Origin of the sequence: Streptomyces roseus (assembly GCF_001044425.1) — a bacterium.
Classification (GTDB): domain Bacteria; phylum Actinomycetota; class Actinomycetes; order Streptomycetales; family Streptomycetaceae; genus Streptomyces; species Streptomyces roseus.
The window spans coordinates 1-55,162 of record NZ_LFML01000020.1; the positions used below are offsets into that span (position 1 = coordinate 1).

Genomic DNA, 55,162 nt, shown 5'->3' on the forward strand with positions numbered 1-55,162 from the left:
GCGCCCACCCACCACGGGGTGCTCCAGATCGTCACGGTGGTCGTCACCGCCGCCCTCGCGGGGATCGTCCCGCACATCGCCCGGGGCCGCGCCCCCGCCGCCGACCACCTGGCCCGCCGGGCCCTCACCGTCGCCTTCGCCGCCGCCTGCTTCCAGCCGCTCTACAACTCCGGCCGGCTGGAGCAGGGGATCGGGCAGGGCCCGTACCTCGTCCTCTACCTGCTCCTCCTGCTCGGCCTCACCGCCCTGTGCGACGCCGTGCTCGCCGCCGCCCTGGCCGCCGCGCGCACGGGCTGGCCGTACGGGCCCCTGCTCCGCGACGAGCTGCGCGTCCAGCTCGGCATCGGCTCCGCGATCTGCGCCACCGGGGTCGTCATGGCCCTCGGGGTGGCCGCCGCCGGCCTGTGGGCGCTGCCCGTCTTCTGCGTGCCGCTGCTGCTGACCCAGCTGTCCTTCCACCGGATCGCCGCGATCCGCACCACCTACCGCCAGACCATCACCTCCCTGGCCCGGGCCACCGAGATCGCCGGGTACACCCGCCCGGGGCACTCCCGCCGGGTCGCCGCGCTGAGCTGCGCCGTGGGCCGGGAGCTGGGCCTGTCGGAGCGGGAGCTCACGGTGCTGGAGTATGCGGCCCTCATGCACGACATCGGCCAGCTCTCCCTCGTCGACCCGGTCCGGGCCGGGGCCACCGCCGGGCTGCCGCCCGCCGAGGCCCGCCGCATCGCCGCGCTCGGCGGGGAGGTGGCCCGCCAGAGCGGGGTGCCCGCCGAGGTGGCCGTCATCGTGGAGCGGCAGGCCGACCCGTACCGGGAGCAGCCCGCGCTGGCGCGCATCGTCCGGGCGGTCAACGCCTACGACGACCTGCTGGGCGGGTCCCGTCACCCGGGCGGCCCCCTCGCGGCCCTGGAGCAGCTGAGGCTGGGTACCGGACGCGATTACCAGCCCGAGGTGGTGGAGTGTCTCGCGAGGGTTCTGGCCAGGGGTGGACGTGACAGAGTTGTTCCCGTCCCACCTGGGTAACCCATGGGTAATGAGCGGCCGTCCGAGTGGGCATGGTTGGATGCCAGTAGAAGTGTCCGTGAGGGTGTTCGCAAGGCTGCACCGTTGGACCGGCAGGCGGGAATCGTGAGGATCTTCGGGAAGGTACGGCATCGGCCCTCCGCCTCGTGGCGGCAGGCCACCGACCGCGCGTTCACGCTGATCGGCGACGGGCGGTACGAGGACGCGGGCGCGCTGCTCACCAGAGCCGCCGACCTGGAGCCCTGGCTGTCCGAGTCCTGGTTCAACCTGGCCCTGCTCCACAAGTTCCGGCACGACTGGGAGCAGGCGCGGGCCGCCGGGCTGCGCGCCGTGGCCCTGCTGGACCGCGAGACCGGCGCCCCGGACTGGTGGAACGTCGGGATCGCCGCGACCGCGCTCCAGGACTGGCCGCTGGCCCGCAGGGCCTGGCAGGCCTACGGGCTGAAGGTGCCCGGTGACCCGCACGGCTCGGGCACGCATCCCGGGAAGGGCAGCGGCGAACCGGTCGGCATGGAGCTCGGCAGCGCCGCCGTGCGGCTCTCCCCGGAAGGGGAGGCCGAGGTGGTCTGGGGCCGCAGGCTGGACCCGGCCCGCATGGAGGTCCTGTCGATCCCGCTGCCGTCCTCGGGGCGGCGCTGGGGCGAGGTCGTCCTGCACGACGGGGTCCCGCACGGCGAGCGGGTCACCGCGGCCGGCCCCTCCTACCCGGTCTTCGACGAGATCGAGCTGTGGGCCCCCTCGCCGGTGCCGACCTGGGTGGTGCTGCTGGAGGCGGCCACCGAGGAGGACCGCGACGCGCTGGAGCAGCTGGCCTCGGACGCGGGCTTCGCCGCCGAGGACTGGTCGTCTTCGGTGCGGCTGCTGTGCCGGACCTGCTCGGAGAGCGTGATGCCGAGCGGCGAGGGCGACGGGGAGCACCTGGACCCGCACGACCACAGCGAGCCGGGGCATCCCGGTCCGCTGGGCCACCGTACGACCGGGTCCGGCCCCTTGTGGGTTCCGGAGCGGGAGTGCGGGATCGCGGCACCGCCCGGCCTGGTGCGCGGACTGCTCGACGGCTGGGTCGCGGACAGCCCGGACACCCGTGAATGGCGGGATCTCGAAGAGGTCTGCTGACCCGGCACCGTAGGCTGTACCGGCACATCGTGAACGGGTGGACTTACGGAAGGCGTACGGCGGACATGGCGCAGCAGGAGAACGAGGTCGTCGAGATCGTCAACGACGGGTACGTCGTGGACACCGAGGACTGTGAGGCGCGCGAGCTCGCCCACCGCGAGCGCGGCACCGCCCGCCCGATCACGGTGGTCGGCAACCCCGTCCTGCACCGCGAGTGCAAGGACGTCACCGAGTTCGGCGACGAACTGGCGCAGCTCATCGACGACATGTTCGCCAGCCAGAAGGCCGCCGAGGGCGTGGGCCTGGCCGCGAACCAGATCGGCGTGGACGCCAAGGTCTTCGTCTACGACTGCCCGGACGACGACGGCGTGCGCCACACCGGGGTCGTGGTCAACCCCAAGCTGGTGGAACTGCCCGCCGGCTCCCGCGTGCTCGACGACTCCAACGAGGGCTGCCTGTCGGTCCCGACCGCGTACGCCTCCCTGGCCCGCCCGGACTACGCCGAGGTGACCGGCCAGGACGCGCAGGGCAACCCGATCAAGGTGCGCGGCACGGGCTACTTCGCGCGCTGCCTCCAGCACGAGACGGACCACCTGTACGGGTACCTGTACATCGACCGCCTCTCCAAGCGCGACCGCAAGGACGCCCTCCGCCAGATGGAAGAGGGCACCCCCCGCTACCCGACGGTCCCCAACGCCTGATCCGGGCCGCGCCCCAGCAGCACCCGCAGGTCCTCGGGCAGGGGCATCGGCGTGAGCAGTCCCGCCGCCGTACGGCCGGTGTTGCCGTGCGGCACGCGTCCGGTCACCGAACCGGCCCCCGCCACCAGGATCCGCACCACCTGCCCCACCGTCTCCGCCCGGTCCCGGCAGCGCAGCGCGAGCCGGAACATGTGCCAGTGGGCACGGGTGTGGGGCCAGGCCCAGGCCTGGGAGATGATGTGCGCCCGCTCCAGGGCGTCCCACATGGCGGCGGTGTCGGGCGCGCCGTCGCGGGCGCGCCGCAGCTCGGCCTCGAAGGCGGTGCGCACGGGGGCCGGCATGGTCTTCGGCGTGCACGCGGCGATGCAGATCTTCAGTGCGTTCCTCATGCGTCCACGATGCGGCCGGGGGCCCGCCGGGGCTTGTACGAACCTGCTACATCCACGTGATGGTGCGGGTGAAGTCCGACGGCGGGATCCCGAACATCCGCCGCCAGACCCGGCTGAAGTGCGCACCGTCGGCGAAGCCCGCGCCGTGCGCCGCGTCCGTCAGGGAGTGCCCCCGGGAGGCGAGTTCGGCGGCCCGCATCAGCCGCAGCCACAGGACGTACGGGCGGAACGGCAGGCCCAGCTCCGCCCGGAACAGGTGCGCCAGCCGGCTCTGCGACAGGCAGGCCACCTCGGCCGCCTCGGACAGCCGCACGCCGTCCCGCCCGGGCAGCCACGCCAGCACCCGCGCCAGCCCCGGATGCGGTGCCGCCTCCGGCAGCGGGCCGCCGGGGAGCAGGGAGTCCAGCGCGCAGGCCGCCTCGAAGAGGTCGGCGGGCAGGGACCCGGCGGCCGGTACGAGGCCTCCCGCGTCCCCCGCCAGCGCCGTGAGCCGGCGCCCGGCCGAGGACAGCGGATCGTAGTGCAGCACCACCCCGCGCGCGGTGCCGGCCAGTACGGCGTGCCGTACCCCGGCGGGCACCACGTACGCCCGGCACCGGAAGGGCTCGGCGTCCGGCCCGGCCAGCAGCAGGCCGTCCTCGTCCAGTGCGGCGAGGACCTGTACGGAGTGGTGCGCGTGCGCGGTCGCGGAACCGATGGCGCCTCCGTACACCAGGCCCCCCGGCCGCAGCCGGGCCCGCCCGGCCCACCGGGTCACGGACATGACGAAGCGCCCCCGCCCCCGGCCTCGGTCACCCGAGTGGTTCTCCCCATGGGCGGGGACGCTATCAAGCCGGCGGACCGGCAGGCTCAGAAGTCCTCGTCCAGGTCGACCGTGCCCTCGACCGCGACCTGGTAGGCCGACGGGCGGCGCTCGAAGAAGTTCGTCAGCTCCTGGACGCCCTGCAGCTCCATGAAGGAGAACGGGTTCTGCGAGCCGTACACCGCCGGGAAGCCGAGGCGGACCAGGCGCTGGTCCGCGACGCACTCCAGGTACTCGCGCATCGACTCGGTGTTCATGCCCGGCAGGCCGTCACCGCACAGGTCGCGGCCGAACTGCAGCTCGGCCTCCACGGCCTCCTTCAGCATGTCCGTGACCTGCTGCTGGAGTGCGTCGTCGAAGAGCTCCGGCTCCTCCTTGCGGACGGTGTCCACGACCTCGAACGCGAAGTTCATGTGCATGGTCTCGTCGCGGAACACCCAGTTGGTGCCGGTGGCCAGACCGTGCAGCAGACCGCGCGAGCGGAACCAGTACACGTAGGCGAAGGCCCCGTAGAAGAACAGGCCCTCGATGCACGCCGCGAAGCAGATCAGGTTCAGCAGGAAGCGACGGCGGTCGGCCTGCGTCTCCAGCCGGTCGATCTTCTCGACCGAGTCCATCCACTTGAAGCAGAACTGCGCCTTCTCGCGGATCGACGGGATCTCCTCGACGGCGTCGAAGGCGGCCGCGCGGTCGTCCGGATCGGGCAGGTAGGTGTCGAGCAGCGTCAGGTAGAACTGGACGTGCACGGCCTCCTCGAACAGCTGGCGCGACAGGTACAGGCGCGCCTCGGGGGAGTTGATGTGCTTGTAGAGCGTCAGCACCAGGTTGTTCGAGACGATCGAGTCGCCCGTCGCGAAGAACGCGACCAGTCGGCCGATCATGTGCTGCTCGGCGGGCGTCAGCTTCGCCAGGTCGGCGACGTCCGAGTGGAGGTCGACCTCCTCGACGGTCCAGGTGTTCTTGATCGCGTCCCGGTAGCGCTCGTAGAAGTCCGGGTAGCGCATGGGGCGGAGCGTGAGCTCGAAGCCCGGGTCCAGGAGGTTCTTGTCGGTGGAGCTCATTACTGGCAGGCCTCGCAGGACTCGGGGTTCTCAAGGGAGCAGGCCAGGGCGTCGGCGTCGACGGCCTGCGGGAGCGTGGCGGCGGCGGCCGGCACGGCGCTGGCGGAAGCGGCGCGGGCGATCTTCGTCGCCGGGCGCGAGCGCAGGTAGTACGTGGTCTTCAGACCCTGCTTCCAGGCGTACGCGTACATCGACGACAGCTTGCCGATGGTGGGCGTCTCCAGGAACAGGTTCAGCGACTGGGCCTGGTCCAGGAAGGGCGTACGGGCCGCGGCCATGTCGATCAGACCGCGCTGCGGGATCTCCCACGCCGTGCGGTACAGCTCGCGCACCTCGGCCGGGATCCAGCCGAAGCCCTGCACGGAGCCGGAGGAGTCGCGCAGCGCCTCACGGGTCTGCGCGTCCCACACGCCGAGCTGCTTCAGCTCCTCCACCAGGTAGGCGTTGACCTGGAGGAACTCACCGCTCAGCGTCTCGCGCTTGAACAGGTTGGAGACCTGCGGCTCGATGCACTCGTACACGCCGGCGATCGAGGCGATCGTCGCCGTCGGGGCGATGGCCAGGAGCAGGGAGTTGCGCATGCCGGACTTCGCGATCCGGGCGCGCAGGGCGTCCCAGCGCTCGGGCCAGTTCAGCTCCACGTCGAAGTGGTCGGGGTGCAGGACGCCGCGGGCGGTGCGGGTCTGCTCCCAGGCCGGGAGGGGGCCGTTGCGCTCGGCGAGGTCGCAGGAGGCCTCGTACGCGGCCAGCATGATGCGCTCGGAGAGCTTGGTGGACAGGGCCTTCGCCTCGGGGGAGTCGAAGGGCATCCGCAGCTTGAAGAAGACGTCCTGGAGGCCCATCGCGCCCAGGCCCACCGGGCGCCAGCGGGCGTTGGAGCGGCCCGCCTGCTCGGTCGGGTAGAAGTTGATGTCCACGACGCGGTCGAGGAAGGTGACCGCGGTGCGGACGGTCTCGTCCAGGCGCTCCCAGTCGATGTCGCGGCCGTCGGCGGTGTCGAAGACGAACGCGCCCATGTTGACCGAGCCGAGGTTGCAGACGGCCGTCTCACCGTCGTCGGTGACCTCGATGATCTCGGTGCAGAGGTTGGAGGAGTGGACGACGGTGCCCGGCTCGGCGGTCTGGTTCGCCGTGCGGTTGGAGGCGTCCTTGAAGGTCATCCAGCCCTGGCCGGTCTGCGCGAGGGTGCGCATCATCCGGCCGTACAGGTCGCGGGCGGGCATGGTCTTGCGGGCGAGGCCCGCCGCCTCGGCCTTGCGGTACGCGGCGTCGAACTCGTCGCCCCACAGGTCGACCAGCTCGGGCACGTCGGCCGGGGAGAACAGCGACCAGTCGGCGTCCGCGTTCACACGGCGCATGAACTCGTCCGGCACCCAGTGCGCCAGGTTCAGGTTGTGCGTGCGGCGCTGGTCCTCGCCCGTGTTGTCGCGGAGCTCCAGGAACTCCTCGATGTCCGCGTGCCAGGTCTCCAGGTAGACGGCCGCGGCGCCCTTGCGGCGGCCGCCCTGGTTCACGGCGGCGACGGAGGCGTCGAGGGTCTTCAGGAACGGCACGATGCCGTTGGAGTGGCCGTTCGTACCGCGGATCAGCGAACCGCGGGCGCGGATGCGGGAGTAGGAGAGGCCGATGCCGCCGGCGTGCTTGGACAGCCGCGCGACCTGGTGGTAGCGGTCGTAGATCGAGTCGAGCTCGTCCAGCGGGGAGTCCAGCAGGTAGCAGGAGGACATCTGCGGGTGCCGGGTACCGGAGTTGAAGAGCGTGGGGGAGGACGGCAGGTAGTCGAGGCGGCTCATCAGCCGGTAGAGCGAGGCCACTTCCTCGACGGCCTGGACGGTGTCGTTCTCGGCGAGGCCGCAGGCCACGCGCAGCATGAAGTGCTGCGGGGTCTCGATCACCTGACGGGTGATCGGGTGGCGCAGCAGGTAGCGGCTGTGCAGGGTGCGCAGGCCGAAGAAGCCGAAGCGGTCGTCGGCGCCCTCGGCGAGCGTGTGCTCGACCAGCGCGTCCAGGCGGCTCGCGTGCAGCGCCACGAACTCGGCGGTGCGGTCCGCGATCAGGCCCTCGCGGTGGCCGACCGCGACGGAGGCGGAGAAGGAGGTGGCCCCCTGGCCCGCGGCTTCCTCGGCGACGGCCAGCGTCAGCAGCCGGGCGGCGAGCCGGGAGTACGCCGGGTCCTCGGAGATGAGACCGGCGGCGGCCTCCGTGGCCAGGGCGCGCAGTTCGGCCTCGTCGGCGGCGGCGCTGCGCCCGCGGAGGGCGGCGGCGGCGACCCGGCCGGGGTCGGTGTCGGGGAGGTCGGCCGTCAGCTCGGTGAGGGTACGCAGCAGCGCGGCCCCAGGTCCCCCGGTCTCGAATCCGGTGTCGGACGGGTCGGACTCGGCGCGCGGTGCGGAAGGCGCGATGGTCACGGGGGGAGCTCTCCCTCGCTCGGCTCCGGGACACCTGCGGCGTCGGCGCGAGCGGGCGCGTGCGGGCATGGCAGGGCAGCACCGCACGGCGTCCACCGGCCCAACCGCGAGGCCCGGACGTATCGGCACCCGGTTCGGTCGAGCCGGGCGCACTGTCGGCAGGTCATCGGACTTGCGGTGACACCAATGGGTGTACTTCATACCGTTGCGGGACAGTTCCGGATTCGCACCGGATTCCCCTGCGACGACAGCGAGCATGAGCATACATGTGGGGGCCGCTTCCTGCGCGACCCCCTAGATGTTGTGTCGGCGTGGCTACAGTTCGAGACCGTACGTGAGCAGAGGGAGGTCGGGAACGGGCTCCCAGTCCCGTTCGGGCGTCCGTACGAAGCCGAGCCGTTCGTAGATGCGGTGCGCGCCGACCATGTCCGGCGTGGTCGACAGCACGAGCCGCCGTACGCCCTCGACGGCGCGGGCCCGGTCGACGCAGGCCCGTACGAGGGCCTCCCCGGCGCCCCGCCCACGGCCCTCCCGGGCCACGGCCAGCATTCGGAACTCGGCCTCGCCGGGCCCGGCGATGTCGCACAGCGGGCTCCCGGGCGCGGCGAAGGCCACGCCCCCGAGGAGCCGGCCGTCACTCGTGGCGGCGACGAGTACCACCCCGTCGGCCGCCCGCCCGGCCACGTCGCGCAGCCGCGCGAGGTAGGGATCGTCCTCGCCGAACGTCAGCAGCCCGTCCCCGAGGTAGGCCTGCGCGGTGATCTCCCCGAGCGTCCCGTACTCCGCCGCCAGCGCTTCCCTGATCACGATGTCCATGCGGTCGAGTGTGCCGGACGGCTGTCGGTGCCCGGCGCTATCGTCGAAGGCAGCACCGTCGAGGAAGGCGAGCGAGGCATGACCGTGATGACAGACCGGCCCCACATGCTGACTGAGGACTTCGAAGCCGTGGCGCGCATAGCCGCCCGCGAAAGGGAGGGGACACGGCTGGAGTTCATCGACGGGATCATCAGGAGCAAGGCCATGCCGGACGGCGACCACGGGATGATCATCCAGTGGCTCACCCGGATCTGTATGCAGCACCGCCCCGAGCTGTGGCTGCATCCCGGGCAGGGCATCAAGGCCCAGGAGTACCGGGCGGGCCGGGCGATTCCGGATGCGGTGCTCGCACCGGCCAAGGCGTTCGCCGGGCAGGGCGACTGGGTCGACCCCGCCCCGATCCTCATGGCCGTCGAGGTGACCTCGTGGGACTCGGACACCCACCGGCGGGACCACGTCGAGAAGCCCCGCGCCTACGCGGAGACGGGCATCCCCGTCTACCTCCTGATCGACCGGGCCAAGTGCGAGGTCTCCGTCTACAGCCAGCCCAATGGCCGACGGTACGAGAACACCCGCGTCGTGGCGTACGGCAAGGACGCCGAGCTTCCCGACCCCATCGGCATCACCCTTCAGACCGAGGTCCTCAAGGACTGGGTGCGCTGAGAACACCCGAGGGCTCCGCCTGGTCGGCGGGGCCCTTCGGCGCGTCAGGGCTCAGCAGCAGCCGAACCCCTCCCGGGGGTCGGCCTCGCGCGCGTCCGTGCGCGCGCGTTCGAAGGCGCGGCGGGTCATGACCCGCGCGTCGGGATCGTGCGTACGGGCGTGCGCGACGTAGCGGTCGTACGCCGCCTCTCCCGAGAACTCCCGTACGAGGAACCGCGCCTTCGCCAGCGCCGCGCGGACCCGGCTCACGCCACCGGCTCCTTCGCGCGGCCGCCGCCCGAGTCCAGGCCGGCGGCGGCGAGCTCCGCCCGCTCCTCGGGGGTGGCGATCAGCCCGGCCGGGGCGATGATCTTCGACTCCGACCACGGGACCTCGGAGAGCCTGACGGTCTCCGGGCTGCCGGCCGCCTTCAGGCAGGTCCGGGCCGCGTCCAGCAGCACGATGACGATCAGGATCGCGAACAGCGCCGACAGCACGCCGTCGACCGTCGCGTTCGTGACGACCGTGTGCATCTCGCCCATGTTCTTGGCGGGCGGCAGGACCTTCCCGGCGTCGATCCCGGTCTGGTACTTGTCGCGCTGCGCGAAGAAACCGACCTTGACGTCCTCGGAGAACACCTTCTGCCAGCTCGCGGTCAGGGTCACGGCCACGTCCCAGGCCAGCGGGACCCCGGTCACCCAGGCCCACTTGAGCCGCCCGGACTTCACCAGCAGCGTGGTGCACACGGCCAGCGCCACCGCGGCCAGTAGCTGGTTCGCGATGCCGAACAGCGGGAACAGCTGGTTGATGCCGCCCAGCGGGTCCTTGATGCCGACCCACAGGAAGTAGCCCCAGCCGCCCACGACCACGGCGCTGGCCAGCCACACGCCCGGCTTCCAGCTGACGTCCTTGAAGGACTTGTGTACGTTGCCGAGGGTGTCCTGGAGCATGAACCGGCCGACCCGGGTGCCCGCGTCGAGGGTGGTCAGGATGAACAGGGCCTCGAACATGATCGCGAAGTGGTACCAGAACGCCTTCATCCCGGCGCCGCCGACCACGGAGGAGAAGATCTCCGACATTCCGAGTGCGAACGTCGGCGCCCCGCCCGTACGGGACAGCAGGCTGGCTTCCTGGACGTCCTTCGCGGCCTGCGCGAGGAACTCGGGCGAGATGGCGAAGCCGAAGTTCGTCACGGCCTGCGAGGCGGTCTGCACCGTGGTGCCGATGACGCCGGCGGGGGAGTTGACCGCGAAGAAGAGGCCCGGTTCGATGATGCAGGCCGCGATGATCGCCATGACGGCGACGAAGGACTCGGTGAGCATCGCGCCGTAGCCGATGACCCGGACCTGGGTCTCCTTCTGGATCATCTTGGGGGTGGTGCCCGAGGAGACCAGCGCGTGGAAGCCGGACAGGGCCCCGCAGGCGATGGTGATGAAGACGAACGGGAACATCGAGCCGGCGAACACCGGCCCGTCCCCGCGGGCGGCGAAATCGGTGACCGCGGGCATCTTCAGGGTCGGCATGGCGACGACCACGCCGATGGCGAGCAGGGCGATGGTGCCCACCTTCATGAAGGTGGAGAGGTAGTCGCGGGGCGCGAGCAGCATCCACACCGGCAGCACCGAGGCGATGAACCCGTAGGCCACCATCCACAGGACCAGCGTCTCCTTCTCCAGCGTGAAGGTGCTCGCCAGCGAGGAGTCGGCGACCCAGCCGCCCGCCACGATGGCGAGCAGCAGCAGCGCCACGCCGATGACGGAGATCTCGGTGACCCGGCCCGGGCGCAGGACGCGCAGGTAGAAGCCCATGAAGAGGGCGATCGGGATGGTCATGCCGATGGAGAACACGCCCCAGGGGGAGTGCGCCAGGGCGTTGACGATGACCAGGGCGAGCACGGCCAGCAGGATGATCATGATGGCGAACACGGCGACCAGGGCGGCGGCTCCGCCGACCGGGCCGATCTCGTCGCGGGCCATCTGCCCGAGGGAGCGCCCGTCGCGGCGGGTGGAGAAGAAGAGGGTGACCATGTCCTGGACGGCGCCGGCGAAGATGACGCCCGCGACGATCCAGATGGTGCCCGGCAGGTAGCCCATCTGGGCGGCGAGCACGGGGCCGACCAGCGGGCCGGCGCCGGCCACGGCGGCGAAGTGGTGGCCGAACAGCACGCGGCGGTCGGTGGGGTGGAAGTCGACACCGTTGTCAAGGCGTTCGGCCGGGGTCGCCCGCGTCTTGTCCACCTTCAGGACCCGGTCGGCGATGAAGCGCGCGTAGAAGCGGTAGCCGATGGCGTACGAGCCCAGCGCGGCGGCGAGCAGCCAGGCGGCCGAGATCTCCTCGCCGCGCGAGAGGGCAAGGATGCCCCAGCCCAGGGCCCCGACGAGGCCGACGAGCACCCAGACGGCGACGGACTTCGGGCTCATGCCCCCAGCCGCGCCACGGCCTGGTGCGGAGGGCGAGTCCGCCGCCGTGCCCGGACTCGCCGCGTTCCGTTCTGTATCAGTTGCTTCCGGTTCCGGCATGATCCTCGTCCCCTCGTTGATCATCTGCGTAAAGGCAGGGAATCTACGGGGGCCCGCCCGGTGAACGTAAGCCCCCGTCCGTATAGCGGAACGAGAGTCAACTACGAATCAGACGGCGGGGCGCTGGAGTCGGGCGACGAACTTGTAACGATCGCCGCGGTACACCGACCGGACCCACTCCACCGGTTCGCCGTCGGCGTCGAGGGAGTGGCGGGAGAGCATCAGCATGGGCAGGCCGACGTCGGTGCCCAGCAGCCCCGCCTCGCGCGGGGTGGCCAGGGAGGTCTCGATCGTCTCCTCGGCCTCCGCGAGCCGTACGTCGTACACCTCGGCCAGTGCCGTGTAGAGGGAGGTGTACTTCGCCAGCGACCGGCGCAGCGCCGGGAAGCGCTTGGCCGAGAGGTGGGTGGTCTCGATGGCCATCGGCTCGCCGCTGGCGAGGCGCAGTCGTTCGATGCGCAGCACCCGGCCGCCCGTGGCGATCTTGAGGAGCCCGGCCAGGGTGTCGTCGGCCGTCACGTAGCCGATGTCGAGGAGCTGGGAGGTGGGTTCCAGCCCCTGCGCCCGCATGTCCTCCGTGTACGAGGACAGTTGGAGCGGCTGCGAGACCTTCGGCTTCGCGACGAAGGTGCCCTTGCCCTGGATGCGCTCCAGCCGGCCCTCGACGACGAGCTCCTGGAGAGCCTGGCGCACGGTGGTGCGGGAGGTGTCGAACTCGGCCGCGAGCGTGCGCTCCGGCGGCACCGGCGTGCCCGGGGGCAGGGTCTCGGTCATGTCGAGCAAGTGCCGCTTGAGTCGGTAGTACTTGGGCACCCGCGCCGTGCGAGTGGCCGCCCCGCCTTCCGGCTCGGTGGTCGCCCCTTCGGTGGACATCGCCGCCCGCCTTCCCGACTCCAGTTTCGCTGCCGTCACCGGCTCCTCCGATATGTGCGGTCACATCGTGACACGGGTGGGAGGACAGGCCTCCTCCCTCCCCCAGGTGTCGGTCCGGTAACGGACCGATCACCCGCTCATTAGACCCTTGACACCCCTAAAGGTCTAGGCCAAGCTCCGGTTACTGGTCTAAACCAATATGGATCAGATCCCGGCCCCACGGGCAGTACTTGGTACGTCACCGCGGCGGGCGAGGGAAGTGCAGAGCATCCCTGAGGAGGGTGGCGTGAAGCGCAAGCTCATCGCGGCGGTCGGAGTCGCGGGCATGGTGATCGGCCTCGCGGCGTGCGGTGGCAACGACGGCGACGACAAGGGCAAGACCGACGCCGGCGGCGCCAAGGAGATCACCGTCTGGGTGATGGACGGCTCCGCGCCCAAGGCGTGGATCGACGCGGTCAACGCCGAGTTCTCGGCCAAGCACCCGGGTGTCACCGTAAAGGTCGAAGAGCAGCAGTGGAAGGGCATTCAGGAGAAGGTGACGACCGCCCTCTCCGAGAACACCCCGCCGGACGTCCTCGAGCTCGGCAACACCCAGACCGCGGGCTACGCCGTCACCGGCGGCCTCGCGGACCTGACCAAGGACAAGGCCAAGCTCGGTTCCGACGCCTGGCAGAAGAGCATGCTCGCCTCGGCCGAGTACGACGGCAAGCTCTACTCCGCCCCCTGGTACGCGGCCAACCGCGTCGTCGTGTACGACAAGAAGGCCTTCGCCAAGGCCGGCGTCACCCCGCCGACCACCCGCGACGAGTGGATCGCCGGCCTCGACAAGCTCAAGGCCGCGGACCCCGCCTCGCAGCCCATCTACCTCCCCGGCCAGAGCTGGTACGTCCTCGCCGGCTTCATCTGGGACGAGGGCGGCGACCTCGCCGTCAAGGACGGCGGCAAGTGGAAGGGCGGCCTCGGCACCCCCCAGGCCGCGTCCGCGATGGAGTTCTACAAGAAGCTCCAGGCGTACTCCACCGCCCCCAAGGACAAGGACGAGGCCACCCCGCAGCAGTCCACCGACGTCGTTCCCAAGGGCGGCGTCGCCTCCTGGATCGGTCTCGGCTGGGAGGCCGGCGGCGCGGAGAAGGCCCTGAAGGACGCGGGCAAGGAAGCCGACTTCGGCTACTTCCCGATCCCGGGCAAGACGGCCGACAAGCCGGGCACCGTCTTCCTCGGCGGCTCGAACCTCGCCGTGGCCGAGCGCTCCAAGAACAAGGAGCTCGCCAAGGAGTGGCTGGCGCTGGCCGCCGGCAAGGACCAGATGACGAAGTACGCCGCCGAGACCAAGGGCGCGCTGCTCCCGAACCAGGCCGGCGCGAACTTCACCCCCGCCGCGGGCTCCTTCGCCGAGGCCATGGGCAAGGGCGGCGTCAACGGCCGCATCACCCCGGTCACCCCGGGCTGGGCGAACGTCGAGACCGAGCCCAACCCGCTCAAGGAGTTCATGACCAAGGTCCTGAAGGGTGAGGACGCCGCCAAGGCGGGCGCGGACGCGGACAAGGAAATCGCGAGCCGCATCAACAAGTAGCACGTAGCACCGGGGGTGCGGCCGGCGCCCACGCGCCCGCCGCACCCCCGGTCGCGCATTGACAGACCTGTGCGATGCCCGACCGCAGCCGAGGTAACCAAGACATGACCGTGCACTCCCAGGGAGCGGTGACCGCTCCACAGGACGCACCACCGAAGTCCGCCGGAGGGCAGCAGACGCCGCCCACGACCAAGGGGGCCGGCACCTCGGCTCCGCGCCGGGGCAGAAAGCCGCTTCCCGCGGGCTGGCTGCCGTACCTCCTCATCGGGCCCGCGGTCCTCAGCCTGGCCACACTGCTGCTGTACCCGCTCGCCAAGAACGTGATCCTGTCGTTCCAGAAGGTCGACAAGATCGAGTTCATCCAGCGCAAGGCCCCCTTCAACGGGGTCGAGAACTACACGCAGCTGCTGGGCGACGCGCACTTCTGGACCGTCGTCCTGCGCACCTTCACCTTCACCGCGGCCAACGTCGCGCTGATCATGCTGATCGGCAGCCTCGTCGGCATCCTGCTGAACCGCCTCGGCACGTGGATGCGCCTGGTCCTGTCGATGGCGCTGGTCATGGCCTGGGCCATGCCGATCGTCGCGTCCGTCACCGTCTTCCAGTGGCTGTTCGACGAGCAGTTCGGCGTCATGAACTGGGTCATGCGCACCCTCGGCTTCTCCGGCTACGAGCAGCACAACTGGTTCGAGACCGGCCTCTCCACCCTGACGATCGTCACGGTCCTGGTGGTCTGGGGCTCCGTCCCCTTCGTCGCGCTCAACATGTACGCCGGCCTGACCACCGTCAGCGGCGAGCTGTACGAGGCCGCGCGGATGGACGGCGCCAACGGCTGGCAGACCTTCTGGCAGGTCGTCTTCCCCAACCTCAAGCCGTTCTTCACCGTCACCACGTTCCTCGAGGTCATCTGGGTCTTCAAGGCCTTCACCCAGGTGTACGCGATGAACCGCGGCGGCCCCGACCGCGCCTCCGAGACCCTGCCCGTCTTCGCCTTCGTCGAGGGCCAGAGCCAGGGCCACTACGCGCTCGCGGCAGCGATCTCCGTCCTGACGATCGTGATGCTCGTGATCGTCATGTCCTTCTACTTCCGCCTGATCCTGAAGCAGGAGGAGGAGCAGTGAGCACCACCACCGCCCCGAAGCCCGCACCCGCCGCCCCGGCTTCCGCCCGGCCCGCGCAGCGGCTGCGCAAGCGCCGCCCGCTGCGCCCCGCCGCGGTGGCGAAGAACCTGGGCGCGCTCGTCGTGGCCGTGGTCTTCGTCTTCCCGGTCTACTGGATGTTCTCCTCGGCGCTCAAGCCGTCCGGGCAGATCCTCTCCAAGGACCCCGTCTTCGTCTTCACCCCGACGCTGGACAACTTCACCAAGGCCACCGGCGTCGACCTGTTCTGGACGTACGTCACGAACAGCCTGGTCGTCACCGTCGGCGCCGTCGCCCTGGCCCTCGTCGTCGCCCTCGCGGCCGGCTTCGCCATCGCGCGGATGAAGTTCAAGGGCCGCAAGGGCCTCGTACTCGGCGTGATGATGGCGCAGATGGCACCCTGGGAGGTCATGGTCATCGCGATGTACATGATCGCCCGCGACGCCGAGATGCTGAACAGCCTCCCGCTGCTGACCGCGATCTACTTCGTGATGGTCCTGCCCTTCACCATCTGGACCCTGCGCGGGTTCATCGCCGCGGTGCCGGTGACGCTGGAGGAGGCCGCCCAGATCGACGGCTGCACCCGCGGCCAGGCCTTCCGCAAGGTGATCTTCCCGCTGCTGGCCCCCGGCCTGATGTCCACCTCGCTCTTCGGTTTCATCACCGCCTGGAACGAGTTCGCGATGGTCCTGATCCTCAACAAGGACAAGACCGCCCAGACCCTGCCCCTGTGGCTGACCCAGTTCCAGACCGCCTTCGGCAACGACTGGGGCGCCACCATGGCCGCTTCCTCGCTCTTCGCGGTCCCGGTCCTGGTGATCTTCGTCTTCCTCCAGCGCAAGGCCGTCGGCGGCATGACCGCCGGCGCCGTGAAGGGATAACGCCACATGACCGTCCTTGCGCACGGCGTGACCTCCTCCGACGCCGACGACGAGCTGACCCGCGACGCCCTCGCGGTCCTCCAGCCCGGCTTCGAGGGCACCACCGCCCCCGCCTGGCTGCTGCGCCGGATCGGCCGCGGGCTCACCGCCGTCGGCCTCTTCGGACGCAACATCGCCTCGCCCGGGCAACTCGCCGCGCTCACCGCGCAGCTGCGGGCCGAGCGCGACGACGTCCTCGTCGCCATCGACGAGGAGGGCGGCGACGTCACCCGCCTGGAGGTCCGGGGCGGCTCGTCCTTCCCCGGCAACCTGGCCCTCGGAGCCGTGGACGACACCGGCCTCACCCGCGACGTCGCCCGCGAGCTGGGCCGCCGCCTCGCCGAATGCGGGGTCAACCTCAACTGGGCCCCGTCCGCCGACGTCAATTCCAACCCCGACAACCCGGTCATCGGCGTACGGTCCTTCGGGGCCGACACCCACCTGGCCGCCCGGCACACCGCCGCCTACGTCGAGGGCCTCCAGGCCGCCGGCGTCGCCGCCTGCACCAAGCACTTCCCGGGCCACGGCGACACCAACGTCGACTCGCACCACGCACTGCCGCGCATCGACGCCGACCTGGACACGCTGGCCGCCCGCGAACTCGTCCCGTTCAAGGCGGCCATCGGGGCCGGCACCAAGGCCGTGATGAGCGCGCACATCCTCGTGCCCGCCCTGGACCCGACCCGCCCGGCCACGCTCAGCCCGCAGATCCTGACCGGGCTGCTGCGCAAGGAGCTCGGATACGAGGGCCTGATCGTCACCGACGGCATGGAGATGAACGCCATCGCGGGGACGTACGGCATCGAGCGCGGCTCGGTGCTGGCCATCGCCGCCGGAGCCGACGCGATCTGCGTCGGCGGCGGGCTCGCCGACGAGGCCACCGTGCTGCGGCTCCAGGGCGCCTTGGTCGCGGCCGTACGGGAGGGCGCGCTCCCGGCGGAGCGGCTCGCCGACGCCGCAGCCCGGGTACGGGCACTGGCCTCGTGGACCCGGCAGGCCCGGGCCGCCGCCGCGCCGGGCGCGCAGCAGGAGGGGAGCGCGCCCGGCATCGGTCTGGCGGCGGCCCGCCGGGCGCTGGTCATCACGGGCACGGCCGCGCCCGTGGGCGACCCGTACGTCGCCACGCTCGCCCCCGTCGCGAACATCGCGGTCGGCGACGAGACCCCGTGGGGCGTGGCGGCCGAACTGGCCGCGCTGGTACCGGGAACCGCCTCGGGCGTCTACGCCGAGGGCGCCACGGCCGCGGACGTGCTCGCGGCGGCGGGGGAGCGCACCGTCGTGCTGGTGGTCCGCGACGCGCACCGGCACCCGTGGATGGCGCAGGCCATGGCCGCGCTGGTCGAGGCCCGCCCGGAGACCGTCGTCGTCGAGATGGGGGTACCGCGGGCCGAGCCCCGCGGGGCGCTGCACATCGCGACGCACGGTGCCTCGCGGGTCTGCGGCAGGGCGGCGGCGGAGCTGATCGCCGGGGTCTGACCAGCCCCGGAGCTCCCGGTCCGCCCTGTCCCGTGCCCCCAGGACACCCCGTCCCGGGGGCACGGGCGTACCCGGGCGGGCACGGACTCCGTGCGGCCGCCGGGGTCTGTGGGGGCCCCGGGCAGCCGTACGGACGCGCAAGGGCCGGGCTCCCTCGGGGGGCCCGGCCCTTCACGCGTGGCGCGGCGCCGCCTAAAGCCCCTGCCACGCGGGCTTGTTGGCGTAGGTGTGGCGGAAGTAGTCCGCCAGCTTCAGCTTCGAGGCCGCCGCCTCGTCCACGACGACGGTCGCGTGCCGGTGCAACTGGAGTGCGGACGCCGGGACCAGCGCCGACAGCGGGCCCTCGACCGTCTGCGCGACGGCTTCCGCCTTGCCCTCGCCCGTCGCGAGCAGCACCAGGTGCCGGGCGTCGAGGATCGTCCCGATCCCCTGCGTGATGACGTGGTGCGGGACCTGGTCCATGTCGTCGTCGAAGAAGCGCGCGTTGTCGATCCGCGTCTGCTCCGTCAGCGTCTTGATCCGGGTGCGCGAGGCCAGCGAGGAGCAGGGCTCGTTGAAGCCTATGTGCCCGTCCGTGCCGATGCCCAGCAGCTGGAGGTCCACGCCGCCCGCCGCGGCCAGCGCGCGGTCGTACGCCTCGCACGCGGCCACGATGTCCTCGGCGGAGCCGTCCGGCCCCATGAAGGAGGCCTCCGACAGGCCCAGCGGCTCCACGACCTCGCGCAGCACGACCGCGCGGTAGGACTCCGGGTGCCCGGCCGGCAGGCCGACGTACTCGTCGAGCTGGCAGACGCGCGCCCGGGAGGCGTCGACCTCCCCGGCCCGCACCTTGGCGGCCAGGGCCTCGTAGACGGGCAGCGGGGTAGAGCCGGTCGCCACGCCGAGCAGGGCGTCGGGCTTGCGGCGGACCAAGGCGGCCATGGCCTCCGCGATGAGCTCGCCGCCTGCCTTGGCGTCCGGGACGATGACAACTTCCACGCGGGGCCTGCCGATCTGGAGTGGGACGGTGTGGTATAGACCAATCTAGCAGAGGGGGACCCCCTTCGGCCGGTCCGTGCACACTCCCGTTCGCTTCCGTTCCCTTCCGTTCCCCTCCGCCCCTCCCATCGTCGGCCTGCGGGCCGATGCGTGCAGCCCGGCCCCGCCCGCAACCGCGGAAGGCGCGGGCGGAGGCCTCGGCTCAGAGCAGCGACAGCCGGAGGCCGCCCGTCGCGTCCAGGTGCTGGCCCGTCACCCAGCGGGCGTCCGGCGAGGCCAGGAAGGCCACCACGTCGGCGACCTCCTCCGCCGTGCCCACCCGTCCGAACACGGAGCGGGAGGCCGCGTGCGCCCGCGCCGCCGGGTCGGCCAGCCAGCCCGCGCTGAGCTCGGTGTCGGTGACCCCGGGGCCCACCGAGTTCACGGTGATCCCGCGCGGGGCCAGCTCGGCCGCCAGCGACCGGGTCAGCGCGTTCACGGCGCCCTTGGCCGTGATGGTGGCCAGGATCGCCGGCAGGGCGATCTCCGGGGTGCCCGTGACGTTCACGATCCTGCCCCCGTCCCGCAGCCGCGCCAGCCCGTGCTTGATCACGAAGAATGGCGCCTTCGCGTTGAGCGCGTGGACGCGGTCGTACGCCTCCTCGTCGGTGTCCTCGATCCCGGCGAAGGTGGCCGCGCCCGCGTTGTTGACCAGGATGTCCACCCCGTCGGTGTGCAGCGGGTGCTCCGCGTACGCCGCCCACAGCGCCCGCGCGTCGCCCGGGACCCCGAGCACGGCCCCGAGGGCGAACGCCCGGCCGCCTTCCGCCCCGATCGCCGCGACCGTCTCCTTCGCCGCCGCCTCGTTCCGCCCGTAGTGCACGGCGACCAGCGCCCCGTCCCGGGCGAGGCGCTGCGCCACCGCCCGTCCGATCCCCCGGCTGCCGCCCGTGACCAGTGCCGTCTTCCCCTTGAGCACGCCCATGACGCGCCCCCCCTTCAGCATTTGCTAGTGGTCGCTACAGAAAGGGACCGTACCAGATTCCGTAGCGCCCGCTATAGAATCTCCCCATGGTGACCGGACAGCGCGGCAGACCCCGCTCCTTCGACCGCGACGCGGCCCTCGACAAGGCCATGCTGGCCTTCTGGGAGCACGGCTACGAGGCGACCTCGATCTCCGACCTGACCGCCTCGCTCGGCATCGGCGCGCCCAGCCTGTACGCGGCCTTCGGCGACAAGCGCAGGCTTTTCGACGAGGTCGTGGCGGTCTACGGCGGCCGGTACACCGATTTCGCGCGCGCCGCCCTGTCCGAGGAGCCCACCGCGGGGGCGGGGTTGCGACGCGTCCTGCGCGAAGCGGCCGGGATCTACACCGACCCGGCCCATCCGCCCGGCTGTCTGGTGATCAGCGCCGCCGTCAACACGACCTCGCAGGACGTCGCGCAGGCCCTGCGCGAGCGCCGTGAGGTCAGCCTGGAGATGTTCGAGCGCAGGATCCGGGCCGACGTGGCAGCCGGCGTGCTGCCCGCCGCCACGGACGCGCAGGCGCTGGCCCGCTTCGCGCTGGCGGTGCTCGTCGGGATGTCCCAGCAGTCGCGCGACGGGGCGAGCCGGGAGGAACTGGAAGCGGTGGCGGAACTGGCGATGGGGGCCTGGCCGCGGTGAAGGGGAGGGGCCCCGGGCAATCCGGCGGCGGAATCCGCATTCCTCTGGGCCACGGTGCCGGGTCGGGACCCTCAACCCGTCCGGCACCGTAGCCCGGAGTACTTACGGCCGGCCGGGTGTGCGGTTCCCGGCGGCCGGTGGGAGGTGCCTGCGCGGTCAGGGCAGAGCGCGCGGCTTACCTCGATCCGTCCTCCTGTGCGGGGAGGGCGGAAGCATAAGGCAATTGTGGACTAGACCAATCTGTTCTGTCCATCCAATGGCGGGCTCCATGCTCCCGTCACTTCATCCAACAGTACGCGGCCCGAGTGCCTCCTGGATACTCCTGAGTAGTAGCCGTGGGGAAAGTCATGGCCCCTACCCGGGGTACGCTCGGCCCGTGCCCTCCATGAACGACCTCGTACGCCAGCACACCGCTCTCAGTGAAACCGACCTGGAGTGGCTCCACCTGCTGGTCTCGGAGTGGCAGCTGCTCTCCGACCTCTCCTTCGCGGACCTCGTGCTGTGGGTCCCCACCCTCGACGGCACCCGGTACGTCTCGGTCGCGCAGATGCGCCCCAACACCGGCCCCACCTCGTACCAGGACGACATGGTCGGCCACCTGGTCCCGCGCGGCCGGCGCCCGCTGCTCGACGCCGCGCTCGACGAGGGCCGGATCGTGCGCGAGGGGGACCCGGAGTGGCGCGAGGAGGTGCCCGTGCGCGTCGAGTCGATCCCGGTCCGCCGCGAGGGCCGGGTACTGGGAGTGATCGCCCGGAACACCAACCTGCTCACTGTGCGTACACCGAGCCGGCTGGAGCTCACCTACCTCCAGTCCGCCTCCGACCTGGCCCAGATGATCGCGGCCGGCTCCTTCCCGTTCCCGGGCCAGCAGGTCGACATGGACGCCTCACCCCGCGCCGGCGACGGCCTGATGCGCCTCGACGCCGACGGCGTGGTCACGTACGCCTCCCCGAACGCGCTGTCCGCGTACCACCGGCTCGGCCTCGCCGCCGACCTCGTCGGCCAGCACCTGGGGACGACCACCTCCGAACTCGCCCCCACCCGCGGCCCCGTGGACGAGGCCATCGTCAAGCTGGCCAGCGGCTGGGCCCCGCGCGAGACCGAGGTCGAGGGCAACGGCGGAGTCATCCAGCTGCGCGCCATCCCGCTCAAGCCCAAGGGCGTCCGCATCGGCTCCCTCGTCCTGTGCCGGGACGTCACGGAACTGCGCCGTCGCGAACGTGAATTGATCACCAAGGACGCGACCATCCGGGAGATCCACCACCGGGTGAAGAACAACCTCCAGACGGTGGCGGCGCTCCTGCGGCTACAGGCCCGCCGGATGGATTCCGAGGGCGGCCGCGAGGCGCTCAACGAGGCCGTGCGCCGGGTGGGATCGATCGCGATCGTGCACGAGACGCTCTCTCAGAACCTGGACGAGCGCGTCGAGTTCGACGAGATCGCCGACCGGGTGATCGCGATGGTCGCCGAGATCTCGCCCGGCAAGGTGGAGTGCCGGCGCACCGGCCGGTTCGGGATCCTGGACGCGGAGGTCGCCACCCCGCTGTCGATGGTGCTGACGGAGATCCTCCAGAACGCCCTGGAGCACGCCTTCACCCAGGGGGAGGGCGGCCGCGTCGAGGTCTCCGCGACCCGCACCGGCTCCGGCCGCGCCGACGGCCGGCTGCTGATCACGGTGCTCGACGACGGCTGCGGTCTGCCCGAGGGCTTCGACCCGCAGCGCGCGGGGAACCTCGGACTCCAGATCGTCCGGACCCTGGTCGAGGGTGAGCTCGGCGGTACGTTCGACATGCTCCGGGCCGAACCGCGCGGCACCAAGGTCGTCCTCGACATCCCGGCCAGCCCGCAGAAGTAACGATCGTTCGGTCACTGAGCGTGATGCGGCCCGGGCGGGTCCGGCCGGACCGACTACGGACAGCACTGAGCCCCAAACCGAAAACTTCTCGGTCCGGGGCTCAAGAGCACGTTGCTGAGCGCTGGTGTGGTGTTGCTACGCGCTGCGGCTCGAGGCTCGAAAGTCGATGTCAGGCGGTGGCGTTACGCGCCCGATTGCGAGCGGCGCGGCGCTTCATCGCGCGGCGCTCGTCCTCGCTGAGACCGCCCCAGACGCCGGAGTCCTGACCGGACTCGAGCGCCCACTGCAGGCACTGCTCCATGACGGGGCAGCGGCGGCAGACGGCCTTGGCTTCCTCGATCTGCAGCAGCGCAGGACCGGTGTTGCCGATGGGGAAGAAGAGTTCCGGGTCTTCCTCGCGGCAAACGGCGTTGTGACGCCAGTCCATGGCTGCTCCATCTCCTTGTATTGCGGGCAGGTTGCTTGTGAATGTGAACGCTTTCACGAATCCCCCCGTGAGGGAAGGGCGACCGCCCAGTTTCCTGGAAGGTCAGTCAGGGACTCGTGGAGGGGTTCTGGCGGTCTGTGTGGGTGCCGGGTTCTGCGGGCTGTCCCGATCGCCATGAAGAGATTCGCAAACCTCGGACGGGGATACAACCCCTTCCGGAAAGTTTTTTTTGATTCGTCGGTGTCTACTAGGTCACAGCCCTACATCGTGAGGGTGGACCGGCGTGTAAACGTTCGAGTGAAAGGACTTTAGGCCCTTCCACTCACACAATCACACGCAGTGCCCGGCGTACGCCTGTGAACCGAACGCTGGTGCGGAGACCGAGGTGGTCTCCGTCCATCTGGAACGGAAGCGGAACCTTCGAATGCAAGGTGAAGTCGGTCAGATCGTGCAGAGACACCGCATGCTTGCCGCGCGGACCCCGCTCAGGAGTCGAGGTCAGGAGCTGTGTGGCGTAGCGGGCGACGGCCGGAGTTGACAAACGGTTGAGTGCCAATACGTCAAGCGCGGTATCGAACGACGCCTCCGGCGAGGCGTAAATCGGACGATTCCCCAGATACGTCCAGGGTGAGGTGTTGCAGACTATCGACAGCACCAGGTCCGTCACGGGATCCTCGCCGGGGCGCTCCAGCGTCACCGCGCCGCGGCGCCGGTTCGGCTCGTCCCAGAACTGGCGCATCAGCTGTCGTACATACAGGGCGTGCGTCGAACGCTTGCCGCGCTCGCGCTGCTGCTCGACCCGGCCCACCACCCCCGCGTCGAAACCGAACCCCGCGCAGAACGTGAACCAGCGCGCCGGAACCGACTCGTCCTCCGTGCCCGGCGTGCCGGCCGCCAGCCCCAGCCCCACCGTCCGCTCGCGCTGCTCGCGCAGCGCGTCGAGCAGGGCGCCGGTCGCCTCGACCGCGTCGTTCGGCAGTCCGAGCGCGCGGGCGAACACATTGGTCGACCCGCCGGGGACCACCGCGAGCCGGGGCAGCCGCTCCGGGTCCGGGCCGTTGTGCAGCAGTCCGTTGACCACCTCGTTGACCGTGCCGTCGCCGCCGAGCGCCACGACGAGGTCGATGCCGTGCTCGGCCGCCCGGCGGGCCAGGTCCCTGGCGTGCCCCCGGTACTCGGTGGTGACCGCCTCCAGCTTCATCTCGCTGGCCAGGGCGTGGGTCAGGACGTCGCGCGTGCGCGCACTGGTGGTCGTTGCTGCTGGATTGGCCACGAGAAGTGCACGCATGACCGCCAGCCTACCGACCCGTACGGATGCCTCCCATACGGCCCGTCCCGTACCGGGCCGCGCGGGCGCGGCTACCCTGCTGGGGTGAGTACGAAGCCCGCCGCCGCCCCCGCCCAGCCGACCGCCCCGCTGCCCAGGCGGCTGACCACCGCCGCCGCGCTGACCGCCCTGGAGGGCCTGGCGCTGGCCGGCCTCGGGGTGTACCTGCTGTTCGTGGGCATCGGCGGCGACGCCGATTCCCCGCAGCAGGCCGAGACCGGCGGGATCACCCTGCTCGTGCTCGCGGCGCTGCCGCTGATCGCGGCCCGCGGGCTGCGGCTGGGCCGCCGCTGGAGCCGCGGGCCCGCGCTGATCACCCAGCTGATGGCGCTGCCGGTGGCGTGGACCCTGTACTCCACCGGCGGGGCGATGATCGCCGCGGCCGTGGCGCTGGCCGTGGCCGCGGTGGCCGTCGTGGCCCTGCTGGTGAACCCGACGGCGACCGTGGCGCTGGGAATCGGGCCCGGCGAGCAGACCCGATAGCCCGTACTGCACAGCCCGTACCGCGGTCCGTACCGCCGTTCCCTCCCGCCGTAGTCCCTACTCCTCGACGAGGAGCTTCTCGCGCAGCTGGGCCAGGGTGCGGGCCAGCAGGCGCGAGACGTGCATCTGCGAGATGCCGACCTCCTGCGCGATCTGCGACTGGGTCATGTTGCCGAAGAAGCGCAGCAGCAGGATCCGCTTCTCCCGCGGGGGCAGCCCCTCCAGCAGCGGCTTGAGCGACTCGCGGTACTCGACCCCCTCCAGGGCCTCGTCCTCCGCGCCCAGGGTGTCCGCCACCGCCGGCGACTCGTCGTCGGTGTCGGGGACGTCGAGGGAGAGCGTGCTGTAGGCATTGGCCGATTCCAGCCCCTCCAGCACCTCCTCCTCGGAGATCCCGAGCCGTTCCGCGAGCTCGTGGACGGTGGGGGAGCGGCCGTGCTGCTGGGAGAGTTCGGCGGTGGCCGTGGTCAGCGAGAGCCGCAGCTCCTGCAGGCGCCGCGGCACGCGTACGGCCCAGCCCTTGTCGCGGAAGTGGCGTTTGATCTCGCCGACCACGGTGGGCGTCGCGTACGTGGAGAACTCGACCCCGCGGTCCGGGTCGAAGCGGTCCACCGATTTGATCAGGCCGATGGTGGCGACCTGGGTCAGGTCGTCCAGCGGCTCACCGCGGTTGCGGAAGCGCCGCGCGAGGTGCTCGACCAGCGGCAGGTGCATCCGCACGAGCCGGTTGCGCAGCTCCGCCTTCTCCACCGAGCCGTCGGGCAGCGCCCGCAGCTCGATGAACAGGGCCCGCGCGCCGCTGCGGTCGCGCGGATCGGGCAGCACCGGGGGCACCGGCAGCAGCGGCGGCCCCGCCTGCGCCTGTGCCCCCACCGGTTCCGGTTCCGTGTCCGGGGCCGTGGCAGCGGCCCCGGATGGCTGTGAAACGTGTGGTTCTTCGTGCTGGTTCTCGCTCATAGGGCCCGCCCGTCGCTCCGCCGAGTCCAAAAAGCCGTCTTCCGCTTCCGCGTCAGCCGGGTGCGGCCGGGCGTGCTGCTGCTCCGGGATGCCGCCGTCGACCTCGTGCCGTACCCGGGGCCGATCCCCGCCCCGCACCGGGATCTCCCCGCCGCTCACGCCGGGCCTGGACCCGCGCCGCGCTGTTTGTAGAGGCTGATGCTCACCGTCCGGTCCTCCTCGACCGTGGATTCGACCTTGCCGGCCAGCGCCGACAGGACGGTCCAGGCGAACGTGTCGCGCTCGGGCGCACGCCCGTCCGTGGTCGGTGCGGAGACCGTCACCTCCAGCGAGTCGTCGACCAACCGGAACACGCAGCTGAGGACGGAGCCCGGCACGGCCTGTTGGAGCAGGATCGCGCAGGCCTCGTCCACCGCGATGCGGAGGTCCTCGATCTCGTCGAGGGTGAAGTCCAAACGTGCGGCGAGGCCGGCCGTGGCCGTTCGCAGCACCGACAGGTAGGCACCCGCAGCGGGCAGCCGGACTTCCACGAAGTCCTGGGTCCCGGGCTCGCCTGCGATCTGGGACACCCTCACCTCCAAGGTGGTACGAGCTCTGTTCGCCGGTGACGCTATCGCGATCCGGGCGATCGTGTCGCGGCACCCCTCATGGCACCCGTTTCAGGCACCCCCGCCTACGGCCGGTGACTGATGGTATGCCCTCGGGTACGCACAGTGGCTAGGGGTCTGCGGGCCCAAATCGGGGGAACCGGCGGAGGGTTGACCTACCCCTCCTCAGACGATCGAACCGTCGACATAACACCACCGCCAGGTCTCGCCCGGCTCGAAGCTCCGCATGACCGGATGGCCGGTGCTCATGTGGTGCGCTGTGGCGTGCCGGTGCGGCGAGGAATCGCAGCATGCCACGTAGCCGCACTCCAGGCACATGCGCAACTGCACCGGATGGCTGCCGAGGGCAAGACATTCAGAGCATGTCAGGGCAGAGGGGACAGGCTCGGGCCGCGTCAGTTCGGGAACGTGGGTGCACTCGCTCATGATGGCCAGCGTACTGACGTGCGGGCGCCGCAGGACGACATGGCGATCAGCCACGACGAGCGAGGGTGGATCTTCGATGGAGGTATTGCCGCTGGTGGCGCTGGTGGCCGGCAGCGCGATCGTGGCCGGGGCGGCCCGGTGGACCCGGGTGTCCGCGCCGCTGCTGCTGGTCGCCGCCGGTCTGATGGCCTCGTACGTCCCGGGCGTGCCCTCGTACGCCCTCGACCCGCACATCGTGCTGCCGCTGCTGCTCCCGCCGCTGCTGTACACGGCCGCGGTGGACAGCTCGTACCTGGACCTGCGCGCGAACATGCGGCCCGTGGCGATGCTGTCGGTCGGGTACGTGCTCTTCGCGACGGTCGCCGTCGGGTACGTGGCGTACCTGGCGGTGCCTGGGCTGACGCTGCCGGTGGCGCTGGTGCTGGGCGCGGTGATCGCGCCGCCCGACGCGGTGGCGGCGACCGCGATCGCCCGCAAGCTGGGACTCCCGAACCGGATCACGACCATCCTCCAGGGCGAGTCCCTGGTCAACGACGCCACCGCCATCACCGCGTACAAGGTGGCGCTGGCGGCGGCGGTCGGGGTGAGCGCCGGCTGGGCGGGCGGCATCGCGGAGTTCCTGCTGGCCTCGGTGGGCGGCGTGGGCGTGGGCCTGGTGCTGATGGTCCCGATCCACCACCTGCGCAAGCGGCTGCGGGAGCCGCTGCTGCAGAACACGCTGTCGCTGCTCATCCCGTTCGTCGCGTACGCGGCGGCCGAGCGCGTGCACGCCTCGGGCGTGCTCGCGGTGGTCGTGGTCGCCCTGTACCTCGGGCACCGGAACTGGCAGGTCGACTTCGCGACCCGGCTCCAGGAGGAGGCGGTGTGGCGGATGATCGCCTTCATCCTGGAGTCGGTGGTCTTCGCGCTGATCGGCCTCCAGCTGCCCGTCGTCCTGAAGGGACTCGGGGAGTACGAGGGATGGCACGCGGCCGCGTACGCGCTCATCGTGTTCGCGGCGGTGGTGGTGGCCCGCTTCGTGTGGGTGTTCCCGGCGACGTTCCTGCCGCGGCTCTCGGAGCGGGTCCGCCGGCGGGAACCGGACACCAACTGGAAGGCGCCGGTGATCGTGGGCTGGGCCGGGATGCGGGGGGTGGTCTCGCTGGCGATCGCCTTCTCGGTGCCGATCAGCGTGCCCCACCGCAACCTGATCCTCTTCCTGACCTTCACGACGGTGATCGGCACGCTGGTGGTGCAGGGACTGACGCTGCCGCCGCTGATCCGGCTGCTGCGGCTGCCGCCGCGCGACGTACAGGCGGAGACCCTGGCCGAGGCCCAGGCCCAGAGCGAGGCCTCGCGCGCGGCGGAGGACCGGCTGGCGGAGCTGCTGGCGGAGCCGGAGAACGCGCTGGCGCCGCCACTGGCGGAACGTCTGCGCACGGTCATGGAGCGGCGGCGCAACGCGGTGTGGGAGCGGCTGGGGGAGGTCAACCCGGTCACCGGTGAATCGGCTGACGACGTCTACCGGCGCCTGGCGCGGGAGATGATCGCCTCCGAGCGGGAGGTCTTCGTGACCCTGCGCGACCAGCGCCGCATCGACGACGAGATGCTCCGGACCCTGCTGCGCAGACTGGACCTGGAGGAGGCGGCGGCGTACCGCGAGGAAGCGGCCTGACCCCCGGGGCGGGGAGCGGGAGGGGCCGGAGGTGCGGGGGAGCGGAAGGGGCCGGCGGCCGGACGCGCGGGGCCCCGGCGCCGCACCCCGCCGCTCAGGGGCGGCCGGTGACGACCGCGGTCACGGCCGTGCCCGCGGGGAACGCCCCCGACTCCGTGAGCGCCGCAAGGGCCCACAGCAGCTTGGCCACGTAGACGCGCTCCACGGCGAATCCGTGCCGCTGCTCGAAATCGGCGGCGAAGGCCTCCAGCCGGGCGGGCACGCGCGCGTACCCGCCGTGGTGGAACCCCTCGGCCAGGCTCCAGTCCCCGGCCGGAGCCCCGAAGGCAGCCTCCTGGAGGGAACGTATCTCCGCGCCCAGGAACTCACCCGCCAGTACGGGGACCCCCAGCGCCCGCTGGCCCGGGCCGAGCCCCGCCGCCAGCCCGGCCAGTGTGCCGCCCGTACCGCAGGCCACGGCGACCACGTCCGACACGCCCCGCAGTTCGCGCCCGAGCTCGGCGCACCCCTCCAGCGCGAGCGCGTTGCTCCCGCCTTCGGGGACGACGTACGAGGACCCCGCCCGGGCCTGCTCCAGCAGCCGCGCCCGCTCCTGCGGCTCGGCCTTGCGCCGGTACTGCGACCGCGTGACGAAGCACAGCCGCATCCCGTCCGCCGCGCACCGCGCGAGCGAGGCGTTGAGCGGCCGGTCGGCGAGCTCGTCGCCCCGCACGATGCCCACGGTCTCCATCCCCAGCAGCCGCCCGGCCGCCGCGGTGGCCCGCAGATGGTTCGAGTACGCCCCGCCGAAGGTCACGACGCCCGGGAAGCCGCCCTCGACGGCGGCCCGCAGATTCGGCGCCAGCTTGCGCCACTTGTTCCCGGGCAGCTCGGGGTGGACCAGGTCGTCCCGCTTCACGAGCAGCCGCACGCCGTGGCGCCCGAACCGCTCGTCCTCGACCTCCACCAGCGGCGAGGCCGGCCGGGGCCGAAGGAGGACACCGAGGTCAGGAGAACCGTTCACCCACCCATTGTCCGCCGCCCGCCCCGGCCGGACGGCGCAGGTGCACGTACGGGACCGTCGCGCCGTCGAGGGTGTGGCGGTCGGATTCGGCGAAGCCGTTGGACAGGGCGAAGCGGAGGCCGTCCTCGTTGGAGGCAGGCCGCACCGCCGAGGTACGCGACGTCGAGGAGGTGGCGCCCGGCCCGCTCGCGCACCTCGTCGAGAGTGAGGGCGTCCGGGGGAACGATCAGGTTGTGGACGTGGCGCCAGTCCCGGAGGGATGCTTCGCCCGCCACCCGTTCGATTCGGAGACCATCGGTCATCGGGTCAGGGAAGCCGCGGACCCTCCCGGCGTCAACCCTCCCGTGTGCGGCGCTCGCCGCCCCTGCTAGGGAAGGCGCCGGCCTACGCGGGTGCGGAAGGCGTCCATCGTGAAGCCCTTCGGGTCGATCTTGCCGGGCTGCCATTCCAGGTGGCCGATCACCGAGCGCTCGGACCAGCCGTGAACCCGGCACAGGGCCGCCGCCGCGCGGGCCATGGCGTCCAGTTGGACCTCCGGCCAGGGGTCGTGGCCGTCGCCGAGGTTCTCGCACTCGAAGCCGTAGAAGTGGCGGTTGCCGTCGGTGTTCGCGTGGCGGTCCGGCGGGAGCCGCTCCTCCGCGATCACCGCCGCCAGGACGTCGGAGTCGCCCGCCCCGGCGTGGTTGGCGCGGCCGTAGCCGACCAGGTGGACCCGGCCGTCCTTGGTGATCACGCCGTGGCAGAGCGGCCCGGGGAGGGCCGCGTCCCCGTCGCGGCACAGCTCCACGGTGAACTTCGTGCCGTGCGTGACGGTGTGGTGGATCATCACCCCGTTCACGGGGCCCCACGGGCCCTTGTGGTTGCGGTTGTGGGTGCGCCAGGCGCCGACCTCGACGACCGTCAGACCCTCGTTCCGCAGTGCGCCGATGAACCGGTCCGCGGACATGGGTGCGGACATGGCCGCCTCCTCTCCGGGTGCACGATGGCCACCTTGTGTGACCATCTCGTTGCTCTCCGGTGTAGTGGAGGCGGTCCCTCCGGGCTAGTGCATTCGTACGGTGAGCGAGCCGATCCGGACACTCTTCCCGACCGGCCCACCCGTCACGGGAGTTACGCGGGGGCCGGGCCGGAGGCCTCGGCCGAGGCCAGCCACAGGTCCGGGCCGAACACCTCGTAGTGGATGTCCGCGGCCGACACGCCCCGGGCGAGCAGCTGCGCGCGCACGGACCGCATGAAGGGGAGGGGCCCGCAGAGGTACGCCGCTGTGCCCGGGGCCACCGTCACGTCCGCCAGGTCCAGGCGGCCCTCGCCGTCGCCCGGCTCGGCGCCGGCCTCGTACCAGAAGCGGACCGAGGCGTCGGCGAGCTTGTGGGCCAGGGCCCGGTGGTCGGCCCGCAGCGCGTGGTCGGCGGGGGAGCGGTCGGCGTGCAGAACGGTCACGGGGGCGGTGTGGCCGGTGTCGGCGAGGTGCTCCAGCATCGACAGCATCGGGGTGCAGCCGATTCCGGCCGAGGCGAGCAGGACCGGTGCGGCGGAGTCCCGCAGGACGAGGTCGCCGTAGGGGGCGGAGACCCGCAGGGTGTCGCCGGTCGCGATCCGGGCGTGCAGGTGGTTCGAGACCTCGCCGTCGGGGCCGCCGCCCGGGCCCTCGCCGCGGACCCGCTTGACGGTGATCGACCGGGCCGGGGAGCCGGGCGCGCTGGAGAGGCTGTACTGGCGTATCTGCCGGGCCCCGTCGGCCAGTTCCACCTGGACCGAGACGTACTGGCCGGGCTTGAACGAGGGGGCAGTGGCGCCGTCGGCCGGGACCAGGTGGAAGGTGGTGCAGTCCGCGGTCTCCTCGACGCGGGCGGCGACCGTCCAGGTGCGCCAGACGTCGCCGGCCAGGACCTGCCGCCCGGCGTAGAGCCGCTCCTCGAGGGCGATCAGGGAGTTGGCCATCAGCCAGTACACCTCGCCCCAGGCCTCGGCCACCTCCGGGGTGACGGCCTCGCCGAGGATCTCGGCGATCGCCGCGAAGAGGTACCGGTGGACCACGGGGTACTGCTCGCGCGTGACGCCGAGCGAGGCGTGCTTGTGCGCGATGCGCTCCAGCATCACGTCCGGGCGGGTGTCCGGGTGGGCGACGAGGTGGGTCGCGAAGGCGGCGATGGAGCCGGCGAGGGCCTGCTTCTGGAGGCCGGCGTTCTGGTTGCCGCGGTTGAACAGGTCCCGGAGCAGCTCCGGGTGGGCCGCGAACAGCTTCGTGTAGAAGAGGTCCGCGATGTCGCCGATGGCCGCGCCGACGGCGGGCAGGGTGGCGCGTACGGTCTCGGTCGACTTCTCGGACAGCATGGGGGCTCCTCTTCGCGCACATCGGCTAATAGGTATCTGGGATGCTTATTTTTGGACGCGGGTGCGCCCGGGTACACCCGTTCGGGCCGTTGATGTCAGGTGGTGGGAACCGGCCAACGGGCCCACCGGGCAACCAGCAGGGCGGCCCGCTCGCCGGGGCGGCCGGCCCCGGCGGTCAGGGGCCCGCCGTCCGCCCCGGCGGTCCGCCCGAGATGCCCAGCAGCAGCGGGCCGGTCGGCGCCGCGACGAGGTCGTCCACCGTCAGCGGGTCCAGCGCGGCGAAGAACGCCTCCTGGGCCCGGCGCAGCGCGCCCCGCAGGACGCAGGCCCCGCGCAGCGGGCAGGGGGTGGCGCCCTCGCAGTCCACCACGTCGCCCGCACCCTCCAGTTCGCGGACCACCCCGCCCACCGGGGCGGCCCGCCCGGCGGCGGTCAGGGCCAGGCCGCCGCCGCGGCCGCGCCGCGCCTCGACCAGGCCGAGGTGCTGGAGCCGGGCGACCACCTTCGCCGTGTGCGTGTACGGGACCTCCATGGCCGCCGCCACGTCGCGCGTGGTCGGGAGGTCCGCGTCCGCGACGGCCAGGCGCATCAGCACGCGCAGCGCCAGGTCGGTGAATCGGGTCAGCCGCATGCGCCCACCCTAGAAAACTTGCAAATGCCGTGCAAATTAAGGGCCTTCGGCCGCCCCCGAGCGCGAGGTGGCCGGAATCCGTGGGATGGAAGCGGCCCGTGGGCGCGAGGTGACCCCAAAGGGTGCCCACACCCGGACGGAGTAGTCCCACCCTTTTGTGTAATGGTCCCACCACGTTCCGCACTGGAAGGCTGCATCCCGCAGATCCACGGAGTGATCGAAAGGGATACACATGTCGGTCCAGGCAGGTTCCGAATCCGAGGTCCAGGCACCGCAGAGGAGTCTTGCGACCGCGGCCGCGCGGAACTTGGCAACCACGACCAAGTCCGCTCCGCAGATGCAGGAGATCACCTCCCGGTGGCTCCTGAAGATGCTCCCGTGGGTGTCCGTGCAGGGCGGCACCTACCGGGTCAACCGGCGGCTGAGCTACTCGGTCGGCGACGGACGCGTGGAGTTCATCAAGACCGGGACCCAGGTCCAGGTCATCCCGGCCGAGCTCGGCGAACTCCCGCTGCTGCGCACCTACGAGGACCTGGACGTGCTCACCGAGCTCGCCCAGCGGTGCCGGCAGGTCGACTTCGAGGCCGGCCAGGAGCTGACCTCCTTCGGCAGCACCTCCGACACCGTGTTCCTGCTGGCGCACGGCCGCGTCGAGCAGATCGGCCCCGGCCCCTACGGCGACGACGCCGTCCTGCGGACCGTCGCCGACGGCGCCTACTTCGGCGAGGACTCCCTCGTCGACGAGGAGGCGATCTGGGAGTACACCGCCCGCGCCGTCACCTCCGGCACCGCGCTCGTCCTGTCCCGCCAGGACTTCCAGCTGCTCGCCGACCGCGTCGACTCGCTGCGCGCGCACGTGGAGGCCCAGCGCGCCCTGCCCGCCCAGCGCTCCAACCAGTACGGCGAGGCCGCGATCGACCTCTCCGCCGGCCACCACGGCGAGGCCGTCCTGCCCGGCACCTTCGTGGACTACGAGGCCAGGCCGCGCGAGTACGAGCTCTCCATTGCACAAACGGTCCTGCGGGTGCACACGCGCGTCGCCGACCTCTACAACCAGCCGATGAACCAGACCGAGCAGCAGTTGCGGCTCACGGTCGAGGCGCTGCGCGAGCGCCAGGAGCACGAGATGCTCAACAACCCGGAGTTCGGCCTGCTCCACAACGCCGACTACGACCAGCGCATCCAGCCGCACGACGGCGGGCCCAGCCCCGACGACATGGACCAGCTGCTCAGCATGCGGCGCGGCTCCGACCTGTTCCTCGCCCACCCCAAGGCCATCGCCGCCTTCGGCCGCGAGTGCAACAAGCGGGGCCTGGTCCCGGAGACGGTCGACGTCGCCGGCACCCGGATGACGACCTGGCGGGGCGTGCCGATCTTCCCGTGCAACAAGATCCCGATCAGCGACGCCCGGACCACGTCCATCCTCTGCATGCGCACCGGCGAGGACGAGTCCGGGGTCATCGGCCTCCACCAGCCCGGCATCCCGGACGAGATCGAGCCGAGCATGTCGGTGCGCTTCATGGGGATCAGCGAGCAGGCGATCATCTCGTACCTGGTCACCGCGTACTTCTCGGCGGCGGTCCTGGTGCCGGACGCGCTCGGCATCCTGGAGAACGTCGAGATCGCCCGCTGGCGCTGAGGGCCGGCCGAGCGGGACCACCGGGGATCGGGGATCGGGGAGACGCCATGGGCACCACTGAGGCGATCACGACCGGCGAGGGGCACGAGGCCGCGGCGCTGCTGGAGCGGACGAGGGAAACGGTCTACCCGGAGCTGCGCCGCACCGTCGAGAGCCTGCCGGGCTCGATGCGGCGCGTGGCGATGTACCACTTCGGCTGGGAGCGGGCGGACGGCACCCCGGCCGCGGGCAACGCGGGCAAGGCCATCCGGCCCGCCCTCGTGCTCGCCGCGGCCCGGGCCCTGCGGGGCGACCGGGACGAGAAGGAGGCCGAGGGCGTCGTACGGGCCGCGACGGCCGTGGAGCTGGCGCACAACTTCACGCTGCTGCACGACGACGTCATCGACAAGGACGCCGAGCGCCGGGGCAGACCCACCGCCTGGACCGTGTTCGGGATACCGGACGCGATCATCACCGGCGACGCGATGATGGCGCTCGCGACCCGGCTGCTGGCGCAGGATCCGCACCCCGCCTCGGCGGCGGCCTCGGCGCGGCTCTCGGCCTGCGTCATCGAGCTGTGCGCCGGCCAGCAGGCGGACTGCGCGTTCGAGCACCGCCCGCACGTCTCCCTCGACGAGTGCCTGACGATGGCGACGGCCAAGACCGGCGCCCTGCTGGGCTGCGCCTGCGCGCTCGGCGCGCTCTACGCGGGCGCCGGACCGGACGAGGTCGACGCGATGGACGCGTTCGGGCGGGAGGCCGGGCTGGCCTTCCAGCTGATCGACGACCTGATCGGCATCTGGGGGGATCCCGTGCACACCGGCAAGCCCGCCGGGGCCGATCTGATCGCCCGCAAGAAGTCCCTCCCGGTCGTGGCCGCCCTCACCTCGGGCACCGCGGCCGGCGAGCAGCTGGCGGCCCTGTACGCCGGCCCCATGACCGGGGACGACGTGCGCGAGGCGGCCGAGGCGGTGGACCGGGCCGGCGGGCGCGACTGGGCGCAGGCCCATGCCGCGGACCGGATGGGCCGGGCGGTGCAGCTGCTGTCCCGGGCCGTGCCGGACCTGGGGGCGGCGGGCGGGCTGCTGGCGCTGGCGGAGTTCGTGACGCGGCGTACGAAGTGAGGGCGTGGCGGGGGCCGCCGCGCTGCGCGCAAGCCCTGTTCCGGCACCTCATGGTGCCGGAACAGGGCTTTCCGCCGCTCTGGAGCAACTCTAGGATCGCTCGCGGTGGTTGAGACGTGAGCGAAGGGTGTGACCAGTGGCGCTGGAGATACGTCGGGCCGAGCAGTCGGACCGGGACGCGGTGGCCCGCCTCCTCGACGAGGCCTTCCGCACCGACCCCGTGAGCAGCTGGGTCTTCCCGGACCCGGAGCACCGGGCGGCGGTCCACGCCAAGTTCCTGGGCGTCTTCGTGGACGTGGCCCTGGAGGAGGGCCGGATCGACTACGCGGTGGACGGCTCGGCGGCCGCCCTGTGGCTGCGCGTCCCGGCCGGGGATCCGGAGGGGGAGGCCGCCGAGGACGACGTGCCGGCGCGGATGCGGGCGGCCGCCGACCCCGGCAACGAGCGGTGCGAGCTCGTCGGCCGGCTGACCGGCGAGGTCCACCCGACCGCCGAGGAGCACGAGTACCTGCTGATGATCGCGGTCGCCCCGGACCGCCAGGGCGAGGGCCTCGGGACGGAGCTGATGCGGCCGGTGCTGGAGCGCTGCGACCGCGAGGGAGTGCCGGCCTACCTGGAGGCGAGCAGCGAGCGCAGCAGGGAGCTGTACGAGCGGCTCGGCTGGGTGTTCACGGGCGAGGCGGTGCGGCTGCCGCAGGGTCCGCTGATGTGGCCCATGTGGCGCAAGCCGCAGGGGACGGCCGCGTAAGGACCGCGGACGCGAGTGCCCCCGCGAGCGCGTACGCACCGCACGGCCCCGGTCGCGGTACGTCGCCGGGCGCCGGGCACCGCCGGACGCGCGGAACCGGCCTACCGTGGAGGTATGGCCGGTGAACAGCACCAACAGAAGGATCGGCGCCACCCGCAGCCGCACGAGGTCGTGGCCCCGCAGGCCGGGCACGAACAGCTCACGTGCCCGGTCTGCGGTCGCTCCGTCAACACCCTCGTGCGGCGGCGCAAGGCGCTCGGGATCTTCGTTCCGGAATGGGTGCCGGGTCCCTGCCGGAACCCGGACTGCCCCGAGTACGAAGCCGAGGTGGCCAAACTGCCCGAGCTCTGACTAGCCCTTCGTCCCCAGGCCCGACGCGGCCAGCCCGTTGGCCCACAGCTGGTTCACGCGCGAGCGTTCCGTGCTGTTCGGGTAGGGGTTCTGGCAGGAGGTGCCGGGACCGCCGCCCGACATCAGCTCGGAGCAGGGGCCCGAGTAGTGGTCCGGCAGGCCGAGCACGTGGCCGGTCTCGTGCGCGGTGACCCGGGTGGAGTTGTACTGCTGGTTCTGCCGGTAGTCGAGGAAGATGTAGCCCCGGCCGTGGCCGTCGGTGCTCGCGTACGAACCGCGCGAGTCGTTGCCCTCGTAGTACGAGAAGTTCCCGCCGGAGGAGACCTCCTGGAGCTTCACGTTCGAGACCGAGCTGTTCCATATCTGGGTGGAGCTGGCTATCTGGCTGCGGAAGCTGGGCGCGTTGCGCGTGTTGTACGTGACGGTCACCGCGAGGACGCCCGGGTTCGCGGCGCGCTGCTCGGCGACCGAGCGCTGCACGGCCTCGAAGAAGGCGCGGTTCGCGTCCTGGTTCTCCTGCGAGCGCTCGTACGCCGCGTAGCTCGCGGAGTTGCCGACGGGAGCGGGGGCGGCGCTGGCCGTGGGGACGGCGCCGAGCGCGGCGGCGAAGCCGAGGCCGATGGTGGCGGCCAGGACGGCCTTTCGGGACGTACGGGAGTGGCGCATGTGGGGGAGCTCCTACTCATCCGGTGCGGGGGGTGGTCGTTCGGTACCGGAGTCTGCGGGAGCGGGAGCGGCCGGCGGATGATGTCAGCCACCGATAGCGCCGCCCTATCGGGAAGATTTCGGAAGGTCAACTTCCATGAGAATGGCGGGATTCGGTGGGGTATCAGTGGCTGGTGCGGTCCGCTGGGACCGGCCTACCCTCGGGTCATGGAGCTTGAGGTGAGGCACCTGCGCGCACTGTGCGCCATTGCCGACGCCGGCAGTCTGCACAAAGCCGCGCGGCAGCTCGGCGTGAGCCAGCCCTCCCTGACGACCCAGCTGCGGCGCATCGAACGCGCTCTGGACGGGGAACTGTTCCTGCGCGAGCGCACCGGCTGCCGGCCCACCCCGTTCGGCCGCACCGTCCTGGGCCGGGCCCGGCCGCTGCTGGCCGAGATGGCCGCGCTCGTCGCCGAGGCCAGGGCGCTGGCGCGCGGACCGCGGCTGAACATCGGCTCCACCGCCAGCCGCGCCATACCGGGGTGGCTGCGCCGGATCCACCGCAGGATGCCGGAAACCGAGACCTCGCTGGTGGTGGACGTCTCGGCCAACGCCCTGCTGCGGATGGTGGCTTCCGGCCAGCTGGACGTCGCCTTCGTCCACGAGGTGGAGGGCAGCTCGCTGCTGATCCCCGCCGGGCTGCAGCTGCGGGTCCTGATGGAGCGGGAGCCGCAGTTCGTGTCGATGTCCCGGGACCACCCGGCGGCGCGCCGGCCGGTGGTCGAGTTACAGGACCTGGCGGCCGACCGGTGGACGGTCGACCCCTCCGTGGACGGCGAATGGGACGGCCTGCGCCGGGTGTTCGCCGGGGCCGGGCTGGACCCGCCCGTCCTGCACGCCGACTACCACACCGCGACCTCGCTCATCGTCTCCGGCGAGGCGGTGGCCCCCTGCCAGCCGACGTCGGGGCCGCGCGACGACATGGCGATCCGCCCGCTCTCCGGCGACCCCCTGGCGGTCCGGCTGCTGCTGGCCTCCCGCCCGGGCGCGCACGCCGAGGTCTTCGAGGACCTGCGCGCCGCCTACCGCGAGGCCGCCCTGCGCACGCCTCCGTACCGTGCCTGGCTCCACCACCACGAGAGCCCCCTCCTGGCCGCGTAGCGCGCCGACTCGCGACACAACGCGACTGCCCTCCGGGTGGGGCTTGACTTCGGCGTGCCGCGATATATCGTGTTCTCGGAAGACGCGATATGTTGCGTGCCGTGTCCGTACGCCGAGGAGGCTCAAGCACCATGGCAGAGCAGAAGACGTGGTCGATCGCCGCACCGCAGAAGCTCACCTTCGAGGAGCCGGTGACCGAGCTCCGCGTCCGCGTCGTCGGCGGCGCGGTGAACGTCGTCGCCGACGAGGGTCCGGCCCGGCTTGAGGTGGCCGCCCTCGACGGCCCGCCGCTGTACGTCGTCCAGGACGGCGGCACCCTCACCGTCTCCTACGAGGACCTCCCCTGGAACGGGGCCCAGGGCTTCAAGGAGTGGTTCGAGACCAAGCCCTGGAAGTCCTGGTCCCGCACCGGGCTCGGCCGCAAGGCCTGGGAGCGCAGCGCCACCGTGACCCTGACCGTTCCCGCCGCCACCCGCGTGCAGCTCGCGGGCGTCAGCGCCGCCGCGGTCGTCTCCGGCATCGCCGCGGACACCGACGTCCACGGGGTCTCCGGCGACGTCACGCTGGTCGGCCTGTCCGGCAAGGTCGCGGCGAACACCGTCTCCGGCGGCGTCGAGGCCCAGTCCCTCACCGGAAAGCTCGGCTTCCACTCCGTCTCCGGCGGCCTGACCGTCGTCGACGGCGCCGGCGGCAGCGTACGGGCCGACTCGGTCAGTGGCGACATGCTCGTCGACCTCGCCCCCGACCCGGCCGCCCCGCGTCCCGTGGACATCTCCCTGAACTCCGTCTCCGGGCAGGTGGCGATCCGCCTCCCGCACCCGGCCGACGCCCGCGTGGAGGCCAACACCACCACCGGCAGCCTCTCCAACGCCTTCGAGGACCTGGTCGTCTCCGGCGGCTTCGCCGCCAAGCACATCACCGGCACGCTCGGCTCCGGCTCCGGCACGCTGCGGGCCACCACCGTCTCGGGTTCCATCGCCCTGCTGCGCCGCCCGGCCGCCGACGCCGGCGCCGACGAAGGCCCCGCCGCCCCGCTCGTGCTCGACAAGAAGGTGCTCTGACATGCCGCCCGTCTTCGCCCACGGCCGCCTCCGCCTCTACCTGCTCAAGCTGCTGGACGAGGCCCCGCGACACGGGTACGAGGTGATCCGCCTGCTGGAGGAGCGCTTCCAGGGCCTGTACGCACCCTCCGCGGGCACGGTGTACCCCCGGCTGGCCAAGCTGGAGGCCGAGGGGCTGGTCACGTACGCCACCGAAGGCGGGCGCAAGGTGTACTCCATCACCGAGGCGGGCCGCGCCGAACTGGCCGACCGTGGCGGTGAACTCGCAGACCTGGAGCTGGAGATCCGCGACTCCGTCTCCGAGCTGGCCGCCGAGATCCGTGACGACGTACGGGGGGCCGCCGGCGCGCTGCGGCGGGAGATGCGGGCCGCGGCCTCGGCCTCGGCGACTCCGGTCGAGGACGCGTCCTGGGCGGCGGCCAAGGAGGAGCTGCGCAAGGCGAAGCAGGAGTGGAAGGAACAGGCGCGCCGGGCCAAGGACGAGAGCCGCCGGGCCCGCGAGGAGGCGCAGGCGGCCCGCCGCCAGGCCAAGGAGGCGCAGGAGCGGGCGCGCGAGGAGGTCATGCGGATCGCGAGCCAGTTCCAGGAGCAGTTCGCGAAGTCCGGCGGGATGCTGGGGAATCTGGCCGGCAGCTGGCTCGGCGGCACCGGCGCGGGCTCCGGCTCCGGTACCGGTACGAGCACCGGCTCCGGCACCGGTACGAGCCCCGGCGGCGCGGGGACCGGCAAGGACACCGCTGCCGGCGCCGCCCCCTCGGCCCCCGTCGGCCCGCGCTGGGCCGAGGACCTCACCCCCTCCGGCGACCCGGCCCGCGACCTGGACCGGCTGCTGGACCGCTTCCGCGACGACGTACGCGACGCGGCACGCGACCACGGGGTCACCCCGGCCAAGCTGGCCGAGGTCCGCGCCCACCTCGCGGCGGCCGCGGACCGCCTCGCCGAGACGCTCCGGCCCCGCCGGTAGCCCCCTCGCGGTACCGCGCGAGCCGTCAGGCCGCCAGGGCCGCCTCCGCCGCCGCGTACGTGACGCCGTGGTCCGCCAGGACCTCGGCGGTGGTGCCCGGGAGCGAGAGCAGCGCCAGCAGCAGGTGCACGGTGGCGATGTGGCCGTCGTGGCGGCCCAGCGCGATGCGCAGGGACTTCTCCAGCGTCTTCTTCGCCCGCTGGGCGAAGGGGACGTGCCGGCTCACCGGCTCCGCACGGCCCAGCGCCGAGCGGAGCGAGGAGCCCAGGGTCAGCCGCCGCGGGGCCGCGGCGGCCAGTACGCCCTCGCCGTGGGCCTCCTCGACCCGGGAGACGATCGCGTCCAGGTCGATGCCGAGGCCCGCGAGGGCCTCCTCGTCCGCCCGGGACATGCCGCCACGGCGGCGCGCCGCGGCGAGGTCCGCCGCCATCGCGGCGCGGTCCACGCCCAGCGGGTCCAGCGCTCCCCGGCCCAGCAGGGCGAGCAACAGGTGCTCCTCGGTGACGGTGGCGGCCCCTGCCCGCCGGGCCTCGCCCACGGCCGCCACGACGGTGTCCCGGGCGTCCCGCGTGAAGCGCTCGAACATCAGACCCTCCCGTGCTTCTTGTGTACGGCCTGCCGGCTGACGCCCAGCTCGGCCGCGATCTCCTGCCAGGACCACCCCTGCGCACGGGCGCTGCGTACCTGTACGGCCTCCAGCTGCTCCAGCAGCCTGCGGAGGGCGGCCACGGCACGCAGGCCCACGCGCGGATCGCGGTCACCGGCCCGCTCGGCGAGATCGGTCGCTTCTGTCATGCCTGTCAATCTAGGTTGACAGGCATGAGGGTGTCAACCGCTGTTGACGGCCGACGACTACACCGTCAGGACGATCTTTCCGAACAGGTCGCCCGCCTCCAGCTTCTCGAAGCCCTCGCGCGCCCGGTCCAGCGGCAGGACCTCGTCGATCACCGGCCGCACCCCCGTCGCCGCGCAGAACGCCAGCAGGTCCTCCAGCTCGTCCTTGGACCCCATCGTCGAACCGACCACCTTGAGCTCCAGGAAGAAGATCCGCGTCAGCTCGGCGTGCGCGGGCCGGTCCCCGCTCGTGGCGCCCGAGATGACCAGGGTGCCGCCGGGGCGCAGCGATTTGACCGAGTGCGACCAGGTGGCGGCGCCGACCGTCTCGATCACCGCGTCCACCCGCTGCGGGAGCCGCGCGCCGGGCTCGAAGGCCTCCACCGCACCCAGCTCCACCGCCCGCTTGCGCTTGGCCTCGTCCCGGCTGGTGGCGAAGACCCGCAGGCCCGCCGCCTTGCCGAGGACGATCGCGGCGGTGGCGACGCCGCCGCCCGCACCCTGCACCAGTACCGAGTCGCCGGGGCGCACGCCCGCGTTGGTGAACAGCATCCGGTACGCCGTCAGCCAGGCCGTCGGCAGGCAGGCGGCCTCCTCGAACGACAGCTCGGCGGGCTTGCGCAGGACGTTCCAGGCGGGCACGGTCACCTGCTCGGCGAACGTGCCCTGGTAGCGCTCGGTCAGGATCGAGCGCGGCTCGTCGGGGCCGACGCCGTGGCCGCTCTGGCCGATCACGGAGTGCAGGACGACCTCGTTGCCGTCCTGGTCGGTGCCGGCGGCGTCGCAGCCGAGGATCATCGGGAGTTTGTCCTCGCCGAGGCCGACCCCGCGCAGCGACCACAGGTCGTGGTGGTTGAGTGAGGCGGCCTTGACGTTCACGGTCACCCAGCCGGGGCGGGCCCCGGGGGCCGGGCGCTCGCCCAGCACGAGGCCGCTCAGCGGCTGGTCACGGTCGATTCGGGCGGCGTAGGCAGCGAACATGCCGCGACGCTACCGCCCGGTAGCGCTTCGGGCCAGACCCGCCGGGGCCGTGGCGGTGAGGTCTTCGTCGCACCCGGCCCCGCGGAACGATGGCCGCGGGCGGGAACCGGGCGGGCGTGTTCCGGCGTGTGTTCCGGCGTCCGCATCGAACCGTCCGGTAGTCGAACGGAATCATTCGTTGCTCGCTCAACCAACGCTGTCACGTGCGGTCTTGTGCGGCCCGGGGGTGAAAACGGAACGTCCGGATCAAGCCTCGGAGGGCGGTAATATTCACGCCATACCGCCGACTCGCCATGGGCCTGCCACCTTGTGGCCGCCTTCTCATTGACGGGGCGTCAGCCCCGTCGGGGTGCTGAGGCGGAGCATCCCCTCCCGGCTCGGGGGCGGGGAGGGTGTGTCCCACTGCAGAGGGGCCCGGCCGGATGTGCATCCGGCCGGGCCCCTCTGTGCGTACCGCTGCCGGTCAGGCCAGGCGGGCCACGCCGTCGGCCTTGGCCGCCGCCGCGACCGCGGCCGTGACGGCCTCGGCGACGCGCGCGTCGAACGGCGACGGGATCACGTAGTCGGCGGCGAGCTCGTCACCCACGACGCCGGCGATGGCGTCGGCGGCGGCGATCTTCATGCCCTCGGTGATCCGGCTCGCGCGGACCTTCAGGGCGCCCGCGAAGATGCCCGGGAACGCCAGCACGTTGTTGATCTGGTTCGGGAAGTCGCTGCGGCCCGTGGCCACGACGGCCGCGTACTTGTGCGCGACGTCCGGGTGGACCTCCGGGTTCGGGTTGGCCATGGCGAAGACGAAGGCGTTCTTCGCCATCGAGGCCACCGCCTCCTCCGGCACGGTGCCGCCCGAGACGCCGATGAACACGTCGGCGCCGTTCAGGGCCGCTTCCAGGGAGCCGGTCCGGCCGGTCTTGTTCGTCAGGCCCGCGATCTCCGCCTTGACGTCCGTCAGGTCCGAGCGGTCCGCGGAGACGACGCCCTTGCGGTCGGTGACGCAGACGTCGCCGATGCCCGCGTCCACGAGGATCTTGGCGATGGCGATGCCCGCCGCGCCCGCACCCGAGATCACGGCGCGCAGGTCGCCGAGCGTGCGCCCGGTCAGCTTCGCGGCGTTGCGCAGGGCGGCCAGGGTCACGATCGCCGTGCCGTGCTGGTCGTCGTGGAAGATCGGGATGTCCAGGGCTTCCTGGAGCCGCCGCTCGATCTCGAAGCAGCGGGGGGCGGAGATGTCCTCCAGGTTCACCCCGCCGAAGGACGGCGCCAGACGGATGACCGTCTCGACGATCTCGTCCGCGTCCTTGGTCGCGAGCGCGATCGGCACCGCGTCCACGCCGCCGAACTGCTTGAACAGGATGGCCTTGCCCTCCATCACGGGGAGGGAGGCCTCGGGACCGATGTCACCGAGTCCCAGCACGGCCGTACCGTCGGTGACGACGGCGACCACGTTGGACTTCCAGGTGTACTCGTTCACCAGCTCGGGCTGCTCCGCGATGGCGCTGCAGACCTTCGCCACGCCCGGCGTGTACGCGAGGGACAGGTCGTCCTTGTTCTGGACCGGCACCGTGGCCTGGATGGCCATCTTGCCGCCCCGGTGCAGCGCGAACACCGCGTCCGGGTTGTTGTCCGTCGCGCTGTCGCTGCGAGGATTGACGATCTCCGCTGCCACTTTCTTGGCCCCTTAGGTCTTTGAATCGTTGAGGGTGACCACACCTGGTTAAGGGGTGGGCGGGCACCGCGTCCGTACTCCGCATCGACGATTGGGCCGTCTCCGCGGAGGGGAGGTTCGTACGCGCGGGCGCGCCGCACGCGCGCCCTGAGCCCCGGATGAGGGGTGTAAGGATCCGTTGTACCCGAAGAACGCTCACCCAGACGAGTCGATTCCGGCTCGACTGCAGACCTCTTGTCCTGTTTTCGGCGAAAGGTCCAAACGTCTGTGTCCAATGGACGAGACGGACCGCAAATACTCCGTCAAAAAGGCCTGGTCACGGAGGTTCCTTCGGTCTCGAACCCCCCATTCCGCAGTCCTGTTGGGTACCACCGCCCACCCGTTATCCGATTTTGACCTGACGAACTGCCTGAATGCGTCAGTCCGAATGGCAAGATGCCGTAATCACACGAGGTCGCGACACTCGAAGGTGCGTGCTCGACCCGTTCTCGGATGCTCCCCCAGCCTGCCGGAGGAACCAGCTCATGACCGCAAGCACCACCCGTCGTACGACCGCCGCCCGGTCCCGGATCGCCGCGGTCGGCGCGATCGCGGTCGCCGGCGCCCTGATCCTCACCGGTTGTGGCGACCAGACGGAGAAGGGCTCCTCCGCGACCCCCTCCGGCGGCACCTCGAAGGACAGCAGCGCCCCGCTCTTCTCGGCCCTGCCGAAGAAGATCCAGGACGCCGGTGTCATCAAGATCGGCACGGACTCCGCCTACGCCCCGATGGAATTCGTCGAGGGCGGCAAGATCGTCGGTGTCGACCCCGACATCGCCGAGGCGCTCGGCAAGCAGCTCGGCGTGAAGATGCAGTTCACCGCCGGCACCTTCGACGGCCTGATCACCTCGATCTACACCGGCCGCGAGGACGCGATCATGTCCTCGATCACCGACAACAAGCAGCGCCAGGAGGGCCTGGACGACAAGGGCCAGAAGATCGGCAAGGGGATCGACTTCGTCGACTACTTCTCCTCCGGCCTCTCGCTCCTCGTCAAGAAGGGCAACCCCGAGGGCATCAAGTCCCTGGACGACCTCTGCGGCAAGACCGTGGCCGTCCAGCGCGGCACGACGTACGAGGACGCGTTCAAGGCCCAGGCCGAGAAGTGCGGTGACAAGAAGCTCACCATCCAGGCCTTCGACACCGACGCCGAGGCGCAGACCCGCGTCAAGGCCGGCGGCGCCGTCGCCGACCTGAACGACTACCCGGTCGCCGCCTACACGGTGAAGACCTCCGGCGGCGGCAACGACTTCGAGATCGCCGGCCAGCAGAGCGGCGTCGGCCTCTTCGGCATCGGCGTGAGCAAGGAGAACACCCAGCTCCGCGACGCCCTCAAGCAGGCCCTCGACGCCGCGATCAAGGACGGCTCCTACGCCAAGGCGCTGGAGAAGTGGAACGTGCAGGACAGCGCCGTCAAGTCCGCGACGGTCAACGCAGGTCAGTAAGTCCCGCGAAGTCCCTCGCTCCACGCTCCACTGAAGGGCAGTCATTGTGACTGACAAGATCGAAAAGGGTCCGGCCGAAAACCCGCCGGCCGGACCCGGCGCCTCGGGCCTCCCGTACGAGGCCATCAAGGCCATCCCGGTGCGCCACTACGGCCGCTGGGTCAGCGGCGTCGTGGTCGTCGCCCTGCTCGCCTGGCTCGGCTACGCGTTCGCCAACGGCAACGTCATCTGGGCGACGGTCCGCGACAAGCTGTTCGACCCGGCGGTCCTGAGCGGTCTCGGCAACACCGTGATCATCAGCGTCTCCGCCATGGCGCTGGGCCTCGTGCTCGGCATCGTCTTCGCGGTGATGCGGCTCTCCAAGAACCCGGTGACCGGCGCCGTCTCCTGGCTCTACATCTGGTTCTTCCGCGGCACCCCGGTGTACGTGCAGCTGCTGGTGTGGTTCAACCTGTCGCTGATCTTCCAGTACATCAACCTCGGTCCGATCTACAAGAACGAGACCGTCGACGTCATGACCCCGTTCATGGTCGCCCTCCTGGGCCTCGGCCTGAACGAGGGCGCGTACATGGCGGAGATCGTCCGGGCCGGCATCCAGTCGGTCGACGAGGGCCAGACCGAGGCCGCCCACGCGCTCGGCATGCCGCAGACGAAGACCATGCGCCGGATCGTCCTCCCGCAGGCAATGCGCGTGATCATCCCGCCGACCGGCAACGAGTTCATCAACATGCTGAAGACCTCCTCCCTGGTCTCGGCGGTGCAGTACACGGAACTCCTGCGGGCCTCGTCGAACATCGGCAACACGGCCGGTGCCATCATGGAGATGCTGTTCGTGGCCTCCTTCTGGTACCTGGCCCTGACCAGCGTGTTCAGCGTCGGCCAGTACTACCTGGAGCGCCGCTTCGCCCGTGGTTCCACGCGCAACCTGCCGCCGACGCCGTTCCAGCGTCTGAAGGCCAACCTGAACATGTTCCGCCGTACGGAGGTCGCGCGATGACCGCTCAGCCGATGGTCAAGGCCGAGGGCGTCCACAAGTCGTACGGCGCCGCCCACATCCTGCGCGGCATCGACCTCGAAGTCGCCCCCCGCGAGGTCTTCTGCCTGGTCGGCCCGTCCGGCTCCGGCAAGTCGACCTTCCTGCGGTGCATCAACCACCTGGAGCGCATCAACTCCGGACGCCTCTCGGTGGACGGTGAGCTGGTCGGGTACAGGCAGAAGGGCGACAAGCTCTACGAGCTGAAGGACAGCGAGGTCGCGGCCCAGCGCCGCGAGATCGGCATGGTCTTCCAGCGCTTCAACCTCTTCCCGCACATGACGGCCATAGAGAACGTCATGGAAGCCCCCGTCATGGTCAAGGGCGAGAGCAAGGCCGTGGCGCGCGAGCGCGCGGTGCGCCTGCTGGACCGTGTGGGCCTGGGCGACAAGGGCGGGAACTACCCCTCCCAGCTCTCCGGCGGCCAGCAGCAGCGCGTGGCGATCGCCCGCGCGCTGGCCATGGAGCCGAAGCTGATGCTCTTCGACGAGCCCACCTCGGCGCTCGACCCGGAGCTCGTCGGCGACGTCCTCGACGTCATGCGGGACCTGGCCGAATCGGGCATGACCATGATCGTGGTCACCCACGAGATGGGCTTCGCCCGCGAGGTCGGCGACAACCTCGTCTTCATGGACGGCGGCGTCGTGGTCGAGTCCGGCCACCCGCGCGAGGTGCTGGGCAACCCGCAGCACGAGCGCACGAAGGCGTTCCTGTCCAAGGTGCTGTAGCCGGCGCCGACGGACGAGAGGGGCGGTACGGGATTCCCGTACCGCCCCTCTCGCATGCGCGTCGGGCCGCGGAAAGTTCTCACTTTCCTACAAGAGCGTCACTTCAGGGCCAGGACCAGCGCGTCGGAGGGCGAGCGCCAGACCGTCCGGGCCTCCGCGAAGCCCACCTCGCGCAGGGTCCGCTCGTGCCAGGCGGCGTCGGGGGTGTCCCCGTCGGCGTGCTCGCCGTAGATCTCGTACCGGCGCTTCGTCGGCTCGGCCAGCACCGGGTCGGCGGCCGCGAGGGCCCACCAGTCGGCCCAGTCCAGCGCGCCGGCCGCGCGGGCCCGGTCCATCGCGGCGTGCCGGTGGGCCCGCTCGGCGGCGTTCAGGCGCGGGGTCGCCGGGTCGGGCATGTGGTCGGCGTTCATGAAGACCCCGCCCTCGCGCAGCAGCGGGGCGAGCTGCCCGTACACCACGGCCAGCTGCGGGGAGTGCATCCAGTGCAGGGCGGTGGCCGTGAGCACCGCGTCGTACGTGTCGTGGGGGAGGGCCGAGGTCCACTCGGGGTCCTTGAGGTCGGCCGTGACGAACGCGACGCGGTCGTCGCCGGCAAAGTGGCCCCGGGCGATGGTCAACAGCGCCGGGTCGAGGTCGACACCCGTACTGGTGGCGTCCGGGAACCGCCGCAGGACGCGGTCCGTGATACTTCCCGTACCGCACGCCAGATCCAGCACCCGGGGGGTGGGTCCCACCAGTGCCTCGACCATGTCCAGCATCACCCGGAACCGCTCCTCGCGGTCGGGCATGTACCACTCCTGCTGCCGGTCCCAGCTCTCCTGCCAGGCCTGCCAGTCGGTCGTGGTCTCCGCCATCGCTCGCCCTCCAGTCGTAATACCCTCGAAGAAGTATCAGCCGTTACTTCGAGACCCTAAACCGCATCCGTAAGGACTACAAGTGGAACTGGCCCATTACTCGGACTATGCCGTGCGCTTGGTCAACACCGAGGAGCCGGCCCGCAACAAGGACGCCCTCACCTCGGTCGACGCCGTGCGCGCCCTCTTCGGCGCCAGTACCCAGATGGCCCGCCGGGTCACCGACACCGACGTGACCCGCTTCCGCAACGTCCGGGGCCGGCTGCGCGCCGTCTTCGAGGCCGCCGACGGCGGCGACCACGTCCTCGCCGTCGACCTGCTGAACTCCCTGCTCATGGAGTTCCCGGTCAGCCCGCAGGTCTCCGGTCACCAGTACCTCGACGACGAGGGCCGCCCGGACTGGCACATCCACCTCGCCGACCACCCCTCGAACGCCTCCGCCGGCTACGCCGCGATCGCCTCCTTCGGCCTGGCCTTCCACCTCACCGAGCACGGCCCCGACCGCCTCGGCCTGTGCCAGGCCGCGCCCTGCCGCAACGCCTACCTCGACACCTCCACCAACCGCTCCCGGCGCTACTGCTCCGACCGCTGCGCCACCCGGGCCAACGTGGCCGCCTACCGGGCCCGCAAACGGCTGGAAGCCGAGGCGTCCGGCCACAGCGGCCGCAGCGCCGACACCGCCCAGGACAGCCGCGCCCTCAGCGAACTCTGATCCGCCGCGCGCGGCCGGAAGCGCAGCACCGCCGTCGCCAGCACCAGCTCCTCGGGCACCGTCCCGTAGTCGGTGCTGTCGCCGGTCTCGTTGTACGGGTTGTCCCCGAGCACCCACCAGCCGCCCGGCCGCCGCTCCACCGCCCGCTTGACCACCAGCAGGTCCTGCTGGAACGGGTGCCGCAGCACCACCACGTCACCCGGGCGGACGTCCGCCCCGTACCGCACCACCAGCCGGTCCCCGTGCAGCAGCGTCGGCACCATCGAGGGTCCCGCCACCTCCACCACCTCGAACGCCGTCCGCGAGTGCCTTCTGTGCGCCATGCCCGACCTCCTCGCCCGCTCTCGCCTCACTGCGCATGCTGCCGCAGCCTTCCGTAGATTCGCTCACCGGTCCGCACGCCACCCTGGACTTTTGTCCCAAGCCCACGGGGCCGCTCGCGAAATCCCCTGCGCCACGGAGTAATCTCCCCCTTGAGAAGACGATCACGAGGAGGACAAACTCCATGCTTTCCCGCCTCTTCGCCCCCAAGGCGAAGGTCTCCGCCCACTGCGATCTTCCGTGCGGCGTGTACGACCCTGCCCAGGCCCGCATCGAGGCCGAGTCCGTCAAGGCCGTCCAGGAGAAGTACCAGGCCAACGAGGACGCCGACTTCCGCGCGCGCGCCATCACCATCAAGGAGCAGCGCGCCGAGCTCGCCAAGCACCACGTCTCGGTGCTGTGGAGCGACTACTTCAAGCCCCCGCACTTCGAGAAGTACCCGCAGCTGCACACCCTGGTCAACGACACCCTGAAGGCCCTCTCGGCCGCCAAGGCGTCGAACGACCCGGCGACCGGCCAGAAGGCGCTCGACCTCATCGCCGAGATCGACCGCATCTTCTGGGAGACCAAGGCCGCCTGATCCAGGCCTCGCCCACGCACGGCGAAGGGGCCCGACCGGTGACGGTCGGGCCCCTTCGCCGTGCGTGCGGGCCGGCGGGCCTACTCCTCGTCCTCGTCCTCGTCGTCCAGGCGGGCGAGCCAGGTGGCCAGGCGCTCCACCGGGACCTCGAAGTCCGGGTTGAGGTCGACGAAGGTGCGCAGCTGCTCGGCGAGCCACTCGAAGGTGACCTCCTCCTCGCCGCGCCGCTTCTCCAGCTCCTCGATGCCGCGATCGGTGAAGTACAAGTCGGGCTCCGTGCCGTGATGAAGGTGTACAGGGGGTGTTTCCCGCCAGGATAATCCGCATACCCGGCGAGACCTCCCCTCGTGCGGTACCCGGCGCTAGCCTGGAGGGTCTCCACACCTGAGGGGGCAGGGGATGCAGGACGGGCGCACGGGCGGCACCGCGCGCGCCTTCGAGCTCCTCGAACCCCTCGTCCAGGCGGCCACCGTGCGCGTCCACGCGGCCCCGGACGGGTATGCACCCCGTGGGACCGGTCCCACCTGGGGGAGCGGGTTCTTCATCGCCCCGGGCTGGGTGCTGACGTGCGCGCACGTCGTCGGTGAAGGGGGTGCGGCGGTGCGTCTCGCGGGGCGTGAGCTCGGCATCACCTTCCCCTCCGGCGCCGACGGCGCCACCGGTACCGTCACCGGCCGCGTCGAGTGCGTCCTGCCCGAGCGGCTGGAAGAGCACCGCCCCGCCCGCCGCGCCCTGTGGGACCTGCCCGACCTGGCACTGGTGCGCGTCCTCGCCCCGATCACACACGCCTGCGTACGCCTGACCGACCGCGGCAGACCCCGCCCCGACGAGGTCGCCTACTTCGGCTGCACCGAGGACCTCGGCGCCCCCGAGATCACCGGCCGCACCACCCGGCTGCGCGGCACGGCCGCCGCAGGCGCCGCCCTGCGCCTCGGCGACGACGACGAGATCGAGCCCGGCATGTCCGGCGGCCCGGTCGTGGACCTGGCCCGGGGCGAGGTCGTCGGCGTGGTCAAGGCCCGCCGCAGCGGCGGTGGCGGCGGACTCGCCGTGTCCGTCGTGCAGTTACGGACCCTGCCGCTGGCCGCCACCGGCCAGGTCGGGCTCTACCGCCGCGTCATGCAGGCCCACGACCTCTACCACTACGACCAGCACCTCAGCGATCGCGGCAGCCGCCGCACCTGGACCGACGTCCACGGCGAACTCCCGGCGCGGGAGGACCCGTACGAGGGCGGCAGGCGGCTCACCGCCGCCGAGCGCACCACCTTGTGCGGGCTGCTCGCCGAACTGCCCCCGCCCCGCTCCTCCGAGGAGGTACGGGCCCTGGTCGAGGCGGCCCGCGGCGAGGAGCCCGACCCCGGACTGCCCGCCCCGCTCAGCTGGCGCGACGGGCTCGGCATGCTGCACGATCCGCCGGACGGCGCCGGCGAGGCCGCCGCGATGCTGCGCTACGCGACCGACGTCAGCGTCGCCGACCACCGCGAGCCCCCCGCCCCGGGCGCCGACGAGGAGCTGTGGGACTGGGTGCGGGCCACCGCCGCGCGGCTGTGGCGGCCCCTGCGGCGGGAGCTCGGCGAACGGCACGAACGGGGCCTCGCGCAGCGCGACCGCAGCCGCCGCGCCCGCGTCGACCGCCAACCCCACGGGCACACCCGGCCGTCCGGCACCCTGCTCCAGGGCCCGTCCGTGCTGCTGGAGGCCTGGGCGCACGGCTGGGAGGACGTCTACGACTGGCGCGTCTCGGTGCTCTACGGTCCCGCCCACCCGGGCCGGGTGACCCCGGTGGACTCGGGCGTACGGGCCACTCGGGCCGCTCTCGCCGACGTGCTGCGGGTCCCGCTCGCCGAGGCCTTCCGGCGCTGTGACACCCACGAGGCGGCGGCCCTCCTCGAAGTCGCCGTGGCGCCCGAGCTGTTCGGGCTGCCCGTGGACACGTGGACGGTGGCCGGGCGGACCCCGCTGGGCGTCCAGCGGCCGGTCGTCTTCCGCTATCCGGCCGCGACGGGCGGCGCGATCCCGAACGACGATGAGGCCGACCACCGGCGGGCCGACCGCTGGAACCGCGTCCAGGCCGGTCCGCCGGCCGACGAGCGGGCCGACTGCGACCGCGGCCGCCCCAGGACCCCGGCGCCGGAATGGCTCGACGCGCTCCCGGACAACACCGTGCCCGTGCACTGCCGGGCCGCCGAGGAGGAACCCACCCGCAGCTCCCTGTACGGGATCCGGGACGCCGGGTACGGGGTGGCCGTCACCCGGCGGCCCCCGCAGGACCCGGCGGCCGACTGCGCGCCGTTCCACCGCGGACTGCGCGAGGAGCTGACGGAGGCGGCGCGGGGAGCGCCGCTGCCGGTCCGGCTCCAGGCACTGCGGGCACGCGCGCACGGGGCCGACCCCGACGCGTACTGGGCGGACGGGATGGCCCTCGTATGGGACGACCCGGCCCGCGCGCTGCCCGAAGACGAACCGCTGCAGGGCGACCTGTGACGGGCGGGAGGGGGAGGGAGCAGGCGTGAACGAGGAATGGCTCATCTACCGGGGGGTCGGCGAACCCCACGACGGGATCGAGGCCCTGCCCGACCCGCCGCCGTGGCGGGATTTCGACGGCGGCCCCGTCGGCGAGCCCGGCGGACCGGCGGACACGGCCGACGGCAACGTCACGCGGCGCCTCGGCGCGCACCGCCAGGCCGCCGAACTGCACCGCCCCGAGCCGGAGGAGCTGGAGGCCATCAACGCGGCCCTGTACCTGCGCCGGCCCCTGCTCGTCACCGGCTATCCGGGCACCGGGAAGTCCACCCTCGCCCACGCCGTCGCTCACGAGCTGAAACTCGGCCGGGTGCTGCGCTGGCCCGTGGTCTCGCGGACGGTGCTCCAGGAGGGGCTGTACCGCTACGACGCCATCGCCCGGCTCCAGGACGTGCAGATCGCCGCGAGCGGCGGCCCGCCGTGGGGTCCGCCGGCCGGCCCGCCGGGTCCGGCACCGGGCGCCGGGCCGGGCCGGGCCGCGCCCCCCGTCCCCGGCATCGGCAAGTACATCCGCCTCGGCCCCCTCGGAACGGCCCTGCTGCCCACCGAGCGTCCCCGCGTCCTGCTCATCGACGAGCTCGACAAGAGCGACATCGACTTGCCCAACGACCTCCTGAACGTCCTGGAGGAGGGCGAGTTCGCCCTCCCCGAGCTCGAACGCGTCGCCGACACCGAGCCCGAGGTGCAGGTGCTCACCGACGACGGGGCGAAGGTCACCGTCCGCGGCGGCCGCGTCCGCTGCCGGGCCTTCCCCTTCATCATCCTGACCAGCAACGGCGAACGGGACTTCCCCGCCGCCCTGTTGCGCCGCTGCATCCAGCTCAAGCTCGGCCAGCCCGGCGAGAAGCGGCTCGCCACCATGGTCCGCGCACACCTCGGCGAGGAGGCCGCCCGGCTCGGGGCCGACCTGATCCGGGAGTTCCTCAGCCGCTCCCAGTCCGAACTCGTGGCCGCCGACCAGCTCCTGAACGCCATCTACCTCACCCACCACGCCGCTCCGCCCACCCGGGAGGACCTCGCCGACCTGCTCATCCAGCGCCTCGACCGCCCGAGGTGAGGGCCGGTGCCCCCCGAGCGGCCGCCCCGGCCCGACGACGCGCGCTGCCGCCGGGCGCCCCGTCCGGCCACCGCGCCCCCCGGTCCGGCTCCCGTCCCCGCCGCCCTGCGCGACCTCGCCGGGCTGCTGCGCACCGCCGGGCTCGACCCCACCGCCGAGGAGCTCGCCGACGCGCTGTGGCTGGCCGGGCGAATCGGCCCCGCCGACCCCGCCGGCCCCGAACGGGAGCGCCCCGCCCCGCCCCGGCGGACGCGGACCCCGGGCGGAGCGACCGCGGCCGAGGAGGAGAGCGCGGGGCCCGAGCCCGATCCGCAGGACCCGGTCCGGCTCTACGCCTCCCGGGTCCTCGGGTCGGTCGCGGAGGAGGCGGCCGGGTTCCCGGGCGGCGCCGGGGTGCCCGTACGGGTCCCGGGCGCGGCCGCGCTGCCCCGGATCCTGGAGATCCAGCGGGCCCTGCGCGCCCTCCAGCGGCACCGGCCGCCGGGCCCGCCCACCCGCCTGGTCCTCGACGAGCCCGCCACCGCCGAGGCCAGTGCCCGCGCCCTCGGACTGGTCATCCCCGTGCTGCGGCCCGAGAGCCGGCGCGAGGCGACCGTACGGCTCGTCATGGACGCCTCCCCGTCGATGGCCGTCTGGCACGACATGTTCGAGGAACTGCGCTCCGTCTGCGAGCGGCTCGGCGCCTTCCGCGACGTACAGGTCCACTACCTGCACCGGCTCGGCGACGGCCGGGCGGCCGTCGGGCGCGGCACCGGCCCCGGCACCCGGCTGCGCTCCGGGGACCAGCTGCGCGACCCCACCGGGCGGGCGCTGACCATGGTCGTCTCCGACTGCGCCGGCCCGCTCTGGCGCGAGGGCGAGGCGCAGCGGCTGCTGCACCGCTGGGCCGAGTGCAGCCCCTGCGTCGTCGTCCAGCCGCTGCCGCAGCGGCTGTGGAGCCGCAGCTGGCTGCCGACCGAGCGGGGCGTGCTCACCCGCGCCGAGGGCGGCTCCGGGAAGCTGCGGTTCCGCCCCGACCGGCCGGTCCGCCAGGGGCGGCACACCGGCGGGCTCACCGTCCCCGTCCTGCCGCCCAGCGCCATCGCCCTCGGCTCCTGGGCCCGCCTCGTCGCCGGGCTCGGCACCGGGCCCGTCCCCGCCGAGGTGGGCCGCGTCCTCGCCGACCACCCGGCCGCGCCCCTGCCGCCCCCGCGCGCCGCGCGCCCGCCGCGCGAGCTGGTGCGCCGCTTCCGGGCCTCCGCCTCGCCGAGCGCCGTCCAGCTCGCCGTGTACCTGTCGGCCGCACCCCTGACGCTGCCCGTGATGGCCCTCGTACAGCGCACGATGCTGCCCGACTCGGAGCCCTCGGACCTCGCGGAGGTGCTGCTCAGCGGGCTGCTGCGGCGGGGCCGGGCCGCGGGGCAGTGGTACGAGTTCGTGCCCGGCGTCCAGGACGTGCTGCTGGGGCCGCTCGGCCGGGACGAGGCCGCGCTGGTGCTCAAGCACTGCTCCGAGTACGTGCTCGCGCACTTCGGGCGGGGCGTACGGAACTTCCCCGCACTGGCCGTCTCCCAGCTCACCGGCGCCCCGGTGGCCGAGGAGGGCGGGGAGGAACGGGTCCCGGCCGGGCGGCTCCCGCAGGCCTTCGCCGAGGTCTCGGCCCGCGTCGTACGCCGCTACCTGCCCGGGCCGCCCACCGGGGACCCCGGCCTTCCCGAGCCCGCCGCGGCGCCGCCCGGACGGGCGTGGGCGCTCGGCACGGCACGTGAGCGGCTCGCCGCCCACGACCGCCAGGGGGGCGAGGGCGGCCCGCGCGGGCTGTACGAGGCCGTCGCCGTCCTGCGCCGGGCCGTCGCGACGCCCGCCGGACCGGGGGACGTTCCCGGCGAGGCGGAGTGCGAGCTGGCCACCGTCCTGCTGCGGCTGTGGGCGGGCCAGCGCGACCCCGAACTGCTGGCGGAGGCCGAGCGGGCGGTCGCCGGACTGGCCGCCCCGGCCGCCCGGGCCGTACTCGGCCGGATCCTGTACGAGCGGGCCCTGGCCGACGAGCCGGACCCGGACCTGCTGGCCGCCGCCGAACGGGAGTTCGCGGCCGTCGGCGGCGACCCCGACCCCGGGCTGGACCCGCGGCTGCGCCTGGACTGCCTGGTGCGGCGGGCGCAGACCCTGGTCCGCCTCGGCGAGCTCCGCGAGGACACGGGCGCGCTGCGCGAGGCCCGCTCCGCGCTGGAGGCGGTGACCGGAGCCCCCGCCTCCGACCCGGCGGTGCGGTCCGCCCTCGGCAGGGTCCTGCTCGCCCTGCTGCCCCGTACCCCCGACCCGGCGGAGCGCACGGCGCTGGCCGGGCAGGCCGCCGAGCACCTCGCGGCCGCCCTGGCCGCCGCCTTGGCGGCCGCGTCTTCGGCCGGCTCCGGCTCCGGTTCGGCCGGCTCCGGTTCGGCCGCCGCGCAGACCGCCTCGCAAGGCCCGGAGCCCCCGGGGGCGGCGGCCGCCCGCGTACGGGTGGAGCTGGCCACCGCCCTGCGGTACCTGCCGGGGCGGCTGGAGGAGGCGGCCGGACAGCTCGGCCTGGCCCTGGCCGAGGCCGCCGGCGACACGGAGCTGCGGCTGGCCGCCCTGGTGTGCCTGGCGCGGGTGCACCGCGCGCGCTCCGCCCGGGACGCGGAGCCCCGGGCGCTGGAGGACGCGGCCGAGGCGTACGGCCGGGCCCGCCGGCTGATCCCGCGCGACGCGCAGGCGTACGGGGAGCTGCTGCCCGAGTGGGGCGACGTACTGCTGGACCGGGCGCGGGCCGCGGACGGGCGGCGGTTCACCTCGGCGGCCGTACGGGTGCTGCGCGACAGCCGGGCGGCGGTCCCGCAGTCCGACCCGCGCTCGGCTCAGCGGCTGGTGCGGCTGGCGGAGGGGCTGCGGCTGCGGCACGCGTACGAGGGGGACGTCGTCGACCTGCGGG

The 55,162-nt window shown here is 72.3% G+C and carries 55 protein-coding genes and 1 riboswitch (1 of these 56 cut by a window edge); of the genes, 27 read left to right on the plus strand and 28 right to left on the minus strand.

Going from position 1 to position 55,162, the window contains the following annotated elements; genetic code table 11:
• The 3 genes from ACS04_RS05640 to def form a co-directional block, all read left to right on the plus strand.
• Positions 1-1,023 (plus strand): HD-GYP domain-containing protein (locus tag ACS04_RS05640; protein ID WP_048475400.1); only part of this gene is annotated, 1,023 nt, incomplete at its 5' end.
• A 105-nt stretch (positions 1,024-1,128) separates the two neighbouring features.
• Positions 1,129-2,139: a tetratricopeptide repeat protein gene (locus ACS04_RS05645; RefSeq protein ID WP_048475456.1), complete on the plus strand. Its 1,011-nt coding sequence runs from the start codon at positions 1,129-1,131 to the stop codon at positions 2,137-2,139.
• A 65-nt stretch (positions 2,140-2,204) separates the two neighbouring features.
• Positions 2,205-2,840 (plus strand): peptide deformylase, encoded by a 636-nt coding sequence (gene def, locus ACS04_RS05650; protein WP_048475401.1) that lies wholly within the window; start codon positions 2,205-2,207, stop codon positions 2,838-2,840.
• Here def and ACS04_RS05655 read toward each other — a convergent pair.
• From ACS04_RS05655 to ACS04_RS05675, 5 genes are all read right to left on the minus strand, one after another.
• Positions 2,816-3,229: a DUF3703 domain-containing protein gene (locus tag ACS04_RS05655; protein WP_245236291.1), complete on the minus strand. Its 414-nt coding sequence runs from the start codon at positions 3,227-3,229 to the stop codon at positions 2,816-2,818. The two genes, def and ACS04_RS05655, sit on opposite strands and share 25 nt — an antisense overlap.
• Before the next feature lie 46 nt (positions 3,230-3,275).
• Positions 3,276-3,992: an AraC family transcriptional regulator gene (locus ACS04_RS05660; protein ID WP_048475402.1), complete on the minus strand. Its 717-nt coding sequence runs from the start codon at positions 3,990-3,992 to the stop codon at positions 3,276-3,278.
• Positions 3,993-4,078: 86 nt separating this feature from the next.
• Positions 4,079-5,092, minus strand: coding sequence for a ribonucleotide-diphosphate reductase subunit beta (locus ACS04_RS05665; protein WP_048475403.1), 1,014 nt, complete (start codon positions 5,090-5,092; stop codon positions 4,079-4,081).
• Positions 5,092-7,500, minus strand: coding sequence for a ribonucleoside-diphosphate reductase subunit alpha (locus ACS04_RS05670; RefSeq protein WP_048475404.1), 2,409 nt, complete (start codon positions 7,498-7,500; stop codon positions 5,092-5,094). The genes ACS04_RS05665 and ACS04_RS05670 overlap by 1 nt, the downstream gene beginning before the upstream one ends.
• Positions 7,501-7,640: 140 nt before the next feature.
• A riboswitch (cobalamin riboswitch) is annotated at positions 7,641-7,764 on the minus strand.
• A gap of 51 nt (positions 7,765-7,815) precedes the next feature.
• The gene (locus ACS04_RS05675) at positions 7,816-8,316 is read right to left on the minus strand and encodes a GNAT family N-acetyltransferase (protein ID WP_048475405.1); all 501 of its coding nucleotides are present in this window, start codon (positions 8,314-8,316) and stop codon (positions 7,816-7,818) included.
• 78 nt (positions 8,317-8,394) lie between these two features.
• On the opposite strand from ACS04_RS05675, the gene ACS04_RS05680 reads away from it, so the two are divergent.
• The gene (locus ACS04_RS05680; RefSeq protein ID WP_048475406.1) at positions 8,395-8,979 is read left to right on the plus strand and encodes a Uma2 family endonuclease; all 585 of its coding nucleotides are present in this window, start codon (positions 8,395-8,397) and stop codon (positions 8,977-8,979) included.
• Between the two features lie 51 nt (positions 8,980-9,030).
• Here the strand turns inward: ACS04_RS05680 and ACS04_RS05685 are convergent, their stop codons facing one another.
• The 3 genes from ACS04_RS05685 to ACS04_RS05695 form a co-directional block, all read right to left on the minus strand.
• Positions 9,031-9,228 carry a CstA-like transporter-associated (seleno)protein gene (locus ACS04_RS05685; protein WP_048475407.1) on the minus strand — a complete coding sequence of 66 codons (198 nt, stop codon included), beginning with the start codon at positions 9,226-9,228 and terminating at the stop codon, positions 9,031-9,033.
• Positions 9,225-11,378 carry a carbon starvation CstA family protein gene (locus ACS04_RS05690; protein ID WP_048475408.1) on the minus strand — a complete coding sequence of 718 codons (2,154 nt, stop codon included), beginning with the start codon at positions 11,376-11,378 and terminating at the stop codon, positions 9,225-9,227. The genes ACS04_RS05685 and ACS04_RS05690 overlap by 4 nt, the downstream gene beginning before the upstream one ends.
• A gap of 207 nt (positions 11,379-11,585) precedes the next feature.
• Entirely contained in the window at positions 11,586-12,350 is a 765-nt protein-coding gene (locus ACS04_RS05695) for a GntR family transcriptional regulator (RefSeq protein WP_030153577.1), read from the minus strand.
• 286 nt (positions 12,351-12,636) lie between these two features.
• On the opposite strand from ACS04_RS05695, the gene ACS04_RS05700 reads away from it, so the two are divergent.
• From ACS04_RS05700 to ACS04_RS05715, 4 genes are all read left to right on the plus strand, one after another.
• Positions 12,637-13,923 (plus strand): extracellular solute-binding protein, encoded by a 1,287-nt coding sequence (locus ACS04_RS05700; RefSeq protein WP_048475409.1) that lies wholly within the window; start codon positions 12,637-12,639, stop codon positions 13,921-13,923.
• Positions 13,924-14,027: 104 nt separating this feature from the next.
• Entirely contained in the window at positions 14,028-15,044 is a 1,017-nt protein-coding gene (locus ACS04_RS05705; RefSeq protein WP_048475410.1) for a carbohydrate ABC transporter permease, read from the plus strand.
• A gap of 62 nt (positions 15,045-15,106) precedes the next feature.
• Positions 15,107-15,943 carry a carbohydrate ABC transporter permease gene (locus tag ACS04_RS05710; RefSeq protein ID WP_209441636.1) on the plus strand — a complete coding sequence of 279 codons (837 nt, stop codon included), beginning with the start codon at positions 15,107-15,109 and terminating at the stop codon, positions 15,941-15,943.
• Between the two features lie 6 nt (positions 15,944-15,949).
• Positions 15,950-17,458, plus strand: a complete 1,509-nt coding sequence (locus ACS04_RS05715) for a glycoside hydrolase family 3 protein (RefSeq protein WP_048475411.1) — start codon at positions 15,950-15,952, stop codon at positions 17,456-17,458.
• Positions 17,459-17,650: 192 nt separating this feature from the next.
• Here the strand turns inward: ACS04_RS05715 and nagB are convergent, their stop codons facing one another.
• Both nagB and ACS04_RS05725 read right to left on the minus strand, forming a co-directional pair.
• Entirely contained in the window at positions 17,651-18,436 is a 786-nt protein-coding gene (gene nagB, locus ACS04_RS05720) for a glucosamine-6-phosphate deaminase (RefSeq protein ID WP_048475412.1), read from the minus strand.
• A gap of 202 nt (positions 18,437-18,638) precedes the next feature.
• A complete protein-coding gene (locus ACS04_RS05725) occupies positions 18,639-19,400 on the minus strand; it encodes an SDR family oxidoreductase (protein ID WP_048475413.1) in 762 nt (253 codons plus the stop codon).
• An 86-nt stretch (positions 19,401-19,486) separates the two neighbouring features.
• Between ACS04_RS05725 and ACS04_RS05730 the strand changes: the two genes are divergently transcribed.
• Both ACS04_RS05730 and ACS04_RS05735 read left to right on the plus strand, forming a co-directional pair.
• Entirely contained in the window at positions 19,487-20,080 is a 594-nt protein-coding gene (locus ACS04_RS05730) for a TetR/AcrR family transcriptional regulator (protein WP_048475414.1), read from the plus strand.
• A 385-nt stretch (positions 20,081-20,465) separates the two neighbouring features.
• Positions 20,466-21,935, plus strand: coding sequence for a sensor histidine kinase (locus ACS04_RS05735; protein ID WP_048475459.1), 1,470 nt, complete (start codon positions 20,466-20,468; stop codon positions 21,933-21,935).
• Positions 21,936-22,104: 169 nt separating this feature from the next.
• Here the strand turns inward: ACS04_RS05735 and ACS04_RS05740 are convergent, their stop codons facing one another.
• The gene (locus ACS04_RS05740; RefSeq protein WP_004937597.1) at positions 22,105-22,362 is read right to left on the minus strand and encodes a WhiB family transcriptional regulator; all 258 of its coding nucleotides are present in this window, start codon (positions 22,360-22,362) and stop codon (positions 22,105-22,107) included.
• Positions 22,363-22,684: 322 nt separating this feature from the next.
• Entirely contained in the window at positions 22,685-23,650 is a 966-nt protein-coding gene (locus ACS04_RS05745) for a diacylglycerol/lipid kinase family protein (protein WP_048475415.1), read from the minus strand.
• Positions 23,651-23,734: 84 nt separating this feature from the next.
• Between ACS04_RS05745 and ACS04_RS05750 the strand changes: the two genes are divergently transcribed.
• Positions 23,735-24,172 carry a hypothetical protein gene (locus ACS04_RS05750; protein WP_048475416.1) on the plus strand — a complete coding sequence of 146 codons (438 nt, stop codon included), beginning with the start codon at positions 23,735-23,737 and terminating at the stop codon, positions 24,170-24,172.
• Between the two features lie 57 nt (positions 24,173-24,229).
• Here ACS04_RS05750 and ACS04_RS05755 read toward each other — a convergent pair whose 3' ends face one another.
• From ACS04_RS05755 to ACS04_RS36065, 3 genes are all read right to left on the minus strand, one after another.
• The gene (locus ACS04_RS05755) at positions 24,230-25,288 is read right to left on the minus strand and encodes an RNA polymerase sigma factor SigF (protein ID WP_048475417.1); all 1,059 of its coding nucleotides are present in this window, start codon (positions 25,286-25,288) and stop codon (positions 24,230-24,232) included.
• Positions 25,285-25,698 (minus strand): ATP-binding protein, encoded by a 414-nt coding sequence (locus tag ACS04_RS05760; protein ID WP_030153599.1) that lies wholly within the window; start codon positions 25,696-25,698, stop codon positions 25,285-25,287. Before ACS04_RS05760 ends, ACS04_RS05755 begins: the two co-directional genes overlap by 4 nt.
• A 204-nt stretch (positions 25,699-25,902) precedes the next feature.
• On the minus strand, positions 25,903-26,163 hold the full coding sequence (locus tag ACS04_RS36065; RefSeq protein WP_078864479.1) for a UBP-type zinc finger domain-containing protein: 261 nt from the start codon (positions 26,161-26,163) through the stop codon (positions 25,903-25,905).
• 76 nt (positions 26,164-26,239) lie between these two features.
• Between ACS04_RS36065 and ACS04_RS05765 the strand changes: the two genes are divergently transcribed.
• Positions 26,240-27,817: a Na+/H+ antiporter gene (locus ACS04_RS05765; protein WP_048475418.1), complete on the plus strand. Its 1,578-nt coding sequence runs from the start codon at positions 26,240-26,242 to the stop codon at positions 27,815-27,817.
• A 94-nt stretch (positions 27,818-27,911) separates the two neighbouring features.
• On the opposite strand, the gene ACS04_RS05770 is transcribed toward ACS04_RS05765, so the two are convergent.
• From ACS04_RS05770 to ACS04_RS05785, 5 genes are all read right to left on the minus strand, one after another.
• The gene (locus ACS04_RS05770; RefSeq protein ID WP_048475419.1) at positions 27,912-28,820 is read right to left on the minus strand and encodes a 1-aminocyclopropane-1-carboxylate deaminase/D-cysteine desulfhydrase; all 909 of its coding nucleotides are present in this window, start codon (positions 28,818-28,820) and stop codon (positions 27,912-27,914) included.
• Positions 28,804-28,965 carry a hypothetical protein gene (locus ACS04_RS40380; protein WP_398024635.1) on the minus strand — a complete coding sequence of 54 codons (162 nt, stop codon included), beginning with the start codon at positions 28,963-28,965 and terminating at the stop codon, positions 28,804-28,806. The genes ACS04_RS05770 and ACS04_RS40380 overlap by 17 nt, the downstream gene beginning before the upstream one ends.
• Positions 28,966-29,187: 222 nt before the next feature.
• The gene (locus ACS04_RS05775) at positions 29,188-29,778 is read right to left on the minus strand and encodes a peptidoglycan recognition protein family protein (protein WP_209441634.1); all 591 of its coding nucleotides are present in this window, start codon (positions 29,776-29,778) and stop codon (positions 29,188-29,190) included.
• A gap of 152 nt (positions 29,779-29,930) precedes the next feature.
• Positions 29,931-31,154, minus strand: coding sequence for a globin domain-containing protein (locus tag ACS04_RS05780; protein ID WP_048475420.1), 1,224 nt, complete (start codon positions 31,152-31,154; stop codon positions 29,931-29,933).
• A gap of 175 nt (positions 31,155-31,329) precedes the next feature.
• The gene (locus tag ACS04_RS05785; protein WP_048475421.1) at positions 31,330-31,785 is read right to left on the minus strand and encodes an RrF2 family transcriptional regulator; all 456 of its coding nucleotides are present in this window, start codon (positions 31,783-31,785) and stop codon (positions 31,330-31,332) included.
• A gap of 232 nt (positions 31,786-32,017) precedes the next feature.
• Here ACS04_RS05785 and ACS04_RS05790 point away from each other — a divergent pair, with 232 nt between their 5' ends.
• The 4 genes from ACS04_RS05790 to ACS04_RS05805 all read left to right on the plus strand — a co-directional run bounded on the left by ACS04_RS05790 (position 32,018) and on the right by ACS04_RS05805 (position 35,626).
• The gene (locus ACS04_RS05790) at positions 32,018-33,424 is read left to right on the plus strand and encodes a family 2B encapsulin nanocompartment shell protein (protein ID WP_048475422.1); all 1,407 of its coding nucleotides are present in this window, start codon (positions 32,018-32,020) and stop codon (positions 33,422-33,424) included.
• 47 nt (positions 33,425-33,471) lie between these two features.
• Positions 33,472-34,527, plus strand: coding sequence for a family 2 encapsulin nanocompartment cargo protein polyprenyl transferase (locus tag ACS04_RS05795; protein WP_048475423.1), 1,056 nt, complete (start codon positions 33,472-33,474; stop codon positions 34,525-34,527).
• A 136-nt stretch (positions 34,528-34,663) separates the two neighbouring features.
• The gene (locus tag ACS04_RS05800) at positions 34,664-35,275 is read left to right on the plus strand and encodes a GNAT family N-acetyltransferase (RefSeq protein ID WP_048475424.1); all 612 of its coding nucleotides are present in this window, start codon (positions 34,664-34,666) and stop codon (positions 35,273-35,275) included.
• Positions 35,276-35,389: 114 nt separating this feature from the next.
• Positions 35,390-35,626: a hypothetical protein gene (locus ACS04_RS05805; protein WP_053080708.1), complete on the plus strand. Its 237-nt coding sequence runs from the start codon at positions 35,390-35,392 to the stop codon at positions 35,624-35,626.
• On the opposite strand, the gene snpA is transcribed toward ACS04_RS05805, so the two are convergent.
• Positions 35,627-36,292: a snapalysin gene (gene snpA, locus ACS04_RS05810; RefSeq protein WP_048475425.1), complete on the minus strand. Its 666-nt coding sequence runs from the start codon at positions 36,290-36,292 to the stop codon at positions 35,627-35,629.
• A gap of 207 nt (positions 36,293-36,499) precedes the next feature.
• On the opposite strand from snpA, the gene ACS04_RS05815 reads away from it, so the two are divergent.
• The 3 genes from ACS04_RS05815 (at position 36,500) to ACS04_RS05825 (ending at position 39,457) form a co-directional block, all read left to right on the plus strand.
• Entirely contained in the window at positions 36,500-37,432 is a 933-nt protein-coding gene (locus ACS04_RS05815) for a LysR family transcriptional regulator (RefSeq protein WP_048475426.1), read from the plus strand.
• A gap of 131 nt (positions 37,433-37,563) precedes the next feature.
• Positions 37,564-38,493, plus strand: coding sequence for a DUF4097 family beta strand repeat-containing protein (locus ACS04_RS05820; RefSeq protein WP_048475427.1), 930 nt, complete (start codon positions 37,564-37,566; stop codon positions 38,491-38,493).
• A 1-nt stretch (position 38,494) separates the two neighbouring features.
• Entirely contained in the window at positions 38,495-39,457 is a 963-nt protein-coding gene (locus tag ACS04_RS05825) for a PadR family transcriptional regulator (RefSeq protein ID WP_048475428.1), read from the plus strand.
• A gap of 25 nt (positions 39,458-39,482) precedes the next feature.
• On the opposite strand, the gene ACS04_RS05830 is transcribed toward ACS04_RS05825, so the two are convergent.
• From ACS04_RS05830 to ACS04_RS05845, 4 genes are all read right to left on the minus strand, one after another.
• A complete protein-coding gene (locus ACS04_RS05830) occupies positions 39,483-40,043 on the minus strand; it encodes a Clp protease N-terminal domain-containing protein (RefSeq protein WP_048475429.1) in 561 nt (186 codons plus the stop codon).
• The gene (locus tag ACS04_RS05835) at positions 40,043-40,252 is read right to left on the minus strand and encodes a helix-turn-helix domain-containing protein (protein WP_008741547.1); all 210 of its coding nucleotides are present in this window, start codon (positions 40,250-40,252) and stop codon (positions 40,043-40,045) included. Before ACS04_RS05835 ends, ACS04_RS05830 begins: the two co-directional genes overlap by 1 nt.
• 57 nt (positions 40,253-40,309) lie before the next feature.
• Positions 40,310-41,272, minus strand: coding sequence for a zinc-binding dehydrogenase (locus ACS04_RS05840; RefSeq protein WP_048475430.1), 963 nt, complete (start codon positions 41,270-41,272; stop codon positions 40,310-40,312).
• A 463-nt stretch (positions 41,273-41,735) separates the two neighbouring features.
• The gene (locus ACS04_RS05845; RefSeq protein WP_048475431.1) at positions 41,736-42,938 is read right to left on the minus strand and encodes an NAD(P)-dependent malic enzyme; all 1,203 of its coding nucleotides are present in this window, start codon (positions 42,936-42,938) and stop codon (positions 41,736-41,738) included.
• Positions 42,939-43,462: 524 nt separating this feature from the next.
• On the opposite strand from ACS04_RS05845, the gene ACS04_RS05850 reads away from it, so the two are divergent.
• From ACS04_RS05850 to ACS04_RS05860, 3 genes are read left to right on the plus strand one after another with little or no spacing between them, the layout of a single operon-like run.
• On the plus strand, positions 43,463-44,422 hold the full coding sequence (locus ACS04_RS05850) for an ABC transporter substrate-binding protein (RefSeq protein WP_048475432.1): 960 nt from the start codon (positions 43,463-43,465) through the stop codon (positions 44,420-44,422).
• 46 nt (positions 44,423-44,468) lie between these two features.
• Positions 44,469-45,419, plus strand: coding sequence for an amino acid ABC transporter permease (locus ACS04_RS05855; protein WP_048475433.1), 951 nt, complete (start codon positions 44,469-44,471; stop codon positions 45,417-45,419).
• Positions 45,416-46,183, plus strand: a complete 768-nt coding sequence (locus ACS04_RS05860; RefSeq protein ID WP_048475434.1) for an amino acid ABC transporter ATP-binding protein — start codon at positions 45,416-45,418, stop codon at positions 46,181-46,183. Before ACS04_RS05855 ends, ACS04_RS05860 begins: the two co-directional genes overlap by 4 nt.
• Before the next feature lie 98 nt (positions 46,184-46,281).
• Here the strand turns inward: ACS04_RS05860 and ACS04_RS05865 are convergent, their stop codons facing one another.
• On the minus strand, positions 46,282-47,037 hold the full coding sequence (locus tag ACS04_RS05865) for a class I SAM-dependent methyltransferase (protein ID WP_048475435.1): 756 nt from the start codon (positions 47,035-47,037) through the stop codon (positions 46,282-46,284).
• 82 nt (positions 47,038-47,119) lie between these two features.
• Between ACS04_RS05865 and ACS04_RS05870 the strand changes: the two genes are divergently transcribed.
• On the plus strand, positions 47,120-47,749 hold the full coding sequence (locus ACS04_RS05870) for a CGNR zinc finger domain-containing protein (RefSeq protein WP_048475436.1): 630 nt from the start codon (positions 47,120-47,122) through the stop codon (positions 47,747-47,749).
• Here ACS04_RS05870 and sodX read toward each other — a convergent pair.
• Entirely contained in the window at positions 47,653-48,072 is a 420-nt protein-coding gene (gene sodX / locus ACS04_RS05875; protein ID WP_078864470.1) for a nickel-type superoxide dismutase maturation protease, read from the minus strand. The two genes, ACS04_RS05870 and sodX, sit on opposite strands and share 97 nt — an antisense overlap.
• A gap of 182 nt (positions 48,073-48,254) precedes the next feature.
• Between sodX and sodN the strand changes: the two genes are divergently transcribed.
• Entirely contained in the window at positions 48,255-48,650 is a 396-nt protein-coding gene (gene sodN / locus ACS04_RS05880; protein WP_048475438.1) for a superoxide dismutase, Ni, read from the plus strand.
• Between the two features lie 80 nt (positions 48,651-48,730).
• On the opposite strand, the gene ACS04_RS05885 is transcribed toward sodN, so the two are convergent.
• Positions 48,731-48,916 carry a DUF6104 family protein gene (locus ACS04_RS05885; protein ID WP_030190019.1) on the minus strand — a complete coding sequence of 62 codons (186 nt, stop codon included), beginning with the start codon at positions 48,914-48,916 and terminating at the stop codon, positions 48,731-48,733.
• A gap of 133 nt (positions 48,917-49,049) precedes the next feature.
• Between ACS04_RS05885 and ACS04_RS05890 the strand changes: the two genes are divergently transcribed.
• The 3 genes in view from ACS04_RS05890 to ACS04_RS05900 are tightly spaced (at most 25 nt apart) and all read left to right on the plus strand, a layout consistent with a single transcriptional unit that may run on beyond the window.
• Positions 49,050-51,134, plus strand: coding sequence for a VMAP-C domain-containing protein (locus tag ACS04_RS05890; protein WP_048475439.1), 2,085 nt, complete (start codon positions 49,050-49,052; stop codon positions 51,132-51,134).
• 25 nt (positions 51,135-51,159) lie between these two features.
• Positions 51,160-52,230, plus strand: coding sequence for an AAA family ATPase (locus ACS04_RS05895; RefSeq protein ID WP_048475440.1), 1,071 nt, complete (start codon positions 51,160-51,162; stop codon positions 52,228-52,230).
• A gap of 6 nt (positions 52,231-52,236) precedes the next feature.
• A protein-coding gene (locus tag ACS04_RS05900) for an SAV_2336 N-terminal domain-related protein (RefSeq protein WP_053080709.1) crosses the window boundary here: on the plus strand, positions 52,237-55,162 show its 5' portion. The gene runs 389 nt beyond the window's last position; the window shows 2,926 of its 3,315 coding nt (coding positions 1-2,926); it begins with the start codon at positions 52,237-52,239; its stop codon lies beyond the right edge, outside the window.

Excerpts from the sequence above, each read along its gene's own strand:
- def (WP_048475401.1), top strand. The coding sequence starts at position 2,205 with ATGGCGCAGCAGGAGAACGAGGTCGTCGAGATCGTCAACGACGGGTAC.
- ACS04_RS05655 (WP_245236291.1), bottom strand. The coding sequence starts at position 3,229 with ATGAGGAACGCACTGAAGATCTGCATCGCCGCGTGCACGCCGAAGACC.
- ACS04_RS05660 (WP_048475402.1), bottom strand. The coding sequence starts at position 3,992 with ATGTCCGTGACCCGGTGGGCCGGGCGGGCCCGGCTGCGGCCGGGGGGC.
- ACS04_RS05665 (WP_048475403.1), bottom strand. The coding sequence starts at position 5,092 with ATGAGCTCCACCGACAAGAACCTCCTGGACCCGGGCTTCGAGCTCACG.
- ACS04_RS05675 (WP_048475405.1), bottom strand. The coding sequence starts at position 8,316 with ATGGACATCGTGATCAGGGAAGCGCTGGCGGCGGAGTACGGGACGCTC.
- ACS04_RS05680 (WP_048475406.1), top strand. The coding sequence starts at position 8,395 with ATGACCGTGATGACAGACCGGCCCCACATGCTGACTGAGGACTTCGAA.
- ACS04_RS05690 (WP_048475408.1), bottom strand. The coding sequence starts at position 11,378 with ATGAGCCCGAAGTCCGTCGCCGTCTGGGTGCTCGTCGGCCTCGTCGGG.
- ACS04_RS05695 (WP_030153577.1), bottom strand. The coding sequence starts at position 12,350 with ATGTCCACCGAAGGGGCGACCACCGAGCCGGAAGGCGGGGCGGCCACT.
- ACS04_RS05705 (WP_048475410.1), top strand. The coding sequence starts at position 14,028 with ATGACCGTGCACTCCCAGGGAGCGGTGACCGCTCCACAGGACGCACCA.
- ACS04_RS05715 (WP_048475411.1), top strand. The coding sequence starts at position 15,950 with ATGACCGTCCTTGCGCACGGCGTGACCTCCTCCGACGCCGACGACGAG.
- ACS04_RS05725 (WP_048475413.1), bottom strand. The coding sequence starts at position 19,400 with ATGGGCGTGCTCAAGGGGAAGACGGCACTGGTCACGGGCGGCAGCCGG.
- ACS04_RS05730 (WP_048475414.1), top strand. The coding sequence starts at position 19,487 with ATGGTGACCGGACAGCGCGGCAGACCCCGCTCCTTCGACCGCGACGCG.
- ACS04_RS05735 (WP_048475459.1), top strand. The coding sequence starts at position 20,466 with ATGAACGACCTCGTACGCCAGCACACCGCTCTCAGTGAAACCGACCTG.
- ACS04_RS05740 (WP_004937597.1), bottom strand. The coding sequence starts at position 22,362 with ATGGACTGGCGTCACAACGCCGTTTGCCGCGAGGAAGACCCGGAACTC.
- ACS04_RS05745 (WP_048475415.1), bottom strand. The coding sequence starts at position 23,650 with ATGCGTGCACTTCTCGTGGCCAATCCAGCAGCAACGACCACCAGTGCG.
- ACS04_RS36065 (WP_078864479.1), bottom strand. The coding sequence starts at position 26,163 with ATGAGCGAGTGCACCCACGTTCCCGAACTGACGCGGCCCGAGCCTGTC.
- ACS04_RS05765 (WP_048475418.1), top strand. The coding sequence starts at position 26,240 with ATGGAGGTATTGCCGCTGGTGGCGCTGGTGGCCGGCAGCGCGATCGTG.
- ACS04_RS05775 (WP_209441634.1), bottom strand. The coding sequence starts at position 29,778 with ATGTCCGCACCCATGTCCGCGGACCGGTTCATCGGCGCACTGCGGAAC.
- ACS04_RS05780 (WP_048475420.1), bottom strand. The coding sequence starts at position 31,154 with ATGCTGTCCGAGAAGTCGACCGAGACCGTACGCGCCACCCTGCCCGCC.
- ACS04_RS05785 (WP_048475421.1), bottom strand. The coding sequence starts at position 31,785 with ATGCGGCTGACCCGATTCACCGACCTGGCGCTGCGCGTGCTGATGCGC.
- ACS04_RS05790 (WP_048475422.1), top strand. The coding sequence starts at position 32,018 with ATGTCGGTCCAGGCAGGTTCCGAATCCGAGGTCCAGGCACCGCAGAGG.
- ACS04_RS05795 (WP_048475423.1), top strand. The coding sequence starts at position 33,472 with ATGGGCACCACTGAGGCGATCACGACCGGCGAGGGGCACGAGGCCGCG.
- ACS04_RS05805 (WP_053080708.1), top strand. The coding sequence starts at position 35,390 with ATGGCCGGTGAACAGCACCAACAGAAGGATCGGCGCCACCCGCAGCCG.
- snpA (WP_048475425.1), bottom strand. The coding sequence starts at position 36,292 with ATGCGCCACTCCCGTACGTCCCGAAAGGCCGTCCTGGCCGCCACCATC.
- ACS04_RS05815 (WP_048475426.1), top strand. The coding sequence starts at position 36,500 with ATGGAGCTTGAGGTGAGGCACCTGCGCGCACTGTGCGCCATTGCCGAC.
- ACS04_RS05820 (WP_048475427.1), top strand. The coding sequence starts at position 37,564 with ATGGCAGAGCAGAAGACGTGGTCGATCGCCGCACCGCAGAAGCTCACC.
- ACS04_RS05825 (WP_048475428.1), top strand. The coding sequence starts at position 38,495 with ATGCCGCCCGTCTTCGCCCACGGCCGCCTCCGCCTCTACCTGCTCAAG.
- ACS04_RS05830 (WP_048475429.1), bottom strand. The coding sequence starts at position 40,043 with ATGTTCGAGCGCTTCACGCGGGACGCCCGGGACACCGTCGTGGCGGCC.
- ACS04_RS05835 (WP_008741547.1), bottom strand. The coding sequence starts at position 40,252 with ATGACAGAAGCGACCGATCTCGCCGAGCGGGCCGGTGACCGCGATCCG.
- ACS04_RS05840 (WP_048475430.1), bottom strand. The coding sequence starts at position 41,272 with ATGTTCGCTGCCTACGCCGCCCGAATCGACCGTGACCAGCCGCTGAGC.
- ACS04_RS05850 (WP_048475432.1), top strand. The coding sequence starts at position 43,463 with ATGACCGCAAGCACCACCCGTCGTACGACCGCCGCCCGGTCCCGGATC.
- ACS04_RS05860 (WP_048475434.1), top strand. The coding sequence starts at position 45,416 with ATGACCGCTCAGCCGATGGTCAAGGCCGAGGGCGTCCACAAGTCGTAC.
- ACS04_RS05865 (WP_048475435.1), bottom strand. The coding sequence starts at position 47,037 with ATGGCGGAGACCACGACCGACTGGCAGGCCTGGCAGGAGAGCTGGGAC.
- sodX (WP_078864470.1), bottom strand. The coding sequence starts at position 48,072 with ATGGCGCACAGAAGGCACTCGCGGACGGCGTTCGAGGTGGTGGAGGTG.
- sodN (WP_048475438.1), top strand. The coding sequence starts at position 48,255 with ATGCTTTCCCGCCTCTTCGCCCCCAAGGCGAAGGTCTCCGCCCACTGC.
- ACS04_RS05890 (WP_048475439.1), top strand. The coding sequence starts at position 49,050 with ATGCAGGACGGGCGCACGGGCGGCACCGCGCGCGCCTTCGAGCTCCTC.